Below are 56,226 nucleotides of genomic sequence, written 5' to 3'. Positions count from 1 at the left end.
TCGACCGTGGCATCCGCCTTCTCATGCCAGAAGCGTGCAGTCGAGGCAATGTGCCTTACCTGCGCCAGTGTGGCTTCATCGACAGCCGGCTTCTGACGGCGGAGCCAGCGCAGCAGCTGAGCATCGGTGAGCACTGTCACGTCCTCCGGACGCTCTCTGATCGTGAGCTCGCGAGTACCGACAACGACAATCAGCGGATGCACGGGAACGTTGACGCCCAACGCGGCGAGGAGTCGCTTCGAGACTCTCTTGGCCTCGGAACGGGAGTTGCGCAGGTGATCCATCTTCTGCCCGGCGACCATCAGCACCTTCGGCGACACCCAAACCTTCGCGCCGCGGTGATGCTTCGTATTGATGGTGAACACACCGGCCGGGCCGATCACCACGTGGTCGATGTCCGTGTCCTTGTCGCCCACGGGAACAGCGTGCAGCACCGACCACTCCGGCCCGAGCTTCGCAAGCAGACGGCCGACTTGCATCTCGCCGAGGGCACCGGCGAACCATGGCCAGGCATCCGGATGCAGCGGGCGGAATCCCAGGATTCGCTTGAGCTTCGAGTGCGGGACCGCCAGCTGCTGCTGGGTGAGACATTCGAGTACGACCGAGTAGCCAGCGGGACGCTGGCTTAGGTCGGGCTCTTCGGACGAGCTGTCAGACACGATCACGCAACAGCCGGGACAGCCCCTGCATTGACCGTGCTGCCGAGTGCGCTGTTGAAGGAGCTCTGCACGATGGCACTACCGATGAGCCCCAGTAGGAGCAGCAGCCAGAACGCGCCGTGGCGGCCCATCCGGTTGCTCGTGAACTGCTCGACGCCGACGGCGTACTTCCAGATCCACACAATGTTGCCAATCGGGACGATAAGCAACCACGCGCTCGGGATCCTGGTTCCCGCCTGGTTCATCTCGTTCTTCGTCTTGACGTACCAGACGATCGAGTAGATGCCGAAGGTGACGAACGGGAGAAGCAAGGGGGCGGCGGGGCTACGACGTTTCACGGAAATCCTCTGATCGGGGTGGGTAGGCATACTCGACTCACCGTATTGAGGATCTCTCGCGCGACACAGCCCCCGTTAGGGGCGATGCTGGCGCTCGACTGGCATCCTCCACAGCCAGCGGATCGGCGAGAACTTCACACAAGTCCCGCGCGCGCCAACGCCCAACGACAACTCCCCTAGCTTTGCAGTCACCGCGAGGCGACAATAGGAAGGTGATCGAACTGACCGAACCACAGGTATGGGTACTCATCGGCGTTTTCGCCGCTGCGTTCTTCAGCCTGATCGGCATCGTCACCACGAACTTCAACCGCACGATGAACGCACGATTTGGCACTATGGACGCGCGGTTCACTGCCCTAAGCGAGATCATGGATGCGCGGTTCGAAGCCATGGAAGCGCGGTTCACTGCCATGGAATCACGAGTCGACGCCAAGTTCGAGATCATCAACGTGAAGCTTGAGAACATGGACCGCGATATTCAGGCGCTATCGCGGCATGTGTTCGGCACAGACCCGCGGTAGACGGTCCGGGTGCGGTTTGGCCTCGCTCCCCACCGGCACGGCCGACCGATGCTGCCGCATCGTTCGGAACCGGCGGCGTGGCCCCAAGCTCGACCCGCTTTAAGGGCGGACGCGCTTAGGCTCGGGGGATGACGGATACGGCGCTCATCGGCCCCGTCGCCGCACCGGGTCTGCATGTGATGACCTACAACATCCGCCGCCGCCTTCCGCACCTCATGCCGCGCAGCCCCGACCGGTGGGTACACCGCCAGCCGCTGCTTCGGCGACTGCTCCAGGCGGAACAGCCCGCGCTGCTCGGCGTGCAGGAAGCCCTGTTCGACCAGGCCGGGTTCGTGCGCCACACGCTCGGCGAGCACTACCGCTCCATCGGACACGGCCGCGAAGCCAACACCGGCGGCGAGGGTTGCCCGATCTTCTACGACTCCCGGCGGCTACGGGTGCTTTCGTGGCGGCAGACGGCGCTGTCCGACACCCCGGACGTGCCCGGCTCCACCTCGTGGGGCAACCGCGTACCGCGCATCGTCGTCGACGCGACCATGCGCGACCTCGACACTGGCATCGAGTTCCAGGCGGTGAACACGCACCTCGACCACAAGTCGCGCAGCTCGCGGTTGCGATCCGCCGACGCGCTTCGACAGATCGTGTCCGCCTCGACGCTTCCCACGATCATGACCGGCGACTTCAACACGGCTGCTGACACCGACCCCTACGACGCCCTCACCGGGGAAGGACTACTCGTCGACACGTGGGATGTCACGCAGAAACGCCTCACCGAGGTGTGGGGGACGTTTCTGGACTACCGCCAGCCGGAGCACGACCGGAAACGCATCGACTGGATTCTCGTGACCCCCGGCATCACCGTGGAGAAAGCCGCGATCAACGTGAGCCGGTACGAGAAAGGGTGGCCGTCGGATCATGCAGCGGTGCAGGCGGTTGTGAGTCTTTCGGTACCCGGCTGAATCTCGACAAGCTCGATTGGTCTCGACAAGCTCGACCCGCTCTAAGGGGCAGGACGTAATGTGAGGGCATGGCTGGGTTCTCGAACCGCTGGCGCTCCAATGTGCTCAGCACTCTCACTGGCGACGACGACGGCCTACCGCCCTGGGTGGACAAAATCGAGCACGGCGACGACGCCGGCTATTTCGGGCCGGGATCCGCGGCGTGGGCCGTTCATGGCGGGCTGCCGACCATGGTCGCCGGTATCCGCTCCCTGCTGCTGCAGGCGCTGCATCCGGGTGCCATGGCAGGCGTGCACGACTGGTCGCGCTACCAGGAGGATGCGCTCGGCCGGCTCTCCGGCACCGTCAAGTGGCTGGTCACCGTCACCTACGCAGACACCGAACTCGCCCGCGCCGAAACGGCACGGGTCGAGCGCTTTCACGACCGTGTGCGCGGGACATACGTCGACAACGCCGGCAACGAGCGCAGCTATGCCGCCAGCGACCCGGCACTGCTCCGCTGGGTGCACCTGGTGTTCGCAGACTCGTTCCTCGCCTGCCACCAGCTCTGGGGTGGACCGATCCCCGGCGGTGCCGACCAGTACGTGCGCGAGTGGGCCACCGCCGGCGATCTGCTCGGCGTCCCCAACCCACCGCGCAGTGAAGCCGAGCTGCGGGACGGGCTCGACGCGTACTCTGGCGAGCTCCGCTATGACGAGCGGGTCGCCGAAGTGGTCGGATTCATCCGCAACCCGCCGCTGACCAGAACCATGAAACCGGCCTACCGCATCATGTTCGCCGGAGCCGTCGCCTCGCTGCCGCGCCGGTACCGCGCCATGCTCGGCCTCCGACGCACCTGGCTGCCCTCCGTCACGGCCACCCGGGTGATGCTGGGCGCGCTCCAACTCGTGCTTGGTGGCATCTCCACCTCGGAGGAGGCCGCCCGTCGGCGGATCGAGCGGCTGGAGACGGCGGATGCACGGTGACGGGTCGCCCGTAGGGGGTCTCGACCCTTCGATACGGTCGCGAAGCGACCTACTCAGGGGACCTACGCCTGCTCGCTGCGCTCGCGGGCTACTCGACCAGCAAGAGGGAGCAAGCTCGACCAGCCTCAGGGACGGTAGTCCGAGGACTCGACCGTCCGAGCATCCGCCCCGAAGATGAAGGTGGCGCGCACGAACTGGCCGGTCAGCGCCCGCGGCAGCCAGTGCTTCGCGTCGTCCCACATGCGGTCCAGGGGGATGTCGGCCAGCAGGTGCCACTCCGGCGCCAGCTCGTCCGACTCGGTCGGCTCGCCCTCCCACTCGCGGCACACGAACGCCCACGACTTCTGGCTGAAATTCGGGTGATGCGTGAACGGATACGTCAGCTCACCCACCAGCATCAGCGACCCGGGGCGGATGCTGACGCCCACCTCTTCGCGGACCTCACGCACCGCGGCATCCGCCGGCGACTCCCCCGGCTCCAGCTTGCCGCCGGGTCCGACCAGGTTGCCCTCGCCGAGGCCGAACTTCTTGCGCCCGAGCAGCACCTCGGTGCCGACCGGCGACTCGCGCAGCAGGTAGGTGACACAGACCTCGGGGAGGGGCATGAGTCAAGTCTGTCGCAGGTGGGGTGGATGAGGTTTCGATACGGCCGCAAGCGGCCTACTCAACCCACACGTAAGGGCGTTGTCATGGACGCATGCGACGATGGCACGATGCGTGTCTGGTTCAGTCCGATCCCCTTCGCCGCGGCGGCCATCATCGTGCTGGTCGTACTCGTTGCCCTCACCGTGATCGATTCGCCTCGCACCCGCGCTTGGGCACGCTGGCTCATCGCCGTGTCGGTGGTTGCGATTCTGGCGCTCACCCTGCTCGGGTCCGCAGCCGGAACCGGCGTCCCGAACCTGATCCCCGGTTGGACGATCAGCCAACAACTGACCGACCCCGAGCATCCGTTTGGTCTGGGCAATGTGGTGGGAAACGTGGCGATGTTCGTCCCGCTCGGGTGGCTGGTGGCGCTGGTCGTCAGGCGGCGTCGCATCCTGGTCGCCGCAATCGCCGGTTTCGGTTTATCGGCGGTGATCGAGGTGGTGCAGGGGTTCACCGGACGGATCTCCGACATCGATGACCTGATCCTGAACGGGATTGGCGCGGTACTCGGGGCGTGCATTGCGTTGCTGATCCTCGCGGCCCGATCGGCGCCGCATCGAGCTCGCGCTATCGGCGAAACACGGTGAACTGAGCGCGCTTCGTCATCAGTCCCGGGCGGAGCCAGTGAGCCGCGCGAGCACCTCGGGATCGTCGATGATCTCGGCACCGATGAACGTCACATCCGCGGGGTAGATCAGCAACGGCACCCCGGACACCAGCTGGATGGTGACCTCCACCATGGCATCCGGGTCGGTGGTGAAACATCGCACCGGGATGAACTCGCCGAGCGGAAGCCCGGACTCCACCCGGCGATTCACATAGCCGACCAGGGCGCCGGCGAACGTGTCGGAGACGGTGAAGGAGCGTCCGTAGTAGTCGAGGCGTTTCATGGGGAAAGCCTACGTGGGCTGGGCTCCGTGGCGGTTTCGATACGGCCCTGGCGGGCCTACTCAACCCGCAGGACGCCGCCTCACCCCTAGGCTCGTGCCATGAATGCCAGCCAGCAGCAGTTCATCGAAACGTTCCGGCTATTCCTGGAGGAGGTCATCCAGCAACAGCGGATGCGCCCGGCCGAGGTCACGCCGCTCGGCACCATCGTGCAAGAGCACCTGGGCGCATCGGTCACCGAGCTGCCGGTCGTCAGCGAACCGATCGCCCCACACCGGCTGGTCGACGCCGACATCGCACTGGAAATGCTGGCGGGCGACGACTCGCGGTTGATCGGAGCGAGCGGTGGGCAGCAGCGGTACCACGAGGACTTTCCGCAGCTGCTCATGCACCCGCACATGCCGTTCGCGCCGGCACCCGTCGACTACATCACGGTGGACACCGGGCCGGACAGCCGGCGCCGGGTCGTCGCCCACGGCATCCGCCTGTTCAGCTTTGACGGTCAGCCGGTCGCGGTGCTGCAACGTTCCGCTGCGCCGCAATACGGCCGAAACGCCGCCGGGCTTGAGGTGGTCAGCGCCGACACCGAACTCAGCGCACGGGTGCTCGCGGAGGTGAGGCGGCTCATGCTGGCGCACAGCGTGCTGCGCGGCAAAGTGCTCACCTTCACCGCGGACGAGTTCTCGCACGGCGCTGCCGGAGCCACCTTCGTGCCTCGACCGCGGGTCGACTCCGGCAGCATCGTGCTCGGATCCGGCGTGCTCGAGCGGATCACCGCGCACGTCGTCGACATCGGCAGCCAGCGCAAGCGGCTCACCGACGCCGGCCAGCACCTCAAGCGCGGCGTACTGCTGTACGGGCCGCCCGGAACCGGCAAGACCCTGACCGTGCGCCACCTGCTCAGCCGCACCGAGAACGTGACCGCCGTGCTGCTGACCGGCACCAGCATCCGGTTCATCACCGAGGCGGCGGAGCTGGCGCGCGCCATGCAGCCGGCCATCGTCGTGCTCGAAGACGTCGACCTGGTCGCCCACGAGCGCGGGATGCACGGCGGGCCGCAACCGCTGCTGTTCGCCGTGCTCGACGCGCTTGACGGGCTGGATGGCGACTCCGATGTGGCGTTCGTGCTCACCACCAACCGGGCCGACCTGCTTGAACCGGCCCTCGCCGCCCGTCCGGGACGCGTCGACCTCGCCGTCGAGATTCCGCTCCCCGACCAGGACGCGAGGCGGCGGATGTTCGCCCTCTACGCCACCGGGCTGGGGCTGACGGATGCCGCCGTCCGCGAGGCGGCCGACCAGGCGGAAGGAGTCACCGGCTCGTTCGCGAAGGAGCTGATGCGACGGACGGTACTGGCCGCCGCCCGCGAAGACAGGGCGGTGACGGATGCTGACCTCGAGGTGGCGCTGGACGAACTGCTGTCAGCCGGGGCCACGCTGACGCGGAGTCTGCTCGGGGTTGGCGGGGCTACGGAACCGGGTGGCCCGGGCGAAGGCGAGTCGTTCGGCTGGGTCGGCGGGGCGCACTGAGGGCACGCCATACTGGTGGCGGTTTCGATACGGTCGCTTCGCGACCTACTCAACCCACAGAGAGGTTCCAGACCCTCAACCCACAGAGGACTTCCAGACCCTCAACTCACAGAGGATTTCCAGACCTCGGCCTGCCGGCGCAGCGACGCGTGCACGCCACCGTAGGCGGCCAGCGCCGTCTCACCGAGCAGAGCCTTCGGAACCTTGCAGACCATCGTGTAAACCGTGTCCACCACGTTCGCGACCGGGCTGAGGTTGATCTGCGAAACCAGCTGGTAGGCATCCATCGTGCTCAGTCCCAACAGCTCCGACACCCAGGTGACCATCTCGACGTTGGCGATGCGGAACGCGTCCTCCAGAGGCTTGGTTGACCCGGTCGTGATCAGGTACTCGTCGGTTTCGATGCGCGGCCACGCGGTCGGGCTGCCGCCCTTGATCAGTTCCACGATGAACGAGGTGTTCATCGAGCACTCCACCGCAACACCACAGGTCTCGCCCTCGCCCTGGCGGGCGTGCCCGTCGCCGAGGCTGAACAGCGCACCAGGAACGTTGACCCCCAGATAGCAGGTGGTGGAGGAGCGCATCTCAGGGGTGTCCATGTTGCCGCCCCAGTTGCCCGGAGCCAGCGCCGAACGCACCTCGCCCAGCGCCGGCGCGACACCGACGGTGCCGTGCATCGGGTCGAGCGGCAGTGCCAGGCTCAAGTCGCTGTCACGTGCGTGATAGTGCACCTGCCGAGTAGCAGCATCCAGTTCGTAGAACCAGGTCTGCTCCGGCAGCGGCGCGTTCAGGAGCGCCGTGTCGTGCGTGCCGGTGAGCGAACCGAAGTACTCGACGGTGGTGCTGACACCCCAGTCGAAGCGCGGCTCGATCGAGACGAAGTGCACCGCGAGGGTGTCGCCCGGCTCCGCGCCCTCAATGTAGAACGGGCCGGTCTGCGGGTTCAGGTACCGCGGATCGAGCACAGCCGACGGTTTCACATCGGGCGAGGTGACCATCCCGGCGAAGCAGTCCAGCGTCGACGTGTTGACCAGGGTTCCCGGCTTCAACTGGGCGACAGGTTCGGCACCACCAAAGGTGTAGACGAGGGTCGACAGGTCAGTGTCATCCGGGACATCGAAGTTGAAGGTTTCCATGGATGTCAGGCCTTTCTGGTCAACTCATTGGATTCGGCGGCGGATGCTGCCCGCTTGCGTTTCGCGCTGGAGAAGAGTTCCTTCGTCTGAACCAGCCCGCCCGGCCGGAACGCCAGCATCAGGATGAGCAGGATTGCCAGCAGGATCTCGGTCATGCCGATCGTGTCGAACGGCAGCGTACCGTCGAGGCTGATCGCGTTCTCCACGTACCGCAGACCCTCGTGGACTGTCGTCACCAGCAGCACACCGAGGGCCACCCCGGTCACGGTGCGCGGTCCGCCGACGATCAGCATCGTCAGCACGACGAAGGTCTGCGTCAGGTAGAACGCGTTCGGTTGGAACGAGGTGATGAAGTGTGCCCACAGCGCACCGGCCATGCCGCAGATGAACGCGGAGAGGATGAACGAGAGCCAGCGCGCGCGAATCACGTTGATGCCGATAGCGGATGCCGCGTGCACGTTATCGCGGGACGCCCGCAGCTTCATGCCGAGCGACGACTCCTTGAACAGGTACGCAATCACCACGACGATGAGCGCCCAGGTGACGGCCGTCCACAGGTCGGTGTATTTCAGCAGGCCGAACAGCGTGCGCGGCCCGTTGGTGACGGCGCTCCACTGCGAGAGCACCACGTGCACGATCACCAGCAGGGCGAACGAGGCGATCGCGGCAGCCGAGTCCGACAACCGCATCAGCGGGTATCCGACCACGGCGGCGAAGATCGCCGCAATGCCCGCACCGCAGAACATCGCCGGAACGAAGCCCATCTCGATTCCGGCCAGCACCGGGTACAGGTCGGGCAGCGACATCGCCTTCGATGCGACCGGGATGGAGAGCAGCGCGGATGCGTAGGCACCGATACCCATGAAACCCACGTGGGCGAACGAGAGCAGCCCGGAGTTGCCCATGAAGATCTGCAGCCCCAACACCATGATGAGGTTGATGAACATCACGGTGGCCAGGCGGTCCACCAGCGGGATGCCGAGCGCGGAGGCGATGATCGCGATCACTCCGAAGACGACGAGGATCACGCCGAGAGGAAGGAATTTGCGACCTCTGACCATGACGGAGGGCATCTTCATCAGCCAATTCTTTCTGTCGCGAAACGACCCTTGATGATTCCCTGCGGCCGGAAGACCAGGACCAGGATGACGATGGCGAAGATCAGCGCGTCGCGGAAGGCGAGCGCCTCCTGCGGCAGCACCAGTTGCAGGCCGACAGTGATCGCGCCCAGGAAGTAACCGCCGACGATGGCGCCGGACAGGCTGTTCATTCCACCGACCACAATCGCGATCAACGCGATCAGCAGCGGCGTCATGCCGACCGTCGGCGAGACCGAACCGATGCGGCTTATCCAGAGGAACCCGACGATGCCGGCCAGCACACCACTGATGGCGAACGCGGACACGATGACCTTGTCGGCCCGCGTACCGAGGAGTTGAAGCATCCGGAAGTCGTCTGCCGCTGCCCGCAGCGTCACGCCCAACCGGGTCTTCTGCATGATCAGCAGCAACGCGAACAGGGTGAGCGCGCTCACGCCGATGACGATGAGATCAGACACGGAGATCCGCAGCCCGCCCAGGTCGAGGGAGGTGTGGAAGAAACCCGGCACCTGGACCGCGCGGGCTCGCGGCGACACGAACAGCAACGCAGAGTTCTGCAGCAGCGTGCTCACCGCGAACGACGTCACCAGCATGGCGTTGAGCGAGTTCGACCTCACCGGCCGGAACGCGATCCGCTCGGTCGCGACACTGGCGAGTGCGGCGGCGACGATCATCACCACCACGATTACGACGAGCGGCAGGATGCCCCCCTGCAGCACGAACCAGGTGTACCCGGCGACCATGATCAGCTCGCCGTAGGCGAAGTTCACGAGCTTCAGGATCCCGAAAATGATGATGAGGCCGAGCGCGATCAGCGCATACATGCTGCCCAGGCTCAGGGAGTTCAGAAGGTATTGAAGAACGTCGTTCATCTCACTCCTCCGTTCCGGTCACGCGAACGCCACCGAGGTAGGCGGACGCGATATCGATCGATTCCTTGATTTCCTGGGGGGTGCCGGATGCCGACAGGTTGCCGGTGGTCAGCAAGTACGCGCGGTCGGCGATATCGAGGGCGCGGGTCACGTTCTGCTCGACCAGGAGGATCGTCACTCCTTCGGCGTGCAACTGCTGGATGATCTCGAACATGCGGTCGACCAGCGTCGGGGACAGGCCGAGAGAAGGCTCGTCCAGCATGAGCAGGCGGGGGCGGGACACCAGCGCGCGGGCGATCGCCAGCTGCTGCTGCTCACCACCCGACAGCGTTCCGGCACCCTGCGACCTGCGCTCCTTCAGGATCGGGAAACGCTCGAAGGCGCGCTCCAGCTCCTCGCCCACAGAGTTTTTGTCTCGCAACAAGTAGGCGCCGAGGCGCAGGTTCTCCTCGATGGTGAGGCTGGGGAAGATCCCGCGGTCCTCCGGCACAAGGGAGACGCCGCGGCGAGCTATGTCGGCGCTGCGCTTGCCGTGAATCGGGGTGCCGTCGAAGACGATGGTTCCGGATGCCGGCCTGTTGACTCCTGCGATGGCGGCCAGCGTGGTCGACTTGCCGGCACCATTGGAGCCGACCAGGGCGACCAGCTCGCCATCCGCCACCCGCAGGTGCAGGTTGTTGACGGCGGCAATCGCGCCGTACCTCACGCTGAGGTCGGTCAGTTCGAGCAGACTCATAGGGTTTCCGTCTTCTCGGTTCCGGCGTTCGCCTGGCTGCCCAGATAGGCCTCAACCACTACGGGGTCGGCACGCACGTGGTCAGCGGTCCCCTCAGAAATGGTCTTGCCCTGGTTGAGCACATGCAGGCGGTGGCACAGGCGCATGATCAGGTTCATGTCGTGGTCGATGATCAGCAGGCCGCATCCGAACTTCTCCGGGATGGTGCTCAACTGGCCGAGCAGGCGCTCGCTCTCCTCCTCGTTGAGCCCGGCGGCGGGCTCATCGAGCAGCAGGTACTTGCATCCGGTGGCCAGCGACCGCAGGATCTCGACGATCCTCTCCTGGCCGTACGACAGCGACTCGGTGAGTACGTCGCTGAGGTGTTCGATCTCGAACAGGCGGATGAGGTCGTTCGCGATGGTGGCCGCACTGCGCGCGCCGTGACCGGATCCGAGAGCGCCCAGCTGGACGTTCTCGAAGACGGTCATGGTCGCAAACAGGCGGACCGATTGGAAGGAGCGAACCAGGCCCGCGCGCGCCACCAGGTGGGGCGCGAGCCCGGTCACCTCCTTGCCGTCGATCTTCACGCTTCCGGCGGCCGGCTTCAACGCCCCCGAGATCACGTTGACGAGGGTCGTCTTGCCGGAACCGTTGGGCCCGATCAATCCGACGATCTCGTTCCTGCCCAGCGAGAGGCTCACCTGGTCGAGCGCCCGAAGCCCGGCAAAGTTCATCACGATGCCTTCGGCGGTGAGCCTCTCGCTGTTCACGGTTTCACTCATGGAGCGGGAGCCCACTCCGGCTTCAGCCAACGGTTGAACTTCGGCTCACCCTTGACGAGGGAGACGATCGCGGCTTCCTTCTGCGGCTCGTGGCCGGTGTCAGCCGACGACCACTTGAGCTGGCCGGTGAGCAGGTCGAAGGTCATCTTCGTCATCTGCTCGGCGACAGCTGCGCCATCCGTGGTTCCGGCTTCCTCCATCGCCTGCGCAAGGATGTTCACGGTGTCGTAGCCGTTGACCACCAGAGCCGTGTCGGGGTCTTCACCGTGCGCATCGTTGTACAGCGCCATGAAGTCGGTCACCAGCGGGCTGGCCTCCTCGCTAAGGAAACTGTGCGTCGCGTAGGTGATGTCGTCACCGAAGTCGGCACCGAGAACCTTGGCCAGCTCCGGGTCGTCATAGGAGTCTCCACCCAGGATCGGGGTGTCGATACCGGCAGCACGGATGTCGCGGATGATCAGCGCCAGGTCGGGCATGTAGGACGACACGAAGATGACGTCGGCCTCCGACCCCGTCGACTTCAACCGCTGCAGTTGAGCCGAGAAATCCTGGTCACCCTGCGTGTAGGTGTCCTGTCCGACGACGGTGCCGCCGAGCTCCTCCATCGACTCGATGAAGTACTCACTGAGCGAGGTGGTGTAGTCGATGAACGTGTCCGTGACGACGTACGCGTTCTTCAGGCCCAGCTCGTTGTACGACCACTCGGCTGCGGCCGCACCCATGGTGGTGTTCCACATCGACAGCGTGAACTGCTTGTCGCCGAGTGTGTCGGAGCCGAACAGGGGCGAGGACGCACCGGGCGAGATTCCGACGATGCCGGCAGACTGCGCTGCGCGGCTGGCCGGACCACCGAAGTCGAAGTCGGCTGGCGTGATGATGGCGGAAGCGCCCTCCCCGACCAGTTGCTCGGCGTTGTTGCCGACCGTGACCGGGTCGCTCTTTCCGTCAAGGTTGACGAGTTTCAGCGGCTTACCGAGCACTCCGCCGGCGGCGTTGATCTCATCAACGGCAAGCTGTGCGCCGCGGAGGATCGGCTCATCCAGTGGGGACTGGATTCCGGTGAGGCACAGGGATGCGCCGATGATGATCTCGTCGCCGCTGACGTTCGCGGCTGGACCCTTCCCGTTGTCGGCAGACAGGTCTGCCCCACAGCCGGCAAGGCTGACCGCGACCAGCGCGGCAGTGGCAATGCCCAGGACTTTCTTGTGCATGACTCTCCTCTTTGAGGCCCGCGGCGCAGGCACGCGCACACCTTTGATGCGCGCAGCGGCAGGACCGTTGCCCGATAGCGTCCCAGACGTCAACGCTTCTGTCAACTATGTTGACAACTGCACTGATAGGGTCATCCACAGCGGACCTGCCAGTATGGAGTGGCGTATCGACGGAGATGAGTGGAGGCGACGTGAACGGAGACCCCGCGCCCTCATCCAGTGGCCGCCGCCACGCCCACCTCGACCGCGAGATGATCCTCGAGAAGTCGCGCGAGATCTTCCACCAGGATGGCCTGGCCTCCCTCACCCTGCGGCGGCTCGGCCAGGAACTGGGCGCCGACGCCACAGCGATGTACCGGCACTTCCGGAACAAGGCCGAGCTACTCACCGCACTGATCGATGAGCTCTTTGTTGCCATCCCGGAGCCTGACCCGCACCGCAGCTGGCGTGAAAACCTTCGCAACCTGATGTACGCCTGGTGGCTGATCTACCGCGACAACGAAGGGCTGTCGCAGGCGATGGCCGGCCAGCCAGACGACGAGCCCAGGCTCTTCCACCTGACCGAGTGGACCATCCGCGAGCTGAAGCGTGCCGGGGTATCGGATGACGAGCTGGGGCTGTTCCACCAGACCATCTACAACCACACTGTGGGCAACGGCCTGGTCGCAGCCTTCTCACCGTGGCTCACCACCGAGGCGCTGCGCGACGAACAGCGTCGCAAGTATTCGGCGCTGAACCCGACCCAGTTCCCGAGCGCGGCCGCGGCGGCTCGCACCATCTACCCGGACACCGAGAGCGCGTTCCTGTTCAGCGTCGAACTACTGCTCGACTCGATCGAGAATCGGGCAACCGGGCTGAAGTAGGCCCGTCCACGCATCACGTCCTCCACAGGCTGCTGAAGCGGGTGGTTTGTCCCCGGTTCCGGTAGGCACCAGCCTGCTGCCCCGGGCAGTTCTTAGCCTCGGAAGATGATCATTGAAGCCGGCTACGACCTGTTCGAACTCTTCGCGCCCAAGATTTTCGTGAGGCGCACCGCCAAGAGACGGCAGGGAACCTGGGTGCTCGCCATGGACGAGAATCTGCGAAACCTCTACGTGGAAGAAGTCGGCGGCGAAGCATCCACCCCCATCGACGACCGCATTCTCGACGTGGTGAAGGCGCTTGACGCGCACAGTCTGGGGCGCGTCACCTACTACGCGCTCGCCCAGCTCGACACCGGTCTCGTCGGCGAATTCGACGCCGAGTTCGAACACCTCGTCGAGACGCTCCGACTTGCACCCGAGCTGATCGACTATGAGATGCTCGGGGTGTTCCTCTCCGACGGGAAGGGTGTGCGCGGCACCGGCCCGCGCTATAGCTTTCGCGACTACGTCGGCTACGAGCACCTGCCGCGCGTCGCCTTTCTACCCGGGCCGCACGAGGTCCCGTGCAACTGTCTCGCCTGCGCTCAACACGAGGTGCGCCTCCAACGCAGCTGGGAACGCAACCACGATTCCAAGCAACTCGATGCCCGCGAGAATTCGAGGGACACCAGCAGTTGACCGCTTCCGGCGGTGTCGCAACCAACCGAGTGCTCTTCGGCATCCTCGGCGCTGCCATCGGCATGCTGGGCACGGTGGCGGTAGTCATCATGTTCCCCGGAATCGCGGTCGGCACTCGTCCCGTCCTCACCCCATTGGCACCCCATGCCGTAGCCTGCAACATCGGCTACCGCGCGTGGGAGACAATCCCGCGTGATGGGAGCCGCATCGTCTTCGCGCAGGACCCGGAAACCGCGAACGACGCCGAGCGCGACATCCGGTGCCTGCTTGAAGCGCTGGATGCCCCCGCTCACCTCGTCAGGCAAGCGGAACAGGCGGATACTTCCGGCGAGAAGCGTGCGATCTGGAAGCACTATGCGATCGTCTGGGAGCGGAGCGCCGGCGGGTTCGGCGCCACCATTGTCAGAACGACCCCCGACCCTGGGCAGCCTTCGGCAGACTGACTACGCGGGCTTGCGTGGCGAGCGGATGCGTGGCGCCACCAGCGTGTGACTGCCGCGGATCAGCTCCTCGACCAGGGCATCCGGTACAGCGCCATCCAGGATGATTGTCACCCAATGCCTCTTGTTCAGGTGGTAGCCGGGCGTGATCTGCGGGTACTCCGCCTGCAACGCCAGGCTCTCCTCCGGGTCGACCTTCAGCGAGACGGTGAGCGGCTCAACCGCCAGCGAGCTCAGCGCGAAGATCTTGCCGTTGCCGGTCGTCTTGAAGACGGAAGTCTCCTCGCCGAACGGGAACGACTCCTCGGCCTGCGGGAGCGACAGGCAGAACTCGAGCAGGTCATCCGGGGTCATGGGTCGACTGTAGTGACACCCGGCGACAGCCGTCGGCTACTCCCTCGGAATTGGCCCAGCACACCGTTACCCACAGAACATCGTGCTTCGGCATACGATCTCCCAGCCGGTGCCAAAGTCGGTCTATGAGTTTGCCAGCCTCGCCACCACACGCCACGCAGATGCCCGGGTTGGCCCTCATCAAGCGCTTGTTCTCCATGCTCGACGAGTTCACGCAAGGCGAGATCGAGAGCGCCCTGGATGAGCTTCTCCTCGAGTTAGAACGCGAGGCTGCCGAAGCTGCACTCCTGCGCGCCCGCATTGCCGCGATCAGAGCCTGGAGGCAGACGATTCGTCGAAATACTCCATGTTGGGCAGCCTTGGGAAATCTGGCCTTTCTCGAAACCCACGAACGCGTCCCGCTCAGGCTGCGTGCGGACGCACTACCGGCCTCACAAAAGTCATCAAAGCATCATTTGCGTCGTATTCTGGAGGCATGAGAACTACCGTGACACTTGATCCGGATGTTGTCGCCGCGATTGAACGCGTTCGAGCCTCGGAGGGGCGTCGCTTCAAACATGTGCTCAACGACGCGTTGAGGATCGGCCTCAGGCAAATGTCGGTCACACCGGGCGAGCATCCGTTCAATTCTCCGACCATGCCTCGCGACCTGGGAAAGCCGCTTATCGACATCAGAGACACGTCGGCCGCCATTGCCGAGGCAGAGGGCGAAATCCACCGATGATCGTCGTTGACGCCAACATGCTCATCTACGCTTACCATTCGTCAGCGCCAGAACACGAGACCAGCCTCCACTGGCTTGACGCACAACTGGCGGGTGACCAGCAGTTGGCTCTGCCCTGGGAATCGCTCAACGCCTTCACGCGCATAGTCAGCAATCCGCGCATCTTCCCGAGCCCATCGACCACCTCCCAGGCCTGGGAGCAGGTTGAGGACTGGCTAAGGATGCCCAACACCTGGGTTCCCGTACCCACCCCACAGCACGCCTCGATTGCCGCCGACCTGTATCGGAGCGGCACATACTCGGCAAGCGATGTGCCAGACATACACCTTGCTGCCCTCGCGATCTCGCACGGACTCAAGCTTGCTACCCACGACGCCGGATTCGCCCGATTCGACGGACTCCGTTGGTTCGACCCGCTCGCTGAGTAACGCCGCGAAACGGCGAAGGTACCCGGCTCGGTTTCGACACGCTCGGTTTCGCGAGCTACTCGACCCACGCGGCCGTCAACGCGTGAGGGACATGAGCATCGCTGGGTAGGCACCACCAGCGAAGTCGGCGTTGCCCTCCGATTCGGGAACCACGTTGTCCATCCGCAGAAGCAGCGCAGCCTCATCGGACAGGTCGACGGTCACGTTCCACCACCAACCGTCCGCATACTCGTACCCGGCAATGACCACGCCGTTCTCGACGGTGCCGAACAGCGTGCGAGGCGACGGATGCTGGTGCCAGGAGTCACCCCAGAACGCCACCACAGTGCCGCCCTCCTCACCAGCGCCAACAACCAGCTGCCCGCTCTGCTCGCCGTCATCGGGGTGCGCCCAGTTGTAGGTGATAGTTGCCAGGTTGCCGCCGGCGGCCCGGAGCACCGTTCCCCCAGCCGGTGCAGAATGGAACGGGTCGGACGGCATCAACCGGAAATCGTTGGACCCGTGCCAGGTGCCGACATGCTTCGCGAAAGTCTCCATGACCAGAGGGTAAGCGCGTTAGCCGTCGGGCGGCAGGGACACCGGCGGAATCGCGACGCGCACCCAGAGCGGACGCTCGCCGTCGAACGGGTCCACCCGCAGAAGCCGCAGCGTCCGAACGCGCCGTACGCGTTCACCAGCTGCCACCGGTTGAACGACGCATTCATCAGCTGGTGCTTCGATAACAGGTTGCGCACCGACTGCACGCTGAGCCCGACCAGCTGAAGAAGAGCTCGACCAGCTTTAGGGCTGAATGCTGGAGGTCTCGACAGGCTCGACCAGCTTTAGGGGCCGACCAGCTTCAGCTCAGGCGGGCTAGGGTCTCGGGGTCGTCGACGATGTCGGAGCCGTGGAACGTGACATCCGCCGGGTAGATCAGCAGCGGAACACCGGACACCAACTGGATCGTGACCTCGACGACGGCATCCGGGTCGGTGGTGAAACAACGCACCGGAATGAACTCGCCGAGCGGCAGGCCAGACTCGACCCTTCGGTTCACGTAGCCGACCAAGGCGTCGGCAAACGCGTCGGAGACAGTGAAGGATCGTCCGTAATAGTCGAGGCGTTTCATGGGGAAAGCCTACGGGGCCGGCCTGTGCGAGGCGTGGTCGATCACGTCAGCCGAGGGCGCGGATGCGTGGGGCCAGGTCACGCTCGAACAACTCCACGTAGCGTTGCTGGTTCGCCCCCGGGCCGTGGAAGACGAGGTGGTTGAGCCCGGCGTCGATGTACGGCTTCACCTGGGCGACGATCTCATCCGGGTCGTTGCCCACGATCCAGCGCTTCGCGACCTGCTCGATGGGGAGGGCATCCGCTGCCGCCTCCATCTCGATCGGGTCCTCGATGGAGTGCTTCTGCTCGGCCGTCAGCGAGAGGGGCGCCCAGAACCGGGTGTTCTCGAGGGCGACCTCGGCATCCGTGTCGTAGGAGAGCTTGATCTCGATCATCCGGTCGAGGTCGCCGACCGACCGCCCGGCCTGCTCGGCCCCTTCGGCCACTGCCGGCATCAGCTTCTCGGTGTACAACTCCATGCCCTTGCCCGAGGTGCAGATGAACCCGTCGCCTGCGCGACCGGCGTAACGCGCCACCACCGGTCCGCCGGCTGCGATGTAGACCGGGATGCCGCCTTCTGGCACGTCATAGATCGACGCGCCCTCAGTGCTGTAATACTCGCCCTCGAAGGAAACCCGATCACCGACCCACAGCTGGCGCATCAGGTCGACGGCCTCGCGCAGGCGGGCGAACCGCTCCTTGAAGGGTGGCCAGTCGCCGGTCCAGCCGGTGGCGATCTCATTGAGGGCCTCACCGGTGCCAACGCCCAGCATGATGCGCCCCGGGTAGAGGCAGCCCATCGTCGCGAACGCCTGCGCGATCACTGCAGGGTTGTACCGGAACGTCGGGGTCATGACCGAGGTGCCGAGCTGGATGCGCTGCGTGCGCTCCCCGACGGCCGTCATCCAGGCGATCGAGAAGGGTGCGTGCCCGCCATTGTGCCGCCACGGCTGGAAGTGGTCACTCACGGTGACGCTGTCGAAGCCGTGCTTCTCGGCAAGCACACCGAGCTCGACCAACTCACGCGGAGCGAATTGCTCGGCGGATGCCTTCAGGCCCAACTGCAACATTTAGTCCCTCTCGTCTATGGGAGTAGACCACAAAAGTCATTTTGGTTCAACCACTTTCACCGCGAGCTCACTTCGAAGTTCGGAGCGAATACACATATCTGGGAAAGCTGGTGCTAGTTTCGTCAGAGAGCTGACTCGCCCTACCCGACCGGGACAGCTCGCGCGTCAGGCACGCGGAACCGTCAGCGAAGACGCTGTCCGTCGGTGTGCAGTTAGGGATGATTGTGCCAAAGGAACTTGCCGTAGAAGTCACGACGACGCCGGAAACCAGCAGGACCGGTCGCGCGTTGGCGGTGCTCGGCGATCAGTGGACGCTCCTGATCCTCCTGGTGGCCTTCCGTGGCAGCCACCGGTACCAGGACATCCGCGACGCAATTGGAGCATCGGACTCCGTGCTGGCCGGCCGGCTCAAGGCCATGACCGAGGCCGGGCTGCTGACGATGGTGCCTTACAAAGAGGGCCGCATCCGCTACGAGTACCACCTCACCCCAGCCGGCAAGGCAACCTGGCGCATCTTCGTGGCCGCGTGGGGGTGGGAACGGGAGTGGCTCAGCGGAATTCCCGGCATGCACTACGACCTGCTCCACCGCACCTGCGGCAACCTCACCGACCCCACGCTCGTCTGTGGCAAGTGCGAGCTGCCGGTCACGACGAGGGACACCACCATCACGCGGGTGTCGAGTCAACTGCACTACATCGGGCAAGCTCCTCGCTACCACCGCCAGCGCCGCGAGTACCGCAGGCAGCGCACCTTCGGTATGTACCCGGAGACGCTGGAACTGCTCGGCGATCGCTGGAGCATGGCGCTCCTCTCGGCGGCCGTCATCGGGCTTCGTCGATTCTCCGAGTTCGAGCACTTCCTGGGGATACCGCCAACCGTGCTCTCCGCCCAGCTGGCACGGTTCGTGGAGCTCGGCGTCTTCCGTGTCGAACAGCTCGCCGGCCGCAACGGGCGATCGGTCTATCGCTTCACCGACAAGGGCCGCGGCCTGGCAGACGTGCTCATGCAGTTCGTGCGCTGGGCTGAGGAGAACGTCACCTCCGGCGAGCTGTCGTCGATTGAGATCCGCCACGACGCCTGCGACCGCACCCTTGTGCCCGACTACATGTGCGACCACTGCGGCAAGATCCTCAAGCGGCGGGAAGTCGAATTCGTGCCCTCCGAGCGGCAGGGCGATCCGGAGTAGCCGGACATCCACGCCTGTCGAAGCGGCAGTCACAACGACTTGACTAAAGTAACTTCGTAATTCATAGTGAATGTGCGGATGACACAGCAGTCGGCCTGAAGACTCTCAGGAGCGACGGTGATCGAGGCATCGCACGGCGAGACGGAGAATCACATGAGTGACAAGACGAAGCTTCTGGCAGGCATCACGGTCGTGGAGATGGGGATGTACATCTCGGCTCCGAGCGCATCCCGCGCCCTCGCCGACCTCGGTGCCACCGTCATCAAGATCGAGAATCCCGGCGGAGGTGGCGACCCCTCCCGATGGATGCGCGGTGGCGAGTTCGAGTACAGCCCCCAGTTCGCATCCTGGAACCGTGGCAAGAAGAGTGCCGCGCTCGACGTCAAGAGCGACGAAGGCCGCCGCGCCCTGCACACGCTGCTCGCCAGTGCCGACGTGCTGCTCGACAACGTGCGCCCCGGCGTGCTCGACCGCCTCGGCCTCGGAACGGATGCTCTCCGCGCGCTCAACCCGCGCCTGGTCCACTGCACCATCACCGGCTTCGGCCCCACCGGCCCGCTCGCCGAGCAGCCGGGCTACGACTCGGTCATCTCGGCCCGGTCCGGGTTCTACAGCGAACTGGTGCCCGCCGGTGGCAACCCGTCCGGCCCTCTGTTCTCTGACCTGCTGACCGGAATGCGCGCGGTTCAGCTGATCAGCGCTGCACTCGTCAAGCAGGCGAAGACCGGCGAAGGCTGCCGCATCGACGTGCCCATGATCGGCACTGTCACCGACTTCCTCGGCGAAGCGGTCGCCCAGCTCGAGGCCGGAACCTACACCGGAAACCCGCTGGCCCGGCAGGCACGCGTCGGCATGCTCGCCTGCGTCGGCAAGGACGGCAAGGCCTTCCTGCTCAACATCGGGGAGCGGCCGGAAGCGTTCGAACTGCTCAAGACCATCCTCGACGCCGACGGCGCGCTCGACTCTCCGGAGCTGGCCACCTTCCAGCACCGCGTCGACAACTACGCCGAGCTCAACCGCGCCGTCAACGCTCTCACCGTCAAGCGTGATCGCGACGAGTGGCTGGCCCTCTGCGAAGAAGCAAAGCTGCCCGCCTCGCCGATGCTCACGCTCGATGAGGCCCTCAAGGAGCCGCAAGCGGTGCACCTCGGCCTGGTGCAGGACTACGTCGCCGCGGACGGACGCACCATGCGCCTGGCCGCACCCGGATTCCTGGTTGACGGCGTCATGGCGCAGGGTGAAGGAGTCGCCCCACGGGTCGGCGAGAACACCCGTGAGGTGCTGGAGGCTGCCGGCATCGACGAGCAGGACATCGCCGCGATCACGACCACTCTCACCGAGGCTGACATTCCCCGGCGCGAAGCCATTCGCCGTGGCTAACCGCCCGCGAGCCGCGGGGGCGTTCGCACAGGGCTCCGCGGAGTGACGCAGCCGAGCAACAAGCTGTGGACGGTTCCATTCGTTCTTTCGATGGCGATCAGCTTCTTCGTCGGGATGGTGTTCTACGTCCTGGTGACCAGCATGGCGATCTACGCCGTCGATGAATTCAGGGCGTCCCAGAGCGCTGCCGGGCTCGCCGCAGGCGGGTTCGTGCTCGGAGCACTCGTCTCACGGATCTTCGCCGGCAAGTTCCTCGACTTCGTCGGCAGACGTCGGATGCTCCTGATCGGCCTCTGCGCGTTCGTCATCAGCGCTGCGCTGTACCTTGTCGCCGACAACCTCGTGTTGCTGATCGGCATCCGCCTGCTGCACGGGGCCGCGTTCGGCGTCGCCCACACGGCGATCACATCGTCGGTGATGACGATCATCCCCGCGCATCGTCGCGGGGAGGGCACCGGCTATTACGGAGTCTCCAACGTGTTGGTCACCGCGCTCGGACCGTTCGTCGCCATCCTCCTGATCGAACGCGCGTCCTACGACGCTCTCTTCGTCTTCAGCACCATCTGCTCGGCGACCGCGTTGACGATCGCGCTCTTCCTGCGGATGCCGGAGCGCACGCCAACACCCGAAGAGGTGGCAACGAAGTGGCGGATGCGATTCACCGACATCCTGGATCCCGCCGCCCTGGCCATCGGAAGCGTGATGCTGGTCACCGGAATCGCGTACTCCGGAGTGCTCACGTTCCTCAACTCCTATGCCCTCGATCAGGGCATGGTCGGCGGGGCGGCAGGCTTCTTCCTGGTGTACGCCGGAACGGTGCTCGTGTCCCGGCTGTTCGTCGGAAGGTTCCAGGACCGCTATGGCGACAACGCCGTCATCTATCCCACCCTCGCGTCATTCACCGTGGGCATGGTCATGCTGTCCCTCGCCCCCAACAGTGCGGTGATGGTTCTCGCGGGAGTGTTCATCGGCTTCGGCCACGGGTCCCTCATGCCCTGCGCACAGGCGATCGCCGTCACGGTCGTTCCCAGGCACCGGGTGGGTGTCGCCATCTCCACCTTCTTCGTGGCGCTCGACGCCGGTACCGGACTGGGTCCGATTCTGCTCGGGGCCGTCATCGCATTCTCCGGATTCCAGGGAATGTACCTGGCCATGGCGGCGCTCGTGCTGGCATCCGCCCTGCTCTATCACTTTGTGCACGGCTTCCGGCGGTACCGTCGTCCCCCACTCCCGGCCTAGCGCTGTCCCGCATATCCATCACAGACCAGCTCATCGACACCGACAGAAAGGCATCTCATGCAACTCGGACTGAACTCGATCATCCGGCACTACGTGCTGACCACCACCAACCTTCCGAAGGTCAGCGGAGAACTTCAGGAGTTCCTCGGCTCCGCGCAGGGCGAGGTCGGCGGTGAGTTCACCCTGAGCGTCGGGTTCATCACCGAGCTTCAGCGAATCGGTGACAGCACTCTGGAGATCACCCAGGCGGTGTGGGCAGAACACCGCTACAACGAAATGCTGGCGCCCAAGGGCGACCTGGCCCAGATGATCGTGCTGCAGACCGGCGATGGACTCGCCCTGCGCGACCGGGCGCTGGCCAAGGGCATGACCCTCACCAAGGACAAGGAATTCCGCGGCGACCCCGTTGTGCAGTTCGACTTCGAGGTCTACGGCACCCGGTTCGAGACCTACGGCAAGAGCGACGGCCTCTGGGGGCGTGACATGTCCGCCGTGCCGGAGAGCGCCGTGAAGCAGGTGCTGGGCGTCGAGGTCGCCGTGGCCGACCCCGAGCAGGTGGTATCCGACCTCGCCGAGGTGTTCCTCACCGAGCGCGACGGCACCACCATCTTCTTCGACGCCAAGTGGGTGAAGTTCGTTCCGGCCAACGGAGGCTGGGAAGGGCTCACCACATTCCACCTCGAGGCAGTCGACCCTGGGCGCACCGGCGAGAGCAAGGTCATCTGCGGCACCGAATTCCGCTTCGTCTAGTCCACTCCCCCACCTCCTGCGAAAGGCACACCATGCAGCTCGGCTTGAACTCGATCATCCGCCACTTCGTGATCACCACCACCAACCTCCCGAAGGTCAGCGGCGACCTCCAGAAGTTCCTCGGCACCGTGCAAGGCGACGTGGTGATGCCGCCGTTCGGCTTCATGGCGGAGTTTCAGCGCATCGGCGACAGCGCCCTGGAGATCACCCAGGCAGTGTGGGCCGAACACCGCTACAACGAGATGCTCGCCCCCAAGGGCGACCTGGCCCAGATGATCGTGCTGCAGACCGGCGACGGCCTCGCGCTGCGTGACCGCGCGCTGGCCAAGGGCATGAACCTCACCAAGGACAAGGAATTCCGCGGAGACCCCGTCGTGCAGTTGGACCCGGAGGACTTCGGCACCCGGTTCGAGACCTACGGCAAGAGCGACGGCGTCTGGGGCAAGGACATGTCCGACCGGCCGCAGAGCGATGTCAAGCGGGTGCTGGGTGTCGACGTTGCGGTCACCGACCCCGAGCAAGTGGCATCCGACCTCGCCGAGGTGTTCCTCACCGAGCGCGACGGCACCACCATCTTCTTCGACACCAAGTGGGTGAATTTCGTTCCGTCGAACGGGGGCTGGGAGGGCATCACCACCTTCCACCTGGAAACCGCTGACCCGTCACGCACCGGCGAGAGCCAGGTGATCTGCGGCACCGAATTCCGCTTCGTGTAGTCGATGATTAGTGGTGTGCGATGATCGCGGAAGCCGGTGCCGGCTGATGACTAGGGTCGATTAGGGACAAATCGAAAGGTCCAGGAAGGAGCTTTCATGAGATTCTTCAGCGAGGAGATCGTCGACGCGTACCTTGCTGACGGCTCCTGGACTCACGACACCTGGTGGGACGTGTTCGAGAGAAGTGTTGCCTCCTTTCCGGACGACGAATGCCTCGTCGACGCCGCCAACAAGAAGAAGTTCTTCAGCCGCGATCCACGACGGCTGACCTGGCGCCAGCTGGCGCAGGCGGTCGACCGCTGTTCAGAGCTGCTGTTCGCGCGTGGCATCCGCTCGGGGCAGGTCGTCGGCGTTCAACTGCCGAACTCGGTAGAGCTCATGATCAGCTACCTCGCGATCACCAGGCTCGGCGCGATCATCTCGCCGTACCACGTCGTCTACCGCCGGCACGAGATCGCCGAGTTCGCCGAGATCGCCGGCTTCCATGCGATCGTCACCGGCAGCGGATTCCGCAACCGCGATCTTCCGCTCGACAACCAGCACGTCGCCGAGAGCCGTGACGACACGATGCTCCTGGTCTGGGGCCTTCCCGGGGAGGGCTCCGATCTCGACCTCGACGACATCCTCGCCGGCCCTCGAGGAGACGCGGAGACTGCCGCCTATGTGCGGGCGCTCAGCCTGCATCCGGCCGACTGCGTCTCGATCCTGTTCACGTCGGGGACCACCGGAACGCCCAAGGGCGTGCCTCGCGCCCACGGCGACTCCCTGGTGAGCGGGAATGGCACCCGAGCGGCCGCCCAACTGACCCACGATGATGTCGTGCTCGCTCCGATGCCCCTGGTCTCCGGGGGAGCCCTGTCCGGGACCTTCCTGCCCTGGTTGCTGACCGGATGCCGGCTGGTGATGCACCATCCGTTCGATCCCGACGTGTTCGGCGCCCAGGTGGGCGAGGAACAGGTCACCTACCTGGTTGCACCGCCGGCAATCCTCAGTGACATGGTGTCGCGCGCCGGTGTGTTCACCACCTACGACATGTCGAGCCTGCGCGCGATCGGGTCGGGGTCTGCCCCATTGAGCGGCTGGATGATCCAGAAGTGGGAAGACCACGGGGTCGACGTGATCAATTTCTTCGGGTCAACCGAGGGACTGCAGCTTTCGGCCGACCGGGAGAGCATCCCCGACCCGCACCTGCGTGCCAGGTACCTGCCCATGCCGGGCTCCCCTCGATTCACCTGGCGCTCCGAGCTGGGTCGCCGCGGCCGGTCCCGGCTCGTCGACCCGGTCACCGAAGAGGAAGTCACCGAGCCGGGGGCGCAGGGTGAATTGCGCGTGGCCGGCCCTAACATCTTCTCCGGCTACCTGGGCGGCGACGGCGGATGCTTCGACGACCAGGGTTACTACCGAACCGGAGACGTCTTCGAGCGGTCGGCGACACTCGAAGACGTGATCGTGCTGGTTGACCGGTCGAAGGACGTGATCATCCGCGGAGGCATGAACATCTCCGCCGCCGAAATCGAATCACTCCTGTGCGCACATCCGAAGGTCGCCGCGATCGCGGCGGTCGGCAGGCGGGATGCACGCCTGGGCGAGCGCACCTGCGTATTCGTCGTGCCGCGAGACCCCGCCGATCCGCCAACCCTGAAGGAACTCGTCGACTTTCTCGACGAGCAGGAGGTCGCGACCTTCAAGCTTCCAGAATTCCTTGAGATCATCGACGTACTGCCGGTGAGCCCGATGGGGAAGGTACTCAAGGGTGAATTGCGCCGAAGGATCAACGGGCGCGACGACGCTGGCATCACCGCCTAGCTCCACGAATTCTGCTGATCGGAATCCGGTCCATTAATTTGACAGGGCTGACTTCGTAACTCATAGTTGTGAGGTCCGCACCCGGATCGATTCACAGAGTGGTGAACCATGATCATCTTCAAGAGAGTGCTCACGTCAGTGGGTCTGCTCATCATGGTCTCTGCCATCACCTACTCGATGATCCTGTTGATTCCCGGGGATCCAGCCGCCACTGCGGCAGGCCCGGAGGCCACCAACGAGCAGATCGAGGAGACCCGCCTGCGGCTCGGCCTCGACGCCCCGTTCCCTGTTCAGTTCATGCGCTGGTTCGTCAATGCCATCCAGGGCGACCTCGGCGGATCGCTCCAGGGCGGAACCCCGGTCTCCCAGCTCATCGCGGAACGCTTCCCGGTCACCATCGGCCTCGCGTTGACCGCTCTGCTCCTTGCCACGCTCGTCGCTGTGCCCATCGCGATCTTCGCCGCCGCCAACCAGGGCAAGCTGATCGACCGCATCATCACCATCGTGGCCTCCGCAGGAATCGCGGTCCCGACGTTCTGGCTCGGCCTGATGATGGTCGTCGGCTTCTCCATCTACAACCGCGTCTTCCCCTCCTCCGGGTACATCCCCTTCACGGAGGATCCGATCGGCTGGATGCGGCATATCACGCTCCCGGCGATCACCCTCGCCGCAGCACCTGCCGCCGAGATTGCCCGCCAGTTGCGTGGCTCAATGATCGACGTGCTCGAGCAGGACTACATCCGCACCGCCCGGGCGAAAGGCCTGATGGGGTGGAATGTGCTGCTCAAGCACGCGCTCAAGAACGCCGGCGTGCCGGCCATGACCGTGATCGGGCTACAGGCAGCATTCCTGCTGGGCGGCTCGGTGATCGTGGAACAGATCTTCGGGATCCCGGGTATCGGTGCCCTGTCGATCTTCGCGGTGCTGCAACGCGACATCCCGGTCATCCAGGGAGTCGTGCTGGTGGCTGCGATCACGGTGCTGGTCGTCAACCTCCTGGTCGACCTCTCCTACCGAATTTTCAACCCGAAGGTGCGGTGAACATGACCGGCATGAATAGCCCCGCCCCCACCGACGACGTCTGGGTTGCTGCGACGCGCCGCGCAGTACTGGAGCGAGACATCCCCGACACCAGGGTCGCCAGCAAGCGGGTCAGCCCGTTCCGGCGCTTCCTCCGCCGCTTCCTCAAGCAGAAGACGGGGATGGTCGCAGCCGTCTTCCTGATTCTCGTGACGCTGATGGCGATCCTCACGCCGCTGCTGCTGCCGATCGATCCGAACGTGCAGAACCTCCGCAACATCCTCCAGTGGCCCGGAGGCGAACACCTGCTCGGCACGGACGACCTCGGTCGTGACGTGCTGGCCAGGCTCATGCACGGCACCCGCATCTCCCTGATGGCCGCGGTTCAGGCCACCTCGATCGCGGTGGCGATCGGGCTGCCTCTCGGCCTCATCGCCGGGTACGTCGGCGGTGCCGTCGACAAGACCATCATGTTCGTCAACGACGCCATCATGGCCATGCCCGGCCTGCTGCTCGCGATCGCCATCGTCGGCATGCTCGGTCCTGGACTGTCCAACGCCATGGTCGCCATCGGAATCGTGTTCGCGCCCCAGATCATCCGCATCGTGCGCGGAAGCGTGCTCTCGGTGAAAGAAGAAACCTACATCGAGGCATCCCGAAGCATCGGCACGCAATCCTGGTCCATCGTTGCCCGCCACGTGCTTCCCAACGTGCGGTCGCCGTTCATCATCGCCGTGTCACTCATGATGGGTCGCGCAATGCTCAGCGAAGCAAGCCTGAGCTTCCTCGGCATGGGCGCACAGTACCCGGACGCCAGCTGGGGCGCGATGCTTGGTCGAGCGTTCACCTACGTCGACCGCGCCCCGTTCCTCATTGTCTTCCCCGGCATCGCGATCGCAGTCGTCGTGCTGGCATTCAACATCGTGGGAGACGCCATGCGTGACTCACTCGGCAGAGAGGCGAGAGGCTAACAATGGCAACGCTCGACCCGATCAACACCGAAAGCCGGCCATCGGCATCCGGATCCCCCATCGTCTCGGTTCGCGACCTCTCGGTCGAATTCGCCACCAGCCACGGCTGGCAGCGGGTGGTCTCCGATGTGTCGCTGGACCTCCACCCCGGCAGGATTCTCGGCATCGTCGGCGAGTCCGGCTCCGGCAAGAGTGTCACCAGCCTCGCCATGATGCGCCTCCTGCCCAAGCAAGGAAGCCGGGTCTCGAGCGGCTCGATCGCCGTCGACGGCCAGGATGTTCTTGCGCTCGAGGGCAAGGAACTCGCCCGGATGCGCGGCAACACCATGGCGATGATCTTCCAGGAGCCAATGACAAGCCTGAACCCGGCCTTCACCATCGGGGAGCAGATCAGCGAGACGGTGCGTCGTCACAAGGGCCTCTCCCGCAAGGATGCGTGGAAGCGAGCAGTGCAATCGCTGGATGAGGTCGGCATCCCGAACGCCGCCGACCGGGCAAAGAGATACCCGCACGAGTTCTCCGGTGGCATGCGGCAGCGGGCGATGATCGCTATGGCGATCTCGTGCCAGCCGAAAGTGCTCATCGCGGATGAACCGACCACAGCACTCGACGTGACCATTCAGGCGCAGATCCTGGAGCTGCTGCGCACCATGTGCCGCGACCATGGGCTGGCGATGATGTTCATCACCCACAACATGGGAGTGGTCGCCGACCTCTGCGATGACGTGACCGTGATGTATGCGGGACAGATCGTCGAGCGCGCTGAGATCCATGAGATCTTCGCCTCGCCCAAACAGCCGTACACCGAAGGCCTGCTTCGTGCGGTGCCGAAGCTCGAGGAACGCGCAGAGCTCGCGTCAATTCCCGGAAGCACCCCTCCCCCGTGGGAGATGCCGACCGGATGCCGCTTTGCCCCGCGCTGCCCGTACGCCGTGACCGCGTGCACTGAAGCCCCGATTCCACTCATGCAATTGGACGACCGTCGCCACCGCTGCATCCGCGTCAACGAACTGAGCCTGAGGGGAACCGCTTGAGCGCGCAGCTGACCGGCCCCCAGGGGGTCGCCCCCATCCTCGAAGTGCGCGGACTTGACGTAGAGTTTCGCGGCAAGCGCGACCGCTGGGGTCGCAGCACCCCGATCCGGGCGGTCAAGAACGTCGACCTGGACGTCATGCCGGGCGAAACGCTTGGCCTGGTCGGGGAGTCAGGCTCTGGCAAGTCGACGGTGGCACGCGCCATCATGCGGATGATCGAACCCGCGGCCGGAAGCGTCAAGCTGCAGGGAAAGGACATCACCGCGCTCCGCGGAAAGGAACTGCGTCAGTCGCGACGTGGCATCCAGATGGTGTTCCAGGACCCGTACTCGTCGCTGGATCCGTCCATGCTCGTCGCCGACTCGATCGGGGAGCCGCTCACGGTACACGAGGGGCTGCGCGGCAAGGCCAGGGACGACCGCGTCGCGGAACTCCTGGAACTCGTCGGACTGAGCCGCCACCACCTGGAGCGCTACCCCTACGAGTTCTCCGGCGGACAACGCCAGCGCATCGCGATCGCGCGCGCCCTCGCGCTCAACCCCGCCGTGACCATCGCCGATGAGGCGGTGAGCGCACTCGACGTGTCGACCCAGAACCAGATCATCGGATTGCTGGAACACCTGCGCGAACAACGCAACGGCTCCTACCTCTTCATCTCGCACGACCTCGCTGTGGTGCGGCACATCGCCGATCGCGTCGCCGTCATGTACTTCGGGCACATCGTGGAAGTCGGGCCGGTCAAGGCGATCTTCGAGCAGCCATCGCATCCGTACACCAACGCATTGCTCTCTGCGATCCCGATCGCCGATCCGGTGGAGCAGCGCACACGCCAGCGCATCGTGCTTTCCGGGGAGATCCCCGACATCGTGAACCCGCCACCTGGCTGCCCGTTCGCCTCGCGCTGCCCGCGGGTGACCCAGATATGCCGCGAGGCGTTCCCGGAGTTCCGCGAACACAACGGCACCAGTGTGGCGTGCTACCACCCGATGGATTCGAAGCGAGATCTGCCGATGCCGACAGTGGCTTCCTAGTGCGCAGTCAACTTTGAAAGCTGCAGTGTCGTATGCGCCACATCCTCAACTCAAATTAGCCGAATCCTGCACTCTGCCCTGACTTTCTGCGGATTTTCGCGATTCCACAATCGTCTACTTGACACTCCTGACTTCGTATCTCATAGTGGAGGCAAGTACACGTTGGTCGTTCACGGGTTGTGAGCAGTCGTGGGTGGAGCACAGTGCATCCCAATTGCGACTCAGTGGGCACCGTCCCGGGATAGGCAGCAACGCTCGGGTCAAGTACTCGCAGTCCATGCACCGCACACAACGAAGTGAAGGAGTCTCCATGTCTGCAACCACCAGGCGACCGCGCGCTATTGCGGCCGCGGTAGCGGGAGCGGTAGCGCTAGCGCTAGCGCTCAGTTCCTGCGCCCCACCGGACGCGGCACCCGCACCGGACGCCGATCCAGCCGCCGTAACCGATCCCACCGCAGTACTGCGGTACATCTACCCGAACGCACCGGGCACGATGGATCCCCACGTCGTCAACACGGCGTTCGCCAACGTACCCCTGTTCCTCGTCTTCGACCGCCTCGTGCACGTCGATGTCGACGGCAACCCGGTTCCCGGACTCGCTACTGCCTGGGAGTACTCCGACGACGGATTGACGCTCTCACTTGAGCTTCGTGAAGGCGTGACGTTCCACGACGGAGCGGAATTCAACGCGGATGCGGTGAAGGCGAACATCGAGCACGGCCAGACGGTCGAAGGTTCCTTCGTGAAGACCGACTTGTCGAGCATCGACGAGGTCGTCGTCGTGGACGACTACAACGTCGACCTGAAGCTGAACACCCCCGACGTGGGCCTGGTGCTCAAGCTCTCCGACCGCGCCGGCGCACAGATCAGCCCGGATGCGATGGGCACCGAAGAACTCAGCGTTCACCCGGTGGGCACCGGAATGTACGAGATGGACGGCGACTACCAGGTCGGCGTCAAGTTCGCCGTCAAGAAGTACGAAGACTACTGGGAGCCGGACGCGCAGAAGCTTGCCGGCCTCGAGATGACCTTCATGGCTGACACCACAGCGATCCTCAACGCGCTGCGGAGCGGCACGGCTGACGCGGGCACCATCCGCGAACCAGAGATCGACAGCGCCAAGTCCGCCGGCCTGCAGGTAATCGAGGGCTACGACCTCGGCTTCGGAAACCTGCTGACGAACCCGGAAGTCGTCCCCGCGCTGGCTGACGAGAAGGTGCGGATGGCCGTGAACCTCGCGATCGACCGCCAGGAAATCGTTGACGGTGTTCTCTTCGGCTACGGCAAGGTCTCGAACCAGCCGTTCCCCGAGGGCTACTTCGCACACAGCGACGAGGCCGAGCAGTACCCGTACGACCCGGACGAGGCAATGAAACTGCTGAAGGAAGCCGGATATGCCGATGGGTTCGACTGGCGCATCACTGGCGTTCCTGGCCCGGGCATCCGGATCATCGAGGCGCTGGCTTCGCAACTGGCGAAGGTCAACATCAACGTCACGGTGGACCAGACCGAGGCTGCAGCACTGACGGCGGCGTATTCGAACAACGAGCGCGAGACCCTCGCCGTGCGGTGGACCGGTCGGCCAGACCCGACGTCCACGCTGGGCCTGATCTTCATGCCCGGTGGCTCGAACAACCCGAGCGACCTCGCATCGAAGACCGCCATCGACCTGTTCGAGAAGCAGAAGGTCGAAACTGATTCAGCCAAGCGCGCCGAATTGCTCGGCCAGCTGTCGAAGGAGCTCGTGGACCACCCGCCGGCGAGCAACGTGGTTCTGTTCCAGGCGGTTTCTGCCATCGGGGCGAACACGAAGGTGGTCGGCCTGCAGGGCTACATGACCGGGAAGGTAGAGTTCCGCGGAGTCGGAATGACCGAGTAGTTCACATAAGGATCAACAGTTCCAACCCACCGCCGGCCGGGTCACCAGACCCGGCCGGCGCCGTGGCGAAAGCAATAAGGGAGTACAGCATGGCATTCGAGGCGATCAACTATTCGGTGGCAGACAACGTCGCCACCATCGAACTGAACCGGCCGGAGAAGATGAATGCGATCACCTCCGACATGCGGGAAGAACTGATCGCGGCGTTCGACCAGGCTGACACCGATCCCGACGTTCGCGTCGTTGTGGTCACCGGCAGCGGAAAGGCATTCTGCGCGGGCGCGGATGTCTCCGGGGGAACCAAGACGTTCGACCCCGAGTCCCGCGGCTGGGCCGACAGCGTCGAGGACTTCCGCGACGGCGGCGGGCTGATCACCCTTCGGATGTTCGCGATGACCAAGCCGATCATCGGCGCCGTCAACGGGGTGGCAGCCGGGCTCGGCGCCACCATCCTTGCCCCGATGGACATGGTCCTCGCGGCTGACACCGTGCGCATCGGCTTCGTGTTCGCCAAGCGCGGACTCGTTCCCGAGGCAGCTTCCACCTGGTTCCTCACCAAGCGGGTCGGCTTCAGCGCCGCAGCCGAGTGGGCATACACCGGTCGGCTCGTCCCGGCGCAGGAAGCGAAAGACGCCGGATTGGTCCGCTCCATCCACTCCGCTGATGACCTGCTGCCGGCCGCCTACGCGCTGGCCAAGGAGATCGTCGACAACACCGCGCCGGTTGCCGTTGGCATGATCCGCCAGATGCTGTGGCGCTTCGTCGCATCCGACCACCCGATGGATGCGCACCGAATCGACTCCAAGATGAACTTCACCCTCGGCCAGTCCGCCGACGTCGCCGAAGGCATCTCCGCCTTCCTCGAGAAGCGGCCTCCCGTGTTCCCCGGCAAGCTTCCGGATGACGCTCCCCCGGCCTACCCCTGGTGGCCGGAGCCCCCGTTCAAGCAGTAACCGCCGCTAGTGACCGTGAGTAACACAAGAGAAGGATCCGACGTGACCCAGGAACAGTTCCCAGAGTTTCGCCAACTGGTGACGCTCACCAGTGACCTCGAGGGCGCGCTGGCGACCGCTCGAGGAGAGCTCGCCGTGCCCGAGGGTTTCCGCAACGCGGAAGCCCTGGAGAAGGTGGGCATGAAGCACGAGCTGTTCGGCTTCGACCGCACCTACGTCGAAATCTGCGAGCCACTGAGCGAGGACTCCTCCGCGGGACGCTCGCTGGCGAAGAAGGGCGACTCAGGTTTCATGGTCGTCGTGCAGGTTGCCGATTTCGACGCGATGCTGGCCCGTGCCGAGGCGCTCGGCCTCACGCCGCTGGTTGCGAAGGATTTCCACGGCAGCAAGCTGAGCCAGTGGCATCCGCGTGACTTCGGAACGATTGCGGAGTTCGACGAAATGCGTCCAGCCGACAGCTGGCACTTCTCCCCCGCCGTCTATGAAGCCCGTGGCACCAGTGTGGTGCAGGACATCGTCGCCGTGGATATCGCGGTGGCCGACCCGCAGGCGATGGCCGAACGGTGGGCGACCGTGAGCGGCGGCAGCGTTGGCGGGGATGGCGTCTCGGTGGAGACCCGCGGATGCGTGCTTCGCTTCGCCGTCGTGGAGAACACTGCCGGCCCGTACGCGGTCGATTGCCGCACCGCCGATCGCTCCCGCGTCGGCGAGGTCGTACACCTCAGCGGAGTCGACTTCCGCTTCGTCTGATCCGCTGGACAATACAGCGCATTCCGCTTGACTGCCTGGCGGGGTGCGCTGTATTCTTTAATCAGAAATTGGTTGAACCAATCTGGACAGGGTGGTCGGATCCCTCGGCCTCGCAGGCTTGCACGATCGCGGCTCCACAGGAGGAATGATGTACGAGGTTGACGACACGCTGTTCATCAGCGTTCCCAGCGAGGATGAAACGGACAACCCATGGCTCAAGGGGCCCTGGCGGCCACAGGGCAAGGAGTGGAGCGTCAGCGGCGACAACCTGACGATCATCGGCAAGGTGCCGCACGACCTCAACGGCATCTACATCCGCAACTCCCACAACAACGCGACCATGCCGACCGGGGTGTACCACCCATTCGACGGTGACGGCATGCTGCAGGCCATGCGGTTCGACGACGGCAAGGTCGAGTACCGCAACAAGTTCGTGCGCACCACAGGCTTCCTCGCCGAGCAAGGCGCCAAGAAGGCGCTCTGGCCGGGACTGCTTCAGCCGAACGACTACCAGCGTCGCGGATGGGGTTCCATCGGCTCCATGAAGGACAACGCCGGCACGGACGTCGTGGTGCACGCAGGCAAGGTCTACGCCTCGATGTCGCAGGGCTCAGAGCCCTGGTGCCTCAGCCCGACCACCCTGGAGACCTACGGCGTCAACAAGAACTGGGCACGGTTCGTTCCGGACGGCCTGGCGTCGCACTACAAGGTCGACAACGAGACCGGCGACATGATCTTCTTCAACTACCCGGAGAACCCCCCGTACATGAACTACGGGGTCATCAACCGGGAAGACAACCTGATCCACTACGTGCCGATCGAACTGCCAGGGGCACGGATGCCGCACGACCTCGGCATGACCAAGAACTACTCGATCCTGCACGACCTGCCCTACTTCTTCGACGCGGAGCTGCTCAAGGAGGGAACGCGCAAGTCGGTGTTCCACACGGACATGCCGGCGCGCTTCGGCATCATCCCCCGGTTCGGCCGCAGCGAAGACGTCAAGTGGTTCGAAGCGAAGCCCTGCTGGGTCATGCACCTCTCCAACTGCTACGAAGACGGCGACTGGGTCGTGCAGGACGGCTGCCTCTGGGACAACCCGGTCAAGCCCCCGCACGGCAAGAACGACAACGTCTACGACCGAATCGCCCGGGGCCTCGACAAGCGCGCGACCAACACCCACATGTACCGGTGGATGTTCAACATGCGCACCGGTGAGGTCAAGGAATTCGAGCTGGACGACGAGGTGACCGAGTTCCCGACCATCAGCAACGACTACATCGGTCGCGGGTACCGCTACAGCTACAACGCCATCTTCAACTCGAGCGACTGGGTGATGGACGGCATCAAGCGCTTCGACCTTCTCGCCGGCACCGCAGAGCGCTACGAGTACGGCGAAGGCCGTTACGGCAGCGAGGTCTGCGTCGCGATGAAGGACGGCTTCACCACCGAGGACCAGGCGTACGTCATCACCTTCCTCAACGACATGGTGCTGGACCGCTCGGAGTGCCTCGTCTTCGACGCGGCCAACATCACCGCCGGACCCATCTGCACGATCATCCTGCCCGAGCGAATCTCGGCCGGCACCCACGCGTGCTGGGTCGAGGGTGACCGCATCGAGGCCGAGGAGCGTGGCCTGAAGGGCCTCGAAGTCGAGCTGGCTACCCGGTAACCGGCTCCCCGAACCACGAAGCTCCCGTCACTGCCTCGGCAGTGACGGGAGCTTCGTCATTAACCGACCGGATGCCGCGGGCGGGCACACAGAACGGCGGCCGGGTCTTGTTGGACCCGGCCGCCGTGTGAGTGCTTCCTGTGGGGCTACTCCACCGTCAGGTAGTGCGGACGGGGGCCCATGTCACGCGGTCCCTGGACGATCTTCTCCAGACCACCGACGTTGGCCGCGATACCCGCCTTGAGCTGCCCGGCGGAGGTCGGGATGAGGATGCCCCGCTCGATCACCTCGCGCTGGATCTCGGCGAAGATCTTGGCCTGCACGTCCTGATCGGTCGTGTTGAGCGCCTCCGCGTACAGCTCCTCCAGGTCAGCCGTGTCCTGAACCTTGAACGGGTTGTAGGCACCGGTCGAGGCGACCTGGCGCGAGAACCACTCCCAGGGGTTACCGGATACCGGCGAGCTGATACCAGCCGCGTAGAGGCCCTTGCGGTATTCCGCTGCGTACTGTCCGCCGATGATCTCGGTGAGCTCCACCTTGATACCACCGGCGGCGAGCATCTGGGCGATGGCCTCGTCCGAGGGGAGGGTGGGCGCGGAAGTGCCCTGCGGGTAGGAGAAGCCGTCGGGGTAACCGGCTTCGGCCAGCAGCTCCTTCGCGCGCTTGACGTTGGCCTGCGGCGGGAAATCTTCGTCGAGCGAATCGTCGTACCACCACGAGCCGGGGGCCGCGAAACCAGCGATCGAGGGGTCGCCATGACCAGCAAGCCGGGACTTGTTCCAGGCTTCACGGTCGAGCAGCAGGCGCATAGCTTCCCGAACGCGGACGTCGGCCAGCGCGGGCGCCAAGGTACCCTCGCGGTCGAGAATCATGAGTGAACCGGTCTCGATGAAACCGCCGTTCAAGGTGATTCCCGCGGCTTCGGCCGGGTCCCAGTGGAGCGCGTTGAGTCGGGCACCCACGTCGAGCTGACCGGATTCCAGTCCGTTGAAGCGGGCATTAGCGTCGGCGATGATGTGCACCTCGACCGTCTCGACTCTCTGGGCTTCCTTGTTCCAGTAGTCCTCGTTCAGGTCGTAGACGTGCTTGGAGCCGTCGACGTAGTCATCCGCGCTCCAGATCCAACCACCGGAGCCCGCTGGGTTACGAGCGAGGTCCTGGCCGTCTTCGATGGCCTTCGGGCTGATCATGCCGCCGGCGACATTGGCCATGTCGTAGGCGAAGTTCGGCCACGGGGTGCTGAAGTGAACCTCGGCGACGTAGTCCTCGACAACCTCAACGGTGTCGATCATGCTGTAGAAGTAGGCATACGGAGAAGCGACCAGGCCCTTGGCGCGCTCCAGATTGAGCTTCAGCGCGTTGGCGTCGAAGTGGGAGCCGTCGTGGAAGTCGACGTCGTCACGCAATTCGAATCGCCAGGTCAGCGGTTCGGTCTGCTCCCACTTGGTCGCCAGCCACGGCACGAGGTTGCCGTCAGCGTCGTAGCTGAGCAGCGTGTCGTATTCGGGGAAAATCGCCACTCCGGCCTGCACCACGGTGAGCTGCGGGTCGAGGTTCGCCGCCTCGACGTAGTTGGACAGTCGCAGGGTGCCCTGCGGCTCCGTCGACTCTGACGGCGGTGCCGCGGATGGGCCGGCGCAGGCGCTGAGCACCATTGCCGCGGCGCCGAGTGTTGCAGCGATTGCCGCAACTTTTTTGTTAAGGAACATGCTTACTACCTCTCTTGTGATTTAGGAACGCACTTGCAGGGGGACTGAAATCAGCGGGGATGATGGCGCCTTCGTAGCCGCGTGGCACGCGACGCGTCCACCGCCTTCGACGGGAGTCCACTCCGGGAAGACCTGGTCGCAGACATCCATCTTCAGCGGGCACCGAGGGGCGAACGGGCAGCCCTCGGCAGACGCCTTGCCCTTCGGAGTGAGTGAGATTGCGCGTCGCAATTCGCGCTGCGCGCGTTGTTCTTCCGGGTTGGGGATCGGCACGGCCGCCAGGAGAGCCCTGGTGTACGGATGCTGCGGGTCATCGCAGACCCTGTCCGCCGGTCCCTCCTCGACGGCGCGGCCGTGGAACATCACCACGATGCGCTCACTGGCATGGCGAACGACAGCAAGGTCGTGCGCGACAAGCAGGTAGGCGACGCCGGTCTGCTCCTGCAGGTCGTCGAGCAGGTTGATCACCTGGCTCTGCACTGAGACGTCGAGGGCGCTCACCGGTTCATCGAGCACGATGAGCACCGGATCCACGGCGATTGCCCGCGCGATCGAGACGCGCTGACGCTGCCCTCCCGACAATTCGTAGGGGTAGCGCTCGGCGGTGTGCTCGGCGAGGCCGACCGAATCCAGCAGGTCCAGCGCCTTCTGCCGCAGCGCGGTGCCGCGGAGGTTGGAGTGCAGAGTCAATGGCTCGGCGAGAATGTCTGCAACCGTCATGGTGGGGTTGAGTGAGCCGTACGGGTCCTGGAAGACGGCTTGCACGGCGCGCCGGTACGCCTTGGGCGCAGCGCCGCGGAAGCTGGTCGGCTCGAATCCGGCAGCGCGGATCGTCCCGCCGTTCGCGCGCGTGAGTCCCAGCACGGCGCGCGCCGTGGTGGTCTTGCCCGAGCCGGACTCCCCGACCAGCCCGACCGTCTCTCCAGCGTGGACCTGAAGGTCGACCTCCTGCACTGCCCGCACGGTGCGCCCGGGCGCGAACAGGGTGCGCCGCTTGGTGAAGGTGACCGTGAGCCCCTTGATGTCAAGAATTGGTGAGTTCACTGCGCCTCGATTCGGTCGGCTTGGGGGTCAGGGTAATTTCAGTCCAGCGCACACAGCGCACCTGTCGGTCCGCGTCACCGTCCAGCGGGATAGCTCCCGTGCGGCAGGCATCGCGCGCCTCGGAACAGCGATCCGCGAAGTGACATCCGACTGGCCAGTCCCAAGGTGCAGGGACAATTCCGGGGATGGAGTCGAGGCGTCCGGTGCGCTTTTCGTTGCGGGGCACGGCGCGCATGAGACCGACCGTGTATGGGTGCCGGGGCGCGGAGAATACCTCTTCCGAGGTGCCACTCTCTACGACCTCACCCGCGTACATGACGGTTACCCGGTCAGCGACATCCGCCACCACCCCCAGGTCGTGCGTGATCAGCAGAATCGACATTCCCAGCTCGTCGCGGAGCTTCAGCAGGAGATCGAGAACCTGTCCTTGAACAGTGACGTCGAGTGCCGTGGTGGGCTCATCGGCGATGAGGAGTTGCGGTTCACAGGCGAGCGCCATCGCGATCATGACGCGTTGCGCCATCCCGCCCGAGAACTGGTGCGGGTAGTCCTTCAACCGCTCTTCCGGGCTAGGGATGCCCACCTGGGCGAACAGTTCGATGACACGGGCCCGGATCTCCTTGCGCGTCATGTGGGGACGGTGCTCGCGCAGCATCTCGGAAACCTGGTCCGACACGGTGAAGACCGGGTTGAGGCTCGACAGCGGATCCTGGAAGATGACCCCGATTCCCGCACCACGAATCGCGCGCAGGTCTTCGAAGCTCAAACCCTCGAGTCGGCGTCCGTCGAAGGAAATGGACTCTGCCCGGGCATGACCCGGGTCAGGCACGAGCCCCACCAGTGATGCGGCGGTGATGCTCTTGCCACTGCCGGATTCGCCGACCAGCCCCATGATCTCACCGCGGCGGATATCGATGCACACGTTGCTGACGACGTCGACGACTCCGTGCTGGGTCGGGAACTTGACGTTGAGGTTGCGCACTGACAGCAGCACGTCGGAGCCGGCACCGGTTTCGGCGGGTGCCTGGGACGCATCCGTCGCCGGCGCCTTGTCGACCTCGTGCACCCCGAGCGAACCGCCATGGGCTTCGCGCGCGAAGGCGTCCCGGATCCCGTCGCCGATACGGTTGAGGGCGAGAACGGTGATGACGATCGCGAGTCCCGGAGGGAAAGCCGCGAAGAAGTCCTGCCGGATGTACTGCTGGGCGGTGGAAAGCATCCCACCCCAGCTGGAATCAGGGGATTGTACGCCCAGCCCCAGGAACGACAGCGTTGCCTCGACCACGATTGCCACTGCAGCCAGGATCGTGATCTGCACGATCAGCGGCGGCATGATGTTCGGCAGGATGTGACGGCCGAGGATCTTCCAGGTCGGTGCGCCGATCACGCGGGCCGCGTCGACGTAGACCTCTTCACGTGCGGACAGGACCACGCCACGTACCAGTCGGAGGATCGGCACCGAGAACAGGATGCCCACCATCGTCATCGAGTTGGTCAAACTCGGACCGACGATGGAGATGAGCGCGATCGCCATGACGAGGAAGGGGAGGGCGTCCACTGCGTCAACGACGCGCATCAGTATGCGGTCGACCCAGCCGCCGTAGTAGCCGACGATAAGGCCGACCGGAACACCGATGACCACCGCGATGACCACTACCTGCAACCCCGACGCGAAAGCGACCTGGGCACCGTAGAGCAATCGCGAGAGCACGTCGCGACCGAGGCCGTCCGTGCCGAGCAGGTGCTCTGGCGACGGCCCCTCGAGTGTGCGGAAGAGGTCGCCCGCGGTGGGGTCGAATGGCGCGAGGATCGGTGCGAGGATCGCGCTGGTGATAATGATCACGAGAAGGATGGCCCACAGGATCGTCTCGACCTGCCGAATCAGACGGCGCGCAAAGCGGGACGGGGCACGACGCGAAGCTGGAGAGTCCATGACCTTGGCACTCATGCGGGCCTCACTTTCGGGTTGAGCACGATATACGCGAGGTCGAGCAGAAGGTTGACGAGTACGACGATGACGGCGCTGAAGACGACGATGGCCTGGATCACATCGGGATCGCGGCGGGTTACCGCGTCAATGGCGAGCGCACCGACTCCCCGAACTCCGAACAGCTGCTCGACGACCAGGGACCCTCCGAGCAGCGCTGCCACCTGGAAGCTGAGCGTCGTGACGATGGGGATCGACGCGTTCTTGAGCCCATGCTTGAAGATGACGCGGCGCTTGCTGAGGCCCTTGGCGAGCGCGGTGCGGATGTACTCCTGCTGCAGCACGCCGATCATCGCCGACCTGGTCTGGCGGGCCACGAAAGCCGCCGACGAGAGCCCCATGGCGATGCAGGGAAGCGTGATCGACCTGAGCCACCCGCCGATGTCATCCTCCGGCGAGATGAAGCCGACGGCGGGCAGCCACCGCAGGTTGATCGCCACGAGGATGATGAGCAGCTGGGCCAGCCAGAAGTTCGGTGCAGCCTGAATGATGGTGGTCGCAACAGACACCGAGCGGTCGGTGTGCTTGCCGGCGTAGATGGCGCTGATGATGCCGACGGGAACTCCGACGATCGTCGACAGAAGTAGGGAGCCGAAGGTCAATGACAGCGTCACCGGCATCGCGGAGAACAGCGAGGCAGTCACCGACGTCCCGGTGTAGAGAGATTGGCCGAAGTCGCCGACGACCGCTCCGCTCAGCCACGCGGCATACTGCTCGATGGCCGGCCGGTCGAGTCCGAGCTCCGCGCGCACGGCCTGGATCTGCGCTGCCGTTGCGTCGGGGCCGAGGATGATCTCGGCCGGATCGATCGGCGACAACTGCGCCAGAAAGAAAGTGCCCGTGGCGACCAGGAAGATGACTGGGACGACTGTCAGCAGGCGGGAGAGGATCAACTGGCCCATTAGCTCAGTTCCTCATTGTCGAACCCTGCAGTGCAGGCACCTTGCGCGAAATTGTCCACAGACACTCCAGGGTTTAACTTGGGGGCGACCATGCCCGCCAGATATTTGGAAAGACTACGTATAACGAAGTCAACTGTCAAACGTGTGAAGAGCTCGCGGATTCCCCAGTCAAGGAGTCAGAAGTTGAGGAACCCCAATCAATCAGGGAGTATTGGCGGATCACACGCGTTCGCAGCCTTGTCCGCGCATAGTACTTGCGCTAGCGTGCGGCAGAGTGAGCATTCACTACACATCCGAAAGGCAAGGCGCACCGGCTGGCGCACCTCGTCCCGACAGCAACAGGAGAACGACAACGAATGTCGACGACCACCAGCACTGAATTCGCCACCGTCATCCGCCACTTCTGCGTGGCGACGAGGGACCTCACCTCGGCAAGCCTCGAACTGCACGAATTCTTCGGTGTTCCCCACGAGCCGACGGCCACGTACATCAAGGGCAGCGGCTTCGTCACCGAGGGCATCATGGTCGGAACGACCATGATCGAGGTCGTGGAGCCGGTCTGGCCGCACCACTACCTGCGCGAAGTCCTCGCGGCCGAGGGACCGAACTCCCACAAGATCGTGTTGCAGACCAACGACATGTCACACCTGCGAGCCACGGCCGTGGAGCGCGGTCTGCGCCTCAACAAGGACGGCGACTTCCGTGGCCAGCGGTGGATCGAGTTCGGTGTCGAGCACTTCGGCACCCGATGGGAGACGTACCAGTACGACCTTCCGAACGGATGGTGGGGTGGCGGCAAGGCACACGTGCCGAGCACCGTTGCTTCCGACATCGTGGGAGCCGACGTGGCGATCGCCGACCCCGCCGCAATGACGCGCGAAGTCTCGGAGATCTTCGAGGCACCCGCCGATCTCGAGAACAACCGAATCACCTTCACCGACCCCGATGGCGTTCTTCCGAAGGCAACCGGTCCGCTCGTCGACAAGGCGATCACGTTCGTCCCCAGCAATGGTGGCAGGCTGGGTGTCGTCGCCATCGACCTGGTCGCAACCGACCGCTCACGTGTCGGTGAGATCGTTCCCCTGCAAGGCGTGAACTGGCGCTTCGTCTAGTCGCATAATAACTATGGCCGGCACCGAAGGGTGCCGGCCATCGTCGTTGGAGTGGGGTGCCTAGATCCTCGGCTGGCCGGGGATGAGGCCCGGGTTCAGGTGGATCTGCACGCTCTTCGACCGGGTAAGCGAGTTGATCGTCTCGGTGCCACCCTCTGCGCCATACCCGGACTGCCCGTAGCCGCCGCCGGGAACCATGTCGTTGATCACCCGGTAGGTGTTCACCCAGATCCGTCCCGCATGGATGCCCTGGGCCATCCGGTGGGCTCGCGACAAGTCGGACGTCCATACGCCTGCGGCGAGCCCGAACTTCGTGTCGTTGGCCAGCTCGAGGGCATGCTGATCGTCGCGGAAGGAGAACACCGACATCACCGGGCCGAAGATCTCCTCCTGCACGATCCGCATGTCCTGGTTGACTCCGGTGAAAATCGTCGGCGGCGCGAAGAAGCCCCCGGACAGCTCCCCGCCGGGAAGGGTCGACTGGGCGGCGATCACGGCACCCTCGTCGATTCCCGCCTGAATCATCTGCAGCGTCTTGTCCCGCTGCCTGCTCGTCACGTGAGGACCGACCTGAGTGTCCTCGTTCTCCGGGTCGCCGACCTTGAGAGCAGATACCCGTGCGGCCAGGCTGGCAACGAACTCGTCGTGGATGGAGTCCTGCACCAGCAGGCGTGATCCGGCGAAGCACATCTGGCCGGTCGAGCTGAACACGCTCACCATTGCGGCATCGAGGGCTTCGTCGAGGTTGGCATCGGCGAAGACGATGTTGGGAGACTTGCCACCCAGCTCCTGGATGGTCGGGGTGAGGCGGTCAGCTGCCGAACGGGCGATGATCTTGCCGGTCTCATGGAAGCCGGTGAACAGCACCAGATCGGTCTCCGGATGACTCACCATCGCAGCGCCGACGTTGCCTGCACCGGTGACCACCTGCACGACACCTTCCGGAATGCCAACCTCACGGACGACCTCGGCCAGCCGGAGCGCGGTCAGCGGAGTCTCCTCTGCCGGCTTGAGCACGACGACGTTGCCCATGGCGATAACCGGCGCGATGCGCCTGGTGGCGAAGGCGTATGGGACGTTCCACGGAACGATGCCCGCCACGATGCCGTAGGGCTCCCGCGTCGTGTAGGTGTGGAAGTCCGGGCCGACCGGGATGGTGGTTCCGTGCAGCTTGTCAGCCCACCCCGCCCAGTAGCGCACCGTGCCGGGCATCCGCACCGCTTCGGCGCGGGTCTCACGGATGGCCTTGCCGGTGTTGCGGGCCTCGATCTGCGCGAACTCCTCGACGAGGGATTCGAGCCGGTCGGCGAGCTTGAACAACAGCTTGCCCTTGTCGGTTCCTGAGATCTTCTGCCATGCGGCGAATCCCTTGCGGGCCCTGGCGAAGACCTCATCAAGCTCTTCCAGAGAAGTGACCGCTACTGCGCCGTCCTGCTCTCCAGTGGCGGGGCGGTAAAGGGTCGACGTTGTCTGCGACATCTGGGTCACATTCCTTCCGGTTGTTGCTGTTCTAGGACTTGGAGCTGAGGCTTCCGATGGTGCCCGCGGTCATGCCGCCGTCCACCGTGATCTCGGCGCCATTCACGTACGATGCCTCGTCGGACAGCAGGAAGAGCACCACGTTGGCGATCTCCTCGGGCTGCGCAATGCGACCGAGCGGTGTGCGGGAGATGGAGTTGTCCAGCGCGTTGTTGTTGCGGAGCCGGTCGATGAACGGCGTGTCCACGAGCCCCGGGAAGACGGAGTTGACGCGCACTCCCTGCTGCCCGAGTGAGAGCGCTGCGCTCTTGGTCATCGTGCGCACGGCACCCTTCGTCGCCTGGTACGCGAAGGTGTTGGGCGATGCCCAGTAGCCCAGGGTGGATGACGTGTTGACGATGGCGCCGCCGCCCGCAGCGATGATCGCCGGGGCGATGGTGCGCATGCCGAGGAAGACGCCCGTCTGGTTGACGGCGATCAAGCGGTGCCAGTCGTCCTCACTGGTCTCGAGGGCGGTCGAGCTCACCGAGATTCCGGCGTTGTTGACCAGACCCGTCACCTCGCCGAAGCTCTCCTTCGCCGCGTCGAGCAGCGCTTCCCAGTCGGCGACCTTGCTTACATCGAGCTTGATGAAGATGGCTCGACCGCCGGCCGCGGTGATCTCATCCGCTACCGCCTGACCCTTGGCGACGTCAACGTCTCCGAGCACGACGGCGGCGCCTTCGCCGCTCAGCATGCGGGCATGCGCAGCGCCTTGTCCCATGGCAGCACCAGTGATGACGACGACCTTGTTTTCCAAACGACCTGACATGAAGCTCCAATTTTCCTAACCGCGACGATCCTTGACGACCATGGGCGGACACTCTAATGTGGTTCGAAAGAGGTTGAACCAATTTGCCAATTACGGGTAGAGTACACGGAATTGGTCCGCGAGGCTAGGCAAGGATGTGAGAGCACATGGAGAGCACGATCTCCGGGAAACGGTTCCTTTCTTCGAGCGTTCCGATGCACGAACAGGTGCGCGACTACCTGCTTGAGCAGATCCAGGGGGGCCACCTGAAGCCGGGCGATGCCCTGCCCCCGGAACGAAAACTCGCCGAAGAACTCGAGGTCTCCAGGCACACGCTGCGTCAAGCCCTCTCCGCGCTCGAGTCGTTCGGCCTCATCGAAATCCGGCACGGTTCCGGGATCTACCTCACCTCATCCGCTTCCGACGCCGCGGTGGTACGCGTCGCCGAGTCGGTGATCGACCGTGAAGGATCGATCCTCAACGTCGTCGAGGTCCGCCGCGGGCTCGAGCCATTCATCGCCCGCCGAGCTGCCGAACGACGCACCGGACTCGACGTCATCGCCCTGAGCGAACTGGTGTCGTTCATCAGCGACGAGGAAAGCGTCGCGAAGGGAATGGAGCGCTCCTCCTTCCACCGCGAGATCGCCAAGATCTCGAAGAACCCGGTCTTCGACGGCGTGATGCGCACCCTCATCACCGGTCGACGCCGCGCAGAAGCATTCATCAAAGTCATCCCGACCGCGCGCGAAGAGTGGGAGGCCCAGCACCAGCAGATCTTCGAGGCCATCAAGTCGGGCGACGGCGACGCAGCCGAGAAGGCCATGGCCGATCACATGGACTCGGTGATGCACGGAGTCATGCAGCTTCAGGAAAAGCAGGTCATCCCGTGACCACCACAGTCGTCTTCCTGCCCGGCGTGAACAACGTTGCGAGCCTGTGGCGCCCTGTCGTCGAGGCGATCGGCGCTGATATCGAGCCGATCCTTCAGGACCTGCCTGCCCTCGAGAGCGTTGAGGCGATCGCCGAACAACTGCACGAGCAGCTGCCGGAACGGTTCGTTCTCGTCGGACATTCCTTCGGCGGGATGGTCGCTCTCGCGATGCTGGAGGCCTATCCCGAGAGTGTTGAGGCCATTGCGCTGGTCGCCAGCCGGGCCGGCGCTGACACCGAAGAGCTGGCGGCAGCCAAGATCGAACGGGCAGCCTCTGCACGGGTCGACGGTCACGAAGAATTCGTGCTGGCGAACGGTGCTCGCGTCTTCCACCCCGACTACCGCGACAACCCCGAGATCATGGCACAGCGCGCTCATGATGTGCGGGCATACGGCACGGACCGCTACGTCGCTCACAACATCGCGATGGCACACCGCCCCGACCGCACCGAGGTGCTGGCGGCCAGCGGGATCCCAAAACTCGTGGTGGTACCCGGCGACGACCTGGTCATCACGAGCGCCAACCAAACCGAACTCGCCAGCAAGGCGGGCGCTGAACTCGTGGTCATTGAAAGCACGGGACACATGCTGCCGGCGGAGAAGCCGACCGGCCTCGGCCAGGCACTGGATCGCTGGTTGCGGTCCATCCGGAACGACTGACACAACACACAACAGACGGCAGCTCCGCAGGGTGCGGGTGCGAACGAAAGAGGTTCAGATGAATGACCAGCTTTACGAATATCACGTCGTAGGAGACGGTGACACAACGATCTTCATGATGCACGGCGCCTACGGCGACGGCCGCTACTTCTCGAATACCGAGAAGGTACTCGCGGGTGCCGGTTACCGGGTGGTCGTGTGGAATGCGCCGGGCTACGGCAACACCGCGACCCGCGACGACTACTCGATCGACCTCGCCGGCGACGCAGCCGTCGAGCTCATCAAGGCCGAGGGCACCGGCACGAACATCCTGCTGGGCCACTCGATGGGTGCCCTGATCGTTCCCAACGCGGCAATGAAGCTCGGCGGCAAGGCAGGTGGCGTCGTGGACGGCATCGTGCTCTCCGGCGCATCCGTCGGATTCCAGAACCGCACGCCGGAAGACCAGAAGCGGTTCCTCGCCGAACGCCTCGACCCGATCGTGGGCCAGGGACAGACCGTTCAGCAGTACGCGCCCGGCCTGCTCAAGTCGATGATGCACGCGGAGGCCAGCGGCCCCCTCGTCGACCACGTCTACACGGTGGTCACCGACATGAAGACCCAGACCTTCGTGAACTCGCTGCGCGCCCTCACCGAGTACAACGCCACCCCGGCGCTGCAGGCCATGGACGTGCCGACCCTTCTGCTGGCCGGAGAGTTCGACACCGCATGCCCGCCGGCCGGAATGCGCAAGATCGCCGACATGACACCAGACGGCGAGTTCCACCTGATCCACGACGCGGGCCACTACGCCTTCGCAGAAAAGCCCGACGTCTTCCACATGCTGCTGCTGAACTTCCTGGCGCGGCGATTCGGTTCCGAGGAGCAGTAACCATGAAGCAGGTAGAAGAGACCGTAATGGATGTTTCGGCAGAAGCGCTGCCCGAGACCCTGTCCGGCATTCCCATGGCACGCCAGTGCCCGTTCAGCCCGCCCGCCGAGTACGCAGAACTCCGCCGCTCGGACGGTTGGCACAAGGTCACAGTCATGGACGGAAAGGTGGTCTGGCTGATCCCCGGCTACCACGACGGCCGCGCCATCCTGGGTGACCCCCGGTTCACCTCGAACCGCGCTCTGGAAGGCTTCCCCTTCATCAACCAGTCCCAGAAGGAACTCATCAAGACCTCCGCTTCGATGGTGACGGTGGATGAGCCGGAGCACAGCGTCATCCGCCGGCGCGCCACCTACGCCTTCACGGCACGGCAGGTGGAGGCCAAGCGCGAGGATGTCGTCGAGCTGGTGCACAAGCTCATCGACGACATGCTTGCCAAGGGGGGCCCTCTCGACCTGGTCACCGAGTTCGCACTGGTGATCCCATCAACGATCATCTCGGGCATCCTGGGCGTCCCGGCGGAGGACCACACCCACTTCCACGCCCTCACCAACAACCTCTTCACGCTCACGAACGGACCGGAAGAAGTGTCGGCCGCTCGGGTGGGGCTTGAGGGGTACATCCGCGACCTGATCCTGCAGAAGGTGGAGAACCCACAGGATGACCTGATCAGCCGGTACGTGACCGAGTACCTCAACACCGGCGAGCTTCGGATCGACGAGGTGGTCACTCAGATCCGCGCCCTGCTGATCGCCGGTCACGAGACCACCGCCAGCATGATCGCCCTCGGGTCCGCCTTCCTGATCGAGCACCCGGAGTACCGCGAGCAGATCGTGAACGGCGACGACAAGCTCGTCGCCGGTGCGGTGGAAGAGATGCTGCGCTACCTCACGATCATGCACCGCGGGCTGATCCGCATGGCGCTCGAAGACGTCGAGATCGACGGCAAGCTCATCAAGAAGGGTGAGGGTGCGCTGGTCGCGCTCAACTCCGCCAACCGTGATGAAGAGGTCTTCGAGTCTCCAGACGCCCTCGACTTCGAGAACCCCAGTCGCAACCACGTCGCGTTCGGGTTCGGCATCCACCAGTGCCTCGGCCAGGGCCTCGCCCGCATGGAGCTGCAGGTCGCATACAAGACCCTGTTCACCCGCATCCCGTCCCTGCGCATCGCGGTGCCGGTGACGGATGTCCCGTTCAAGACCGATGTCACCGTCTACGGCGTTCACTCGCTGCCGGTGACCTGGTAGCCGTCCGCCTGGACGCTGCCACAGCAAACAAGGAGTAGACAAAATGAAGGTCATCCTCGATCAGGTGAAGTGCGTCAGCGGCGGCCAGTGCGTCTTCGCGGCGCCCGAGGTGTTCGATCAGCGCGAAGAAGACGGTGTCGCCTTCCTGCTGATGGAGGACATCCCCGAGCACCTGCAGGCCGGCGTCCGCGAAGCAGCGGATGTCTGCCCCGCCCTGGCGATCACATTCACCGAGGACTAATGAATACCGCAGCGGGCGCCACAGCGCCCGAGTCAGTGGTCATCATCGGCGCCGGCCACGCCGGGTTCCAGGCCGCGAAGTCACTTCGCGACCAGGGATACGGCGGGCCGGTGACAGTGGTGGACGGCAACGCCGGCGCGCCATACCAGCGCCCACCGTTGTCGAAGGCGTACCTCACGGGCAAGTCACCGCGCGAAGAGTTGCTCTTCGCGGCGGCGGACTACTACTCCACGGCTGCGATCGACGTGCGCGACGGCGTTCACGCCATTGCGATCGATCGGACGAACCAGTCGGTGCGACTCAGCGATGGGAGCGACCTCTCCTATGGTCACCTCATCCTCGCCACTGGTGCGGAGCCTCGGGAGTTGGCGATCCCCGGGCACGACGCTGCGGGCATCCACTCGCTGCGCACTCTGGAAGACGCGGACGGGATCAGCGAACAGCTGCAGAACGCCACGAATGTCGTGGTCATCGGTGCCGGGTTCATCGGCCTCGAGTTCGTCTCCGTAGCGCTGGCCCGGGGCCACTCCCCGATCGTCATTGAGGCTGCTCCTCGAGTGCTCGGCCGCGCGGTCTCCCCCGTGATCAGCGAGTTCTTCTTCAACCACTACCGCGAGCAGGGTGCCACAATCCTGCTCAACACCGGGGTCGCGGAATTCGAGACGGTCGACGGTCGCGTGAGCGCGGTGATCGACGCCCATGGTGTGCGGCACCCCGCCGACCTGGTCGTGGTCGGGATCGGCGTGCTGCCCCATGCGCAGTTGGCGGAAGCCGCAGGCCTCGAGGTTGACAACGGCGTGCGGGTAGACGAATACCTCACCACGTCAGATCCGAACATCTCGGCAATCGGAGACTGCTGCAGCTACCCATCGGCGACAGCCCTGCGAAGGGTGCGACTCGAGTCGGTGCAGAACGCCACCGACCATGCCCGGTGCGTCGCGGCGAAGATCGTCGGCGCCCCGCGCGCGTACGCGGAAGTGCCATGGTTCTGGAGCGACCAGGGTGCGAAGAAACTGCAGATCGCGGGGCTCGCATTCGACGGCGACCAGGCCGTGGTGCGGGGGGACGTGTCCTCCGGAAAGTTCTCGGTGTTCGTGTACCGCGAAGGTGAGCTCATCGCCGTCGACTCCGTCGACAAGCCGATGGACCACATGAACGCTCGGCGAATCATGGCAGCCGGACTCGAGCTGCCGGCCGAGGCCGCAGCCGACGCCGAGTTCGACCTCAAGTCGTTCGCGCGCGGTACCTCACCGCAGCCAGCGTGACCGGGCGGGGCGCACGCAGCCACGGTAACCCCACGGCGATGCTCGCCATGCTCACCTGCGCCATGGGCATCGGGCCGTTGATCAACCTGGCTCTCAGTTCGATCAGCGCCGTCGTCATTGACGACCTCGGAATCACCGCCGGGCAGTACGGCTGGATCTCCACCGTCTGTTTCACTGTGGCTGCAATCGGATCCATCTATGCCGGTCGACTGAGCGACCGCATCTCAGACCGCGCCCAGGTGGTGATCATTTTCGGGGGGTCGGCACTGGCGTTCGGCCTGGCGGCGATGACGTCGAGCTTCTTCTGGCTGCTCGGTGCCATCATCGTGTCCGGGCTGAGTCAGGCTATGGCGAACCCGACGACGAATCGGCTGACCGGCCTGCACGCACCCGCGGGCAAGCAGGCCGGCTGGATCGGGCTCAAACAGTCAGGACAGCAGGCTGCCCAATTCACGGCCGGAGCCCTGTTCCCGTCCCTCTCCCTGGCCTTCGGCTGGAGGGGTGCCGCCGGACTCTGCGGACTCCTTGCAGCCCTTCTCCTGATCTGGGCGCTCATCCAGGTGGGGCCTCGCCAGGTTGCCTTCCACACCGCAGCAATCGCTCTGCGCGACAGCGCCGACACGCAACCCCTGTCTCCGCGCGTGTTGTTCTTCGCTGCGCAAGCGTGCATCGCCAGCATCGGGCTGACGGCAACGAACGTCTACCTGCCGCTATTCGGGGTGCGGGAGCTGGACTTTCCCGTCGTTCTGGGAGGAGTGGTCGTCTCAGTCGTCGGCATCGTCGGAGTGGTCTCCCGCATCCTCTGGGCCCGCAGCATGAGCGCCGGCCGCGGCACCAACAATCTGCTGGTGATCCTCGCTGCAGGAGCCATCGTCGGCTCGCTCTCGCTCGTGACGGCCGGCGTCACCGGTCTGCCCGCATTCCTCTGGACCGGAGCTGTCCTTCACGGTGCCATGGCTCTCGGCATCAACGTCGTCGTGATGGCAGGCGTCATGCGAGCGGTGCCAACAGCATCCGTCGGGCGCGCCACCGGAACGGTCTCCTTGGGACTCTTCGCAGGCATCGCGCTCGGACCCCTGGTGATGGGGTCCGTGCTGGATGCCACGCAGAACTTCACCATCGGCTGGATCGTTGTCGCCGGGTTCAACGTGCTTGGACTCCTCTTGGCTGGTGGGCTGCGGATGCGGTTGGGCGCCTGATCGGAGCGCCTCGGTTGGGCGCGTCTCGGTGGCACCTCTGCTGGGAAACCTCCCCTAGGGGCCTCCCCCTGCTGCCCCCACAGAAGTTTTTCGGCGCTCCTCACCCTGACTTCGCAATTCGTAGTAAGGTGGCTTTCGAAGGCGAAGTGATCGCCGCGACGGAGCGGAGAAATTTTGGCAAGCATCAGCGTCACGCTAGGTCTGTGGCAGGATCGACCAGCTGAGGAAGCGTTCGAGACTGCGGCGGCCGCTGACCGACTCGGATTCCCCGAACTGTGGATCGGCGAGATGGCGACCTTCGACGCCTTCGCACTGGGAACCGCGATCGGATTGCAGAACCCCAACATCAACATCGCCCTCGGCCCGTTCGCTGTCGCCGTGCGCACACCAACGACGATCGCGATGGGTGCCGCAACGGCATCCGCCGCCATGGGCCGCCCGGTGAATATCGCCCTCGGCACCTCGAGCAATGTCGTCGTCAACGACTGGCACGGGCAGCCGCGCGAGCGGCCGGCCCAGCGACTCGAGGAGAGCACCCAGGTCGTGTCGCGGCTGCTGAAGGGCGAGAAGGTCGACTTCGAAGGCGAGACCCTGCGGTCGAAGGGCTACCACCTTCGCCTGCCGGCACCCGGTTCGAGTGTTGCCGTCGCCGCGTTCGGCGACCGGGCGATCAGGATCGCGGCGACCTACGGCGACCGCGTGCTCCTCAACATGGTGACGGTCGAGTCGGCCCGTCGCCTCTGCCAGAAGGTGGCGGATGCCGCAGCGGCAGCCGGGCGGCCGAAGCCGCCGATCGCGATGTGGCTGGCCACGAGCGTGGACCCGACTTCGGCGGCGATCGCCCAAATGACGCGGAGCAAGCTCGGCTACCTGGCGGCTCCCGGGTACAGCGACATGTTCATCGAAGCGGGCTTCGGCGAACTGGTCGCGCTCGCCAAGACGCGTCCGCATCCGAAGGCCCTCCGCGAGGCGATGCCGGATGAAGAGATCGCCGCCGCGACCTGCATCATCGGCTCGATCTCCGACATCGAGGCCAAAATGGGCGAATACTTCGACGCCGGTGTGGACGAGATCTGCATCGTGCCGACCACGGCAGATGACCCTGGTGGTGTGCGCACGCTTACCGCGGTATCCGGTCTGCTCTAGAGGACTCGGGGGCCTTGGGTCTTCGGGCGGACGAGGGCGTGACTGCCGCGGATCAGCTCCTCGACCAGGGCATCCGGAATCCCACCGTCCAGCACAACGGTGACCCAGTGCTTCTTGTTCAGGTGGTAGCCGGGAGTGATCTGCGGGTACTCGGCTTGCAGCGCAAGGCTCTCCTCCGGGTCGACCTTCAGCGAGACGGCCAGCGGCTGAGCGCCGAGGGAGCTCAGCGCGAAGATCTTGCCGTTGCCGGTCGTCTTGAAGACGGAGGTCTCCTCGCCGAACGGGAACGACTCCTCCGCCTGCGGAAGCGACAGGCAGAACTCGAGAAGGTCATCCGGGGTCATGCGAGGACTTTACTCGCGATTGCACGAAGTGCGACTCGTCACGTGCGTCTGGCGTAGCGTCGCGTTCCCCAGAGTGCACCTGCGCCGACGATCATCGCCAGCAGGGCGCCAAGCGGCAGCCACGCGTTGATCGACCCGCCAGTGATGGGCAGCGCGGCCGGCACCACCCCGATTCGATGAGTCGTGCACTCAACGGCAGCCGTGCAGGTCGCCGGAACCGCCGCACCCGTGTCGAGTAGGAAGTTGGCGAGCACGTCATCGCCGCGCTCCCCGTCCGGGTTCACCGTCACGGTGTAGGCCACGATCTCGGTCTCTCCAGGGTCGAGCGAACCGCTGATTCCGACTTGTGCCGAGGTGATGGCGAGCGCCAACAGGCCGTTCTGCACCGTTGCATCCGTCGTCACATCGGCGTCATCGATGACACGATCCCGGTGGTCGGTCATGTCAACCGCGACCGGGCCAGTGCCCGTGTTGGTGAAGCTCAGTGTGTAGTCAATCTCGTCACCGGGCTGAACCGCAGTGCCGCTCGCCGGGTTCGAGGTCTTGGAAACGACGAGGTTGGGCACGAAGTTCAGGGTGCACATCGTGGAGGCCGGAAGACAATCCGTGGGGTCGGTCGGTGGGGTCACCCCGGTGGCCGTCAGGAAGTTGCCCAGCAGATGGTCGCCCTGATCAGCGAACGGGCTGACCGTGGCCGTGTAGGTCACCGTGTGCGGCAAGCTGTCAGGTGGCACCGACCCGGTGACGGTGAACGCATCCGAAACGATCGCGCCGACTGTGAGCGCCGTCGAGTTGGACGTCAGCAATGCCACGACCGCGTCGTCGGTCAGGGTTGCCAGGTGGTCGGTGTAGCTGATGCCCGCCCCACCGGTTCCCGTGTTCACGAAGGTGAGGGTGTAGGTCAGCACGTCGCCAGGCTCGACATTGGTACCGGATGCCGGGGAGACAGACTTCGAAACGGTAAGCGCCGGGGTTCCAGGAACGATGACCGAGTGGTCGTCTTCGTTGTTGGTCGGGTCCGGGTCGATCTCGTTGGCAAGCACGGAGGCCGTATTCACGATCGTGCCTGCGACGAAGGTCGGGTCGACCTGAGCCTGAACAGTGAAGGAACGCGACTCGCCATTCAGCAGCACTCCGCCGACACAGGTAACCGTATTGGTCGCGACCGTGCAGTTCGCATCCGGGGAAGAGGCGTTGGTCAGGGATGCCGGCAGCGCGTCCGTCACGACGAATCCGCTGGAATCGCCGGGACCGTTGTTTGTGACCTCGAGTTCGTAGGTGACTGTGCCGCCGGGCATGCTCGTTGTCGTGCCGGTCTTGACGATCTCGAGGTCAGTCGGACCGCCAGGGATCGCGGCACCGTCATTGTTGCTGCTCGCCGGACCCGCGCTCATCGACACGAGGGTGACGTCGGGGACAGCAGCCGCGGGGTTGGAAACCTCGAGCTGAACCACCGTGCCGGAAGCGTTGTGGGAGAAACCGAGGTTGCCGTTGCCGTAAGTCCAGGCTGCTCCGAATGCGACCAAGCCGCCGATCTCCGGTACCGGGAAGCGATCGACAACGCCCGACACCGGGTCGATTCGCACGAGAGCACTTTCTCCGCCGATATCGGAGTTGTAGAGGCCCCACAGGTAGCCGCCCGAAGCAGCGAAGTCTGAGACACCGACACCCGAACTCAAGGTGATGGTGTCTGCCAGCGTCCCATCGGCGAGGTTGATGACCCACATCGGTCCGGAGTTGTTACGTGCCGCGTAGAGCTGCGTTCCAATGACCGCACCAGCTTGCACGACCCCCGGCGTTATGCCGGGGATGTTCCCTACGAGCGTGACCTGGTTGTCCTGGCCGATCCGTATGAGCGATGCAGCCGGAATATAGTCGGCGTCGCCCACGGTTCCTCGGGCGTTGGAGGAAATCGCATAGAGGTAACCGGATACCTCGTCGTAACCGAGGGCGTTGTAGTTAAGGCGGTCGTGAGCGTACGTGACGCTGGACTCCAACACGCCCTCGTCGTTGGTGGTCAGCTGGTGGAGCGACGTGTTTGAGCCACCTTGCGCCAGGTAGACCGCCGGAAAATTCGGCCAAGGGTCTCCTGGTGCGGCACTCGCGGGTGCAGCAGAGAGCGTCAGCGAGGCGGCGACCATGCCTCCGACGGCCAGAGCAGAAACAACAGAACGCGCCAGAGCTCTCACAGAGTGTCCCCCATATTGAAGCGAGGAAACGAGTTGCTCCCGCCAAAATAAGACCATAACAGGTTCGTGGTTTTTTCTCATGTACCCCGGATAGTGGGGCCTTCGGGGGACCTGCTATTCATCGTCGCGAGCAAGTGGAGCCTTCGGAGGACCTCCTATTCATCGTCGCGGAGCATCGGCCGATAGGCCCTCCGTGCGAAGTCGGCGTCGCCCGCGCATCCTGTTCTTCTCCTCCCCAGTTCATTGCCGGACGAGTTGTGCACAGATTCGTGATTTTTATTCAGATATAGTGACGAGGGTGGGACAATTGATGCATGTCCAGTTCCGTTACTGTCTTCGAGGATGAGGTCGATCAGCTGATCGAATCCTTCGTCTCCTCGTTGGAGACGGTACTGCCGGCCGGTGCGTTGCGGCCGGTGTCGGATGACACGTTACTGGTCACCACCGGCCACCTGGAACGGCTCGGTCGGGTGGTGGATGCGCGGCGGGTGGAGGCGGCCGGGGAACTCCAGCACCGGTCCCGCCCCACGCTGGGGTCGGCGTCGTTGGCGGTGCGCAAGGGCTGCCGGGACGCGGTCGAGCTGCTGCGCCGGGTCACTCTGGGATCGACCGCCACCGTGCGCCGCCGGGTGAAGCTCGGTGCCGGGACGCGGGTGCAGGAAGCGTTGTCCGGTGACCTGTTCCCGCCCCGGTTTCCGCACCTCGCCGCCGCCCTCGAGAAGGGTGCTATCGGGGTGGATGCGGCCGGTGCGATCATCACCGAACTGTCGCCCACGCTGGTGCGCGCTGACGTCGCCGACGTGCAGCGGGCGGAGGCGGAATTGGTGGCCGCGGCGACCGGCACCAGCCCGGACTCCCCGATCGCGTGCACGGCGGAGGAGATCCGCGGGCAAGCCACCGTATGGCGGGTGTTCCTGGACCAGGACGGCACCACCCCGACCGAAGAGAAAGCGATGGGCCGGCGGATGTTCTCCCCCGGCTCCTTCAACAGCGGCGACGGGTTGGTGCATGGGCGGTATGTGTTCCTGCCGGAGGTGCACGCCAGGCTCGAGAAAGTGTTCGACGCCTGCCTGACCCCGAAAACCGGACCCGCCTTCCTCCCCGAAAGCGACGAACAAGCCGGACCGACCGATACCCGCACCGCGGACCAGCAACGCCACGACGTCATGGCGGCGATGATCGACGGGTTCGCCCGCTCCGGCCAAGCGCCCACCATCGGCGGCGCCTCACCCACCGTCCTGGTCTCCGTCACCGCCGACACCCTGGGCTCCGGTCACGGCGCCGGGTACGTCTCCCTCGGCGGGCCCGGCGGGGAAACCGTCCCCCTCTCCCTGCGCGCGGTCCACCAAATGATCTGCACCGGCGGCACCCAACAGGTCACCCTCGACCCCAACGGGGCCATCATCAACCTCGGTACCGAACTGCGCTGCTTCACCGCCCACCAACGCCGCGCGATCACCCTCCGCGACGGCGGCTGCATCATCCCCGGCTGCACCATCCCACCGGCTTGGACCGAAATCCACCACGTCACCCCCGACGCCGAAGGCGGACCCACCCATACCGACAATGGTGTGCTGTTGTGCTGGTTCCACCACCGCACCATCACCACCTCCGGCTGGGACATCAAGATGATCAACAACATCCCGCATGTGAAAGCGCCCACCTGGCTCCGAGGCGACGGGCTATGGCACCCCGCCACCAAATCACCCACCCAACACAGCCAACGACTACGGCACAAACCCCGAAGACAGGAAAGACCCCCGAAGCCCGTTGCCCGACCCCCGGAAACTAGCCAGACGAGCGAGTGAAGAGCGCGATCATCGCTGAGTAGGCCGCCAGCGAAGTCTGCATCGCCCGCCGATTCGGGGACCACATTGTCCATCCTGATCTGCAACGCATCCGGACCGGAGACGTCCACGATGATCCGCCACCACCAGCCGGCCTCGTACTCGTAGCCCACATCGATGACCCCGCCATCCGCAGTGCCCTGCAGCAACCGGGGCGACGGATGCTGGTGCCACGAGTCACCCCAGAAAGCGGTCACAGTCCCGGCCTCCTCCCCCGGTCCAACAACCAGCAGTCCGCTCTGCACACCGTCGACCGGGTGAGCCCAGTTGTAGGTGATGGTGGCCAGGTTGCCGCCGGCGGCCCGAAGCACCGTTGCCCCGGCGGGTAAAGTCTCCATGACCAGAGGGCAAGCGCGTCAGCCGTCGGGCGGCAGGGACACCGGCGGAATCGCGACGCGCATCCGCTCCCGCATCCACCACAGTCCCGATTCGCGACGCTCAGCACGGGTCGAGAAGCGGTAGAAGAAGAGACTCGCGCGCACCCAACGGGGAGGTTCCCCGTCGAACGGGTCCACTCGCAGAAGTCGAAGCGTCCGGGCATCCGCCACCAACAGCTTGCCGAGGAATGCGTAGAACCACTCCTCGTGCACCGACCCCAGCGGCAGGAACCACATCAGCCAGTCCAGCCGCAGGTGGTACGGCGCGAATTGCCGCGGTATGCGGGAAGGATCCCCCGGCTTGCCCTTGAACTCGTACTCCTGCCAATCCGCAGAATCGGACGGCGACGCATCCAGCGTCCCCTCCACGATCACCTCGTACCGCTGCTTCGTGACGCTCCCGAACGCGCCGTACGCGTTCACCAGCTGCCACCGGTTGAACGACGCATTCATCAGCTGGTGCCTCGAGAACAGGTTGCGCACCGGCTGCACGCTGAGCCCGACCAGCAGCAGTGACACGGCGATC

General features: G+C 64.8%; 58 protein-coding genes (2 of these 58 cut by a window edge). 35 read left to right on the top strand and 23 right to left on the bottom strand.

Annotated elements, in window-relative coordinates:
* Both ACX3PH_RS11585 and ACX3PH_RS11580 read right to left on the bottom strand, forming a co-directional pair.
* Positions 1-659, bottom strand: the 5' portion of a protein-coding gene (locus ACX3PH_RS11585) for a nuclease-related domain-containing protein (RefSeq protein ID WP_459092646.1). The gene continues 172 nt to the left of window position 1, outside the view; only the first 659 of its 831 coding nucleotides appear in the window; the start codon lies at positions 657-659; its stop codon lies off the left edge, out of view.
* Between the two features lie 2 nt (positions 660-661).
* Complete coding sequence (locus ACX3PH_RS11580) at positions 662-997, bottom strand: DUF4234 domain-containing protein (RefSeq protein ID WP_459092644.1); 336 nt, start codon at positions 995-997, stop codon at positions 662-664.
* A gap of 212 nt (positions 998-1,209) precedes the next feature.
* On the opposite strand from ACX3PH_RS11580, the gene ACX3PH_RS11575 reads away from it, so the two are divergent.
* The 3 genes from ACX3PH_RS11575 (at position 1,210) to ACX3PH_RS11565 (ending at position 3,442) form a co-directional block, all read left to right on the top strand.
* Positions 1,210-1,518, top strand: coding sequence for a hypothetical protein (locus ACX3PH_RS11575; protein WP_459092642.1), 309 nt, complete (start codon positions 1,210-1,212; stop codon positions 1,516-1,518).
* Positions 1,519-1,646: 128 nt separating this feature from the next.
* Positions 1,647-2,477 carry an endonuclease/exonuclease/phosphatase family protein gene (locus tag ACX3PH_RS11570; protein ID WP_459092640.1) on the top strand — a complete coding sequence of 277 codons (831 nt, stop codon included), beginning with the start codon at positions 1,647-1,649 and terminating at the stop codon, positions 2,475-2,477.
* Between the two features lie 68 nt (positions 2,478-2,545).
* Entirely contained in the window at positions 2,546-3,442 is an 897-nt protein-coding gene (locus ACX3PH_RS11565) for an oxygenase MpaB family protein (protein ID WP_459092638.1), read from the top strand.
* 125 nt (positions 3,443-3,567) lie between these two features.
* On the opposite strand, the gene ACX3PH_RS11560 is transcribed toward ACX3PH_RS11565, so the two are convergent.
* Positions 3,568-4,047, bottom strand: coding sequence for an 8-oxo-dGTP diphosphatase (locus ACX3PH_RS11560; RefSeq protein ID WP_459092636.1), 480 nt, complete (start codon positions 4,045-4,047; stop codon positions 3,568-3,570).
* Positions 4,048-4,131: 84 nt separating this feature from the next.
* On the opposite strand from ACX3PH_RS11560, the gene ACX3PH_RS11555 reads away from it, so the two are divergent.
* A complete protein-coding gene (locus tag ACX3PH_RS11555; RefSeq protein WP_459092634.1) occupies positions 4,132-4,677 on the top strand; it encodes a VanZ family protein in 546 nt (181 codons plus the stop codon).
* A gap of 18 nt (positions 4,678-4,695) precedes the next feature.
* Here ACX3PH_RS11555 and ACX3PH_RS11550 read toward each other — a convergent pair whose 3' ends face one another.
* Entirely contained in the window at positions 4,696-4,980 is a 285-nt protein-coding gene (locus tag ACX3PH_RS11550) for a hypothetical protein (protein ID WP_459092632.1), read from the bottom strand.
* Positions 4,981-5,079: 99 nt separating this feature from the next.
* Between ACX3PH_RS11550 and ACX3PH_RS11545 the strand changes: the two genes are divergently transcribed.
* Entirely contained in the window at positions 5,080-6,507 is a 1,428-nt protein-coding gene (locus ACX3PH_RS11545) for an AAA family ATPase (protein ID WP_459092630.1), read from the top strand.
* A 101-nt stretch (positions 6,508-6,608) separates the two neighbouring features.
* Here ACX3PH_RS11545 and ACX3PH_RS11540 read toward each other — a convergent pair whose 3' ends face one another.
* Genes ACX3PH_RS11540 through ACX3PH_RS11515 form a run of 6 tightly spaced genes read right to left on the bottom strand, consistent with a single transcriptional unit; the run spans position 6,609 to position 12,326 of the window.
* On the bottom strand, positions 6,609-7,643 hold the full coding sequence (locus tag ACX3PH_RS11540) for an acetamidase/formamidase family protein (RefSeq protein ID WP_459092628.1): 1,035 nt from the start codon (positions 7,641-7,643) through the stop codon (positions 6,609-6,611).
* 5 nt (positions 7,644-7,648) lie between these two features.
* Complete coding sequence (locus tag ACX3PH_RS11535; protein ID WP_459092626.1) at positions 7,649-8,722, bottom strand: branched-chain amino acid ABC transporter permease; 1,074 nt, start codon at positions 8,720-8,722, stop codon at positions 7,649-7,651.
* Entirely contained in the window at positions 8,722-9,615 is an 894-nt protein-coding gene (locus ACX3PH_RS11530) for a branched-chain amino acid ABC transporter permease (protein WP_459092624.1), read from the bottom strand. Before ACX3PH_RS11530 ends, ACX3PH_RS11535 begins: the two co-directional genes overlap by 1 nt.
* 1 nt (position 9,616) lies before the next feature.
* Positions 9,617-10,351, bottom strand: coding sequence for an ABC transporter ATP-binding protein (locus ACX3PH_RS11525; protein WP_459092622.1), 735 nt, complete (start codon positions 10,349-10,351; stop codon positions 9,617-9,619).
* Positions 10,348-11,115 carry an ABC transporter ATP-binding protein gene (locus tag ACX3PH_RS11520; RefSeq protein ID WP_459092620.1) on the bottom strand — a complete coding sequence of 256 codons (768 nt, stop codon included), beginning with the start codon at positions 11,113-11,115 and terminating at the stop codon, positions 10,348-10,350. Before ACX3PH_RS11520 ends, ACX3PH_RS11525 begins: the two co-directional genes overlap by 4 nt.
* Positions 11,112-12,326 (bottom strand): ABC transporter substrate-binding protein, encoded by a 1,215-nt coding sequence (locus ACX3PH_RS11515; protein WP_459092618.1) that lies wholly within the window; start codon positions 12,324-12,326, stop codon positions 11,112-11,114. The genes ACX3PH_RS11520 and ACX3PH_RS11515 overlap by 4 nt, the downstream gene beginning before the upstream one ends.
* Positions 12,327-12,517: 191 nt before the next feature.
* Between ACX3PH_RS11515 and ACX3PH_RS11510 the strand changes: the two genes are divergently transcribed.
* The 3 genes from ACX3PH_RS11510 to ACX3PH_RS11500 all read left to right on the top strand — a co-directional run bounded on the left by ACX3PH_RS11510 (position 12,518) and on the right by ACX3PH_RS11500 (position 14,310).
* On the top strand, positions 12,518-13,189 hold the full coding sequence (locus tag ACX3PH_RS11510) for a TetR/AcrR family transcriptional regulator (protein ID WP_459092616.1): 672 nt from the start codon (positions 12,518-12,520) through the stop codon (positions 13,187-13,189).
* A gap of 105 nt (positions 13,190-13,294) precedes the next feature.
* Positions 13,295-13,867 (top strand): hypothetical protein, encoded by a 573-nt coding sequence (locus ACX3PH_RS11505; RefSeq protein WP_459092614.1) that lies wholly within the window; start codon positions 13,295-13,297, stop codon positions 13,865-13,867.
* The gene (locus ACX3PH_RS11500; protein WP_459092612.1) at positions 13,864-14,310 is read left to right on the top strand and encodes a hypothetical protein; all 447 of its coding nucleotides are present in this window, start codon (positions 13,864-13,866) and stop codon (positions 14,308-14,310) included. The genes ACX3PH_RS11505 and ACX3PH_RS11500 overlap by 4 nt, the downstream gene beginning before the upstream one ends.
* Here ACX3PH_RS11500 and ACX3PH_RS11495 read toward each other — a convergent pair whose 3' ends face one another.
* On the bottom strand, positions 14,311-14,661 hold the full coding sequence (locus ACX3PH_RS11495; protein WP_459092610.1) for an MmcQ/YjbR family DNA-binding protein: 351 nt from the start codon (positions 14,659-14,661) through the stop codon (positions 14,311-14,313).
* Positions 14,662-14,786: 125 nt separating this feature from the next.
* Here ACX3PH_RS11495 and ACX3PH_RS11490 point away from each other — a divergent pair, with 125 nt between their 5' ends.
* From ACX3PH_RS11490 to ACX3PH_RS11480, 3 genes are read left to right on the top strand one after another with little or no spacing between them, the layout of a single operon-like run.
* Positions 14,787-15,140, top strand: a complete 354-nt coding sequence (locus ACX3PH_RS11490; RefSeq protein ID WP_459092608.1) for a hypothetical protein — start codon at positions 14,787-14,789, stop codon at positions 15,138-15,140.
* Positions 15,141-15,148: 8 nt separating this feature from the next.
* A complete protein-coding gene (locus ACX3PH_RS11485; protein WP_459092606.1) occupies positions 15,149-15,385 on the top strand; it encodes a hypothetical protein in 237 nt (78 codons plus the stop codon).
* Complete coding sequence (locus tag ACX3PH_RS11480) at positions 15,382-15,813, top strand: TA system VapC family ribonuclease toxin (protein ID WP_459092604.1); 432 nt, start codon at positions 15,382-15,384, stop codon at positions 15,811-15,813. The genes ACX3PH_RS11485 and ACX3PH_RS11480 overlap by 4 nt, the downstream gene beginning before the upstream one ends.
* Positions 15,814-15,888: 75 nt before the next feature.
* On the opposite strand, the gene ACX3PH_RS11475 is transcribed toward ACX3PH_RS11480, so the two are convergent.
* From ACX3PH_RS11475 to fgd, 3 genes are all read right to left on the bottom strand, one after another.
* On the bottom strand, positions 15,889-16,350 hold the full coding sequence (locus ACX3PH_RS11475) for a hypothetical protein (protein WP_459092602.1): 462 nt from the start codon (positions 16,348-16,350) through the stop codon (positions 15,889-15,891).
* A gap of 301 nt (positions 16,351-16,651) precedes the next feature.
* Positions 16,652-16,921 carry a hypothetical protein gene (locus tag ACX3PH_RS11470; protein WP_459092600.1) on the bottom strand — a complete coding sequence of 90 codons (270 nt, stop codon included), beginning with the start codon at positions 16,919-16,921 and terminating at the stop codon, positions 16,652-16,654.
* Positions 16,922-16,967: 46 nt separating this feature from the next.
* Complete coding sequence (fgd, locus tag ACX3PH_RS11465; protein ID WP_459092598.1) at positions 16,968-17,972, bottom strand: glucose-6-phosphate dehydrogenase (coenzyme-F420); 1,005 nt, start codon at positions 17,970-17,972, stop codon at positions 16,968-16,970.
* A 224-nt stretch (positions 17,973-18,196) separates the two neighbouring features.
* Here fgd and ACX3PH_RS11460 point away from each other — a divergent pair, with 224 nt between their 5' ends.
* The 14 genes from ACX3PH_RS11460 to ACX3PH_RS11395 all read left to right on the top strand — a co-directional run bounded on the left by ACX3PH_RS11460 (position 18,197) and on the right by ACX3PH_RS11395 (position 34,360).
* Positions 18,197-19,159: a winged helix-turn-helix transcriptional regulator gene (locus ACX3PH_RS11460; RefSeq protein ID WP_459092596.1), complete on the top strand. Its 963-nt coding sequence runs from the start codon at positions 18,197-18,199 to the stop codon at positions 19,157-19,159.
* A gap of 153 nt (positions 19,160-19,312) precedes the next feature.
* Positions 19,313-20,539 carry a CaiB/BaiF CoA transferase family protein gene (locus tag ACX3PH_RS11455; RefSeq protein WP_459092594.1) on the top strand — a complete coding sequence of 409 codons (1,227 nt, stop codon included), beginning with the start codon at positions 19,313-19,315 and terminating at the stop codon, positions 20,537-20,539.
* Positions 20,540-20,581: 42 nt separating this feature from the next.
* A complete protein-coding gene (locus ACX3PH_RS11450; protein ID WP_459092592.1) occupies positions 20,582-21,778 on the top strand; it encodes an MFS transporter in 1,197 nt (398 codons plus the stop codon).
* A gap of 57 nt (positions 21,779-21,835) precedes the next feature.
* Positions 21,836-22,528, top strand: coding sequence for a hypothetical protein (locus ACX3PH_RS11445; protein WP_459092590.1), 693 nt, complete (start codon positions 21,836-21,838; stop codon positions 22,526-22,528).
* Between the two features lie 32 nt (positions 22,529-22,560).
* Positions 22,561-23,244 carry a hypothetical protein gene (locus ACX3PH_RS11440; RefSeq protein ID WP_459092588.1) on the top strand — a complete coding sequence of 228 codons (684 nt, stop codon included), beginning with the start codon at positions 22,561-22,563 and terminating at the stop codon, positions 23,242-23,244.
* Between the two features lie 96 nt (positions 23,245-23,340).
* Positions 23,341-25,050 (top strand): class I adenylate-forming enzyme family protein, encoded by a 1,710-nt coding sequence (locus tag ACX3PH_RS11435; RefSeq protein WP_459092586.1) that lies wholly within the window; start codon positions 23,341-23,343, stop codon positions 25,048-25,050.
* A 108-nt stretch (positions 25,051-25,158) separates the two neighbouring features.
* Complete coding sequence (locus ACX3PH_RS11430; protein WP_459092584.1) at positions 25,159-26,091, top strand: ABC transporter permease; 933 nt, start codon at positions 25,159-25,161, stop codon at positions 26,089-26,091.
* 2 nt (positions 26,092-26,093) lie between these two features.
* Positions 26,094-27,041, top strand: coding sequence for an ABC transporter permease (locus ACX3PH_RS11425; RefSeq protein ID WP_459092582.1), 948 nt, complete (start codon positions 26,094-26,096; stop codon positions 27,039-27,041).
* A 2-nt stretch (positions 27,042-27,043) separates the two neighbouring features.
* Positions 27,044-28,075, top strand: coding sequence for an ABC transporter ATP-binding protein (locus ACX3PH_RS11420; protein ID WP_459092580.1), 1,032 nt, complete (start codon positions 27,044-27,046; stop codon positions 28,073-28,075).
* Positions 28,072-29,106: an ABC transporter ATP-binding protein gene (locus ACX3PH_RS11415; protein ID WP_459092578.1), complete on the top strand. Its 1,035-nt coding sequence runs from the start codon at positions 28,072-28,074 to the stop codon at positions 29,104-29,106. Before ACX3PH_RS11420 ends, ACX3PH_RS11415 begins: the two co-directional genes overlap by 4 nt.
* Before the next feature lie 310 nt (positions 29,107-29,416).
* Positions 29,417-30,985 carry an ABC transporter substrate-binding protein gene (locus ACX3PH_RS11410; protein WP_459092576.1) on the top strand — a complete coding sequence of 523 codons (1,569 nt, stop codon included), beginning with the start codon at positions 29,417-29,419 and terminating at the stop codon, positions 30,983-30,985.
* Between the two features lie 89 nt (positions 30,986-31,074).
* On the top strand, positions 31,075-31,938 hold the full coding sequence (locus ACX3PH_RS11405) for a crotonase/enoyl-CoA hydratase family protein (RefSeq protein ID WP_459092574.1): 864 nt from the start codon (positions 31,075-31,077) through the stop codon (positions 31,936-31,938).
* Between the two features lie 42 nt (positions 31,939-31,980).
* Positions 31,981-32,688: a VOC family protein gene (locus ACX3PH_RS11400; protein WP_459092572.1), complete on the top strand. Its 708-nt coding sequence runs from the start codon at positions 31,981-31,983 to the stop codon at positions 32,686-32,688.
* Positions 32,689-32,836: 148 nt separating this feature from the next.
* Positions 32,837-34,360, top strand: a complete 1,524-nt coding sequence (locus ACX3PH_RS11395) for a carotenoid oxygenase family protein (RefSeq protein ID WP_459092570.1) — start codon at positions 32,837-32,839, stop codon at positions 34,358-34,360.
* Between the two features lie 146 nt (positions 34,361-34,506).
* Here ACX3PH_RS11395 and ACX3PH_RS11390 read toward each other — a convergent pair whose 3' ends face one another.
* From ACX3PH_RS11390 to ACX3PH_RS11375, 4 genes are read right to left on the bottom strand one after another with little or no spacing between them, the layout of a single operon-like run.
* Entirely contained in the window at positions 34,507-36,069 is a 1,563-nt protein-coding gene (locus ACX3PH_RS11390; RefSeq protein ID WP_459092568.1) for an ABC transporter substrate-binding protein, read from the bottom strand.
* A gap of 21 nt (positions 36,070-36,090) precedes the next feature.
* Complete coding sequence (locus ACX3PH_RS11385; RefSeq protein WP_459092566.1) at positions 36,091-37,113, bottom strand: ABC transporter ATP-binding protein; 1,023 nt, start codon at positions 37,111-37,113, stop codon at positions 36,091-36,093.
* Positions 37,094-39,061 carry a dipeptide/oligopeptide/nickel ABC transporter permease/ATP-binding protein gene (locus ACX3PH_RS11380; protein WP_459092564.1) on the bottom strand — a complete coding sequence of 656 codons (1,968 nt, stop codon included), beginning with the start codon at positions 39,059-39,061 and terminating at the stop codon, positions 37,094-37,096. The genes ACX3PH_RS11385 and ACX3PH_RS11380 overlap by 20 nt, the downstream gene beginning before the upstream one ends.
* Positions 39,058-40,002, bottom strand: coding sequence for an ABC transporter permease (locus ACX3PH_RS11375; RefSeq protein WP_459092561.1), 945 nt, complete (start codon positions 40,000-40,002; stop codon positions 39,058-39,060). Before ACX3PH_RS11375 ends, ACX3PH_RS11380 begins: the two co-directional genes overlap by 4 nt.
* Before the next feature lie 356 nt (positions 40,003-40,358).
* Between ACX3PH_RS11375 and ACX3PH_RS11370 the strand changes: the two genes are divergently transcribed.
* Complete coding sequence (locus ACX3PH_RS11370; RefSeq protein ID WP_459092559.1) at positions 40,359-41,114, top strand: VOC family protein; 756 nt, start codon at positions 40,359-40,361, stop codon at positions 41,112-41,114.
* A gap of 60 nt (positions 41,115-41,174) precedes the next feature.
* Here the strand turns inward: ACX3PH_RS11370 and ACX3PH_RS11365 are convergent, their stop codons facing one another.
* The gene (locus ACX3PH_RS11365) at positions 41,175-42,593 is read right to left on the bottom strand and encodes an aldehyde dehydrogenase family protein (protein ID WP_459092557.1); all 1,419 of its coding nucleotides are present in this window, start codon (positions 42,591-42,593) and stop codon (positions 41,175-41,177) included.
* A gap of 31 nt (positions 42,594-42,624) precedes the next feature.
* Positions 42,625-43,404, bottom strand: a complete 780-nt coding sequence (locus tag ACX3PH_RS11360) for an SDR family NAD(P)-dependent oxidoreductase (protein WP_459092555.1) — start codon at positions 43,402-43,404, stop codon at positions 42,625-42,627.
* A gap of 146 nt (positions 43,405-43,550) precedes the next feature.
* Between ACX3PH_RS11360 and ACX3PH_RS11355 the strand changes: the two genes are divergently transcribed.
* The 8 genes from ACX3PH_RS11355 to ACX3PH_RS11320 all read left to right on the top strand — a co-directional run bounded on the left by ACX3PH_RS11355 (position 43,551) and on the right by ACX3PH_RS11320 (position 50,943).
* Entirely contained in the window at positions 43,551-44,273 is a 723-nt protein-coding gene (locus ACX3PH_RS11355) for a FadR/GntR family transcriptional regulator (protein ID WP_459092553.1), read from the top strand.
* Entirely contained in the window at positions 44,270-44,974 is a 705-nt protein-coding gene (locus tag ACX3PH_RS11350) for an alpha/beta fold hydrolase (protein ID WP_459092551.1), read from the top strand. Before ACX3PH_RS11355 ends, ACX3PH_RS11350 begins: the two co-directional genes overlap by 4 nt.
* Before the next feature lie 58 nt (positions 44,975-45,032).
* Positions 45,033-45,845, top strand: coding sequence for an alpha/beta fold hydrolase (locus ACX3PH_RS11345; RefSeq protein WP_459092549.1), 813 nt, complete (start codon positions 45,033-45,035; stop codon positions 45,843-45,845).
* A gap of 2 nt (positions 45,846-45,847) precedes the next feature.
* On the top strand, positions 45,848-47,092 hold the full coding sequence (locus tag ACX3PH_RS11340; protein WP_459092547.1) for a cytochrome P450: 1,245 nt from the start codon (positions 45,848-45,850) through the stop codon (positions 47,090-47,092).
* Positions 47,093-47,135: 43 nt separating this feature from the next.
* On the top strand, positions 47,136-47,333 hold the full coding sequence (locus ACX3PH_RS11335; protein ID WP_459092545.1) for a ferredoxin: 198 nt from the start codon (positions 47,136-47,138) through the stop codon (positions 47,331-47,333).
* Positions 47,333-48,598, top strand: a complete 1,266-nt coding sequence (locus tag ACX3PH_RS11330; protein WP_459092543.1) for an NAD(P)/FAD-dependent oxidoreductase — start codon at positions 47,333-47,335, stop codon at positions 48,596-48,598. Before ACX3PH_RS11335 ends, ACX3PH_RS11330 begins: the two co-directional genes overlap by 1 nt.
* Complete coding sequence (locus tag ACX3PH_RS11325) at positions 48,595-49,797, top strand: MFS transporter (RefSeq protein ID WP_459092541.1); 1,203 nt, start codon at positions 48,595-48,597, stop codon at positions 49,795-49,797. The genes ACX3PH_RS11330 and ACX3PH_RS11325 overlap by 4 nt, the downstream gene beginning before the upstream one ends.
* A gap of 174 nt (positions 49,798-49,971) precedes the next feature.
* A complete protein-coding gene (locus ACX3PH_RS11320) occupies positions 49,972-50,943 on the top strand; it encodes an LLM class F420-dependent oxidoreductase (RefSeq protein ID WP_459092539.1) in 972 nt (323 codons plus the stop codon).
* On the opposite strand, the gene ACX3PH_RS11315 is transcribed toward ACX3PH_RS11320, so the two are convergent.
* Both ACX3PH_RS11315 and ACX3PH_RS11310 read right to left on the bottom strand, forming a co-directional pair.
* Complete coding sequence (locus ACX3PH_RS11315) at positions 50,940-51,287, bottom strand: MmcQ/YjbR family DNA-binding protein (RefSeq protein ID WP_459092537.1); 348 nt, start codon at positions 51,285-51,287, stop codon at positions 50,940-50,942. The genes ACX3PH_RS11320 and ACX3PH_RS11315 overlap by 4 nt on opposite strands.
* A gap of 38 nt (positions 51,288-51,325) precedes the next feature.
* Complete coding sequence (locus ACX3PH_RS11310; protein ID WP_459092535.1) at positions 51,326-53,428, bottom strand: DUF7927 domain-containing protein; 2,103 nt, start codon at positions 53,426-53,428, stop codon at positions 51,326-51,328.
* A 362-nt stretch (positions 53,429-53,790) separates the two neighbouring features.
* Here ACX3PH_RS11310 and ACX3PH_RS11305 point away from each other — a divergent pair, with 362 nt between their 5' ends.
* A complete protein-coding gene (locus tag ACX3PH_RS11305) occupies positions 53,791-55,284 on the top strand; it encodes an HNH endonuclease signature motif containing protein (protein WP_459092533.1) in 1,494 nt (497 codons plus the stop codon).
* A gap of 395 nt (positions 55,285-55,679) precedes the next feature.
* On the opposite strand, the gene ACX3PH_RS11300 is transcribed toward ACX3PH_RS11305, so the two are convergent.
* A protein-coding gene (locus ACX3PH_RS11300) for a lipase maturation factor family protein (RefSeq protein ID WP_459092531.1) crosses the window boundary here: on the bottom strand, positions 55,680-56,226 show its final stretch. Its footprint extends 887 nt past the window's final position; only the last 547 of its 1,434 coding nucleotides appear in the window; its start codon lies beyond the right edge, outside the window; its stop codon occupies positions 55,680-55,682.

The organism is Homoserinimonas sp. A520, from assembly GCF_054489245.1.
Note: the sequence above shows the minus strand (reverse complement) of the source record. Positions and strands in the feature narration are given on the sequence as shown.

Bases quoted from the DNA above. Each gene is read 5' to 3' on its own strand.
- ACX3PH_RS11570 (WP_459092640.1), top strand. From the start codon at position 1,647: ATGACGGATACGGCGCTCATCGGCCCCGTCGCCGCACCGGGTCTGCAT.
- ACX3PH_RS11565 (WP_459092638.1), top strand. From the start codon at position 2,546: ATGGCTGGGTTCTCGAACCGCTGGCGCTCCAATGTGCTCAGCACTCTC.
- ACX3PH_RS11560 (WP_459092636.1), bottom strand. From the start codon at position 4,047: ATGCCCCTCCCCGAGGTCTGTGTCACCTACCTGCTGCGCGAGTCGCCG.
- ACX3PH_RS11555 (WP_459092634.1), top strand. From the start codon at position 4,132: ATGGACGCATGCGACGATGGCACGATGCGTGTCTGGTTCAGTCCGATC.
- ACX3PH_RS11550 (WP_459092632.1), bottom strand. From the start codon at position 4,980: ATGAAACGCCTCGACTACTACGGACGCTCCTTCACCGTCTCCGACACG.
- ACX3PH_RS11545 (WP_459092630.1), top strand. From the start codon at position 5,080: ATGAATGCCAGCCAGCAGCAGTTCATCGAAACGTTCCGGCTATTCCTG.
- ACX3PH_RS11540 (WP_459092628.1), bottom strand. From the start codon at position 7,643: ATGGAAACCTTCAACTTCGATGTCCCGGATGACACTGACCTGTCGACC.
- ACX3PH_RS11535 (WP_459092626.1), bottom strand. From the start codon at position 8,722: ATGAAGATGCCCTCCGTCATGGTCAGAGGTCGCAAATTCCTTCCTCTC.
- ACX3PH_RS11530 (WP_459092624.1), bottom strand. From the start codon at position 9,615: ATGAACGACGTTCTTCAATACCTTCTGAACTCCCTGAGCCTGGGCAGC.
- ACX3PH_RS11525 (WP_459092622.1), bottom strand. From the start codon at position 10,351: ATGAGTCTGCTCGAACTGACCGACCTCAGCGTGAGGTACGGCGCGATT.
- ACX3PH_RS11520 (WP_459092620.1), bottom strand. From the start codon at position 11,115: ATGAGTGAAACCGTGAACAGCGAGAGGCTCACCGCCGAAGGCATCGTG.
- ACX3PH_RS11515 (WP_459092618.1), bottom strand. From the start codon at position 12,326: ATGCACAAGAAAGTCCTGGGCATTGCCACTGCCGCGCTGGTCGCGGTC.
- ACX3PH_RS11505 (WP_459092614.1), top strand. From the start codon at position 13,295: ATGATCATTGAAGCCGGCTACGACCTGTTCGAACTCTTCGCGCCCAAG.
- ACX3PH_RS11495 (WP_459092610.1), bottom strand. From the start codon at position 14,661: ATGACCCCGGATGACCTGCTCGAGTTCTGCCTGTCGCTCCCGCAGGCC.
- ACX3PH_RS11490 (WP_459092608.1), top strand. From the start codon at position 14,787: ATGAGTTTGCCAGCCTCGCCACCACACGCCACGCAGATGCCCGGGTTG.
- ACX3PH_RS11480 (WP_459092604.1), top strand. From the start codon at position 15,382: ATGATCGTCGTTGACGCCAACATGCTCATCTACGCTTACCATTCGTCA.
- ACX3PH_RS11475 (WP_459092602.1), bottom strand. From the start codon at position 16,350: ATGGAGACTTTCGCGAAGCATGTCGGCACCTGGCACGGGTCCAACGAT.
- ACX3PH_RS11470 (WP_459092600.1), bottom strand. From the start codon at position 16,921: ATGAAACGCCTCGACTATTACGGACGATCCTTCACTGTCTCCGACGCG.
- fgd (WP_459092598.1), bottom strand. From the start codon at position 17,972: ATGTTGCAGTTGGGCCTGAAGGCATCCGCCGAGCAATTCGCTCCGCGT.
- ACX3PH_RS11455 (WP_459092594.1), top strand. From the start codon at position 19,313: ATGAGTGACAAGACGAAGCTTCTGGCAGGCATCACGGTCGTGGAGATG.
- ACX3PH_RS11445 (WP_459092590.1), top strand. From the start codon at position 21,836: ATGCAACTCGGACTGAACTCGATCATCCGGCACTACGTGCTGACCACC.
- ACX3PH_RS11440 (WP_459092588.1), top strand. From the start codon at position 22,561: ATGCAGCTCGGCTTGAACTCGATCATCCGCCACTTCGTGATCACCACC.
- ACX3PH_RS11435 (WP_459092586.1), top strand. From the start codon at position 23,341: ATGAGATTCTTCAGCGAGGAGATCGTCGACGCGTACCTTGCTGACGGC.
- ACX3PH_RS11430 (WP_459092584.1), top strand. From the start codon at position 25,159: ATGATCATCTTCAAGAGAGTGCTCACGTCAGTGGGTCTGCTCATCATG.
- ACX3PH_RS11425 (WP_459092582.1), top strand. From the start codon at position 26,094: ATGACCGGCATGAATAGCCCCGCCCCCACCGACGACGTCTGGGTTGCT.
- ACX3PH_RS11420 (WP_459092580.1), top strand. From the start codon at position 27,044: ATGGCAACGCTCGACCCGATCAACACCGAAAGCCGGCCATCGGCATCC.
- ACX3PH_RS11410 (WP_459092576.1), top strand. From the start codon at position 29,417: ATGTCTGCAACCACCAGGCGACCGCGCGCTATTGCGGCCGCGGTAGCG.
- ACX3PH_RS11405 (WP_459092574.1), top strand. From the start codon at position 31,075: ATGGCATTCGAGGCGATCAACTATTCGGTGGCAGACAACGTCGCCACC.
- ACX3PH_RS11395 (WP_459092570.1), top strand. From the start codon at position 32,837: ATGTACGAGGTTGACGACACGCTGTTCATCAGCGTTCCCAGCGAGGAT.
- ACX3PH_RS11390 (WP_459092568.1), bottom strand. From the start codon at position 36,069: ATGTTCCTTAACAAAAAAGTTGCGGCAATCGCTGCAACACTCGGCGCC.
- ACX3PH_RS11380 (WP_459092564.1), bottom strand. From the start codon at position 39,061: ATGAGTGCCAAGGTCATGGACTCTCCAGCTTCGCGTCGTGCCCCGTCC.
- ACX3PH_RS11375 (WP_459092561.1), bottom strand. From the start codon at position 40,002: ATGGGCCAGTTGATCCTCTCCCGCCTGCTGACAGTCGTCCCAGTCATC.
- ACX3PH_RS11370 (WP_459092559.1), top strand. From the start codon at position 40,359: ATGTCGACGACCACCAGCACTGAATTCGCCACCGTCATCCGCCACTTC.
- ACX3PH_RS11365 (WP_459092557.1), bottom strand. From the start codon at position 42,593: ATGTCGCAGACAACGTCGACCCTTTACCGCCCCGCCACTGGAGAGCAG.
- ACX3PH_RS11360 (WP_459092555.1), bottom strand. From the start codon at position 43,404: ATGTCAGGTCGTTTGGAAAACAAGGTCGTCGTCATCACTGGTGCTGCC.
- ACX3PH_RS11355 (WP_459092553.1), top strand. From the start codon at position 43,551: ATGGAGAGCACGATCTCCGGGAAACGGTTCCTTTCTTCGAGCGTTCCG.
- ACX3PH_RS11345 (WP_459092549.1), top strand. From the start codon at position 45,033: ATGAATGACCAGCTTTACGAATATCACGTCGTAGGAGACGGTGACACA.
- ACX3PH_RS11340 (WP_459092547.1), top strand. From the start codon at position 45,848: ATGAAGCAGGTAGAAGAGACCGTAATGGATGTTTCGGCAGAAGCGCTG.
- ACX3PH_RS11335 (WP_459092545.1), top strand. From the start codon at position 47,136: ATGAAGGTCATCCTCGATCAGGTGAAGTGCGTCAGCGGCGGCCAGTGC.
- ACX3PH_RS11330 (WP_459092543.1), top strand. From the start codon at position 47,333: ATGAATACCGCAGCGGGCGCCACAGCGCCCGAGTCAGTGGTCATCATC.
- ACX3PH_RS11315 (WP_459092537.1), bottom strand. From the start codon at position 51,287: ATGACCCCGGATGACCTTCTCGAGTTCTGCCTGTCGCTTCCGCAGGCG.
- ACX3PH_RS11310 (WP_459092535.1), bottom strand. From the start codon at position 53,428: ATGGTCGCCGCCTCGCTGACGCTCTCTGCTGCACCCGCGAGTGCCGCA.
- ACX3PH_RS11305 (WP_459092533.1), top strand. From the start codon at position 53,791: ATGTCCAGTTCCGTTACTGTCTTCGAGGATGAGGTCGATCAGCTGATC.